Source organism: Streptomyces sp. NPDC051105, from assembly GCF_040682795.1.
In the GTDB taxonomy this organism is placed as follows: domain Bacteria; phylum Actinomycetota; class Actinomycetes; order Streptomycetales; family Streptomycetaceae; genus Streptomyces.
This window is the reverse complement of the sequence record NZ_JBFBBR010000022.1, coordinates 1-56,086: the sequence shown is the minus strand read 5'-3', so window position 1 is coordinate 56,086 and position 56,086 is coordinate 1. Positions and strand designations below refer to the sequence as shown.

51 protein-coding genes and 2 pseudogenes (1 of these 53 cut by a window edge) are annotated in these 56,086 nt (G+C 71.3%); 26 read left to right on the top strand and 27 right to left on the bottom strand.

Annotated features, from left to right (window positions below; all coding sequences use genetic code 11):
• A protein-coding gene (locus AB0N16_RS37380; protein ID WP_365804745.1) for a TetR/AcrR family transcriptional regulator crosses the window boundary here: on the top strand, positions 1–349 show its 3' portion. The gene continues 281 nt to the left of window position 1, outside the view; only the last 349 of its 630 coding nucleotides appear in the window; its start codon lies off the left edge, out of view; its stop codon occupies positions 347–349.
• Between the two features lie 221 nt (positions 350–570).
• Here AB0N16_RS37380 and AB0N16_RS37375 read toward each other — a convergent pair whose 3' ends face one another.
• Together AB0N16_RS37375 and AB0N16_RS37370 are read right to left on the bottom strand one after the other, a co-directional pair.
• Positions 571–1,566 carry an amidohydrolase family protein gene (locus AB0N16_RS37375; RefSeq protein ID WP_365804743.1) on the bottom strand — a complete coding sequence of 332 codons (996 nt, stop codon included), beginning with the start codon at positions 1,564–1,566 and terminating at the stop codon, positions 571–573.
• 166 nt (positions 1,567–1,732) lie between these two features.
• Complete coding sequence (locus tag AB0N16_RS37370; RefSeq protein WP_365804741.1) at positions 1,733–1,996, bottom strand: DUF2630 family protein; 264 nt, start codon at positions 1,994–1,996, stop codon at positions 1,733–1,735.
• 206 nt (positions 1,997–2,202) lie between these two features.
• On the opposite strand from AB0N16_RS37370, the gene AB0N16_RS37365 reads away from it, so the two are divergent.
• Positions 2,203–3,975 carry an ABC transporter ATP-binding protein gene (locus AB0N16_RS37365; RefSeq protein WP_365804739.1) on the top strand — a complete coding sequence of 591 codons (1,773 nt, stop codon included), beginning with the start codon at positions 2,203–2,205 and terminating at the stop codon, positions 3,973–3,975.
• 172 nt (positions 3,976–4,147) lie between these two features.
• Positions 4,148–5,005 (top strand): DMT family transporter, encoded by an 858-nt coding sequence (locus tag AB0N16_RS37360; RefSeq protein WP_365804737.1) that lies wholly within the window; start codon positions 4,148–4,150, stop codon positions 5,003–5,005.
• Between the two features lie 24 nt (positions 5,006–5,029).
• Here AB0N16_RS37360 and AB0N16_RS37355 read toward each other — a convergent pair whose 3' ends face one another.
• A complete protein-coding gene (locus AB0N16_RS37355) occupies positions 5,030–5,611 on the bottom strand; it encodes a TetR family transcriptional regulator (protein WP_365804735.1) in 582 nt (193 codons plus the stop codon).
• 106 nt (positions 5,612–5,717) lie between these two features.
• Between AB0N16_RS37355 and AB0N16_RS37350 the strand changes: the two genes are divergently transcribed.
• Entirely contained in the window at positions 5,718–6,914 is a 1,197-nt protein-coding gene (locus tag AB0N16_RS37350) for an MFS transporter (protein ID WP_365804733.1), read from the top strand.
• Between the two features lie 175 nt (positions 6,915–7,089).
• Here the strand turns inward: AB0N16_RS37350 and AB0N16_RS37345 are convergent, their stop codons facing one another.
• Entirely contained in the window at positions 7,090–7,836 is a 747-nt protein-coding gene (locus AB0N16_RS37345) for a helix-turn-helix transcriptional regulator (protein WP_365804731.1), read from the bottom strand.
• A gap of 54 nt (positions 7,837–7,890) precedes the next feature.
• Between AB0N16_RS37345 and AB0N16_RS37340 the strand changes: the two genes are divergently transcribed.
• Positions 7,891–9,120 (top strand): MFS transporter, encoded by a 1,230-nt coding sequence (locus AB0N16_RS37340; RefSeq protein ID WP_365804729.1) that lies wholly within the window; start codon positions 7,891–7,893, stop codon positions 9,118–9,120.
• Between the two features lie 212 nt (positions 9,121–9,332).
• On the opposite strand, the gene AB0N16_RS37335 is transcribed toward AB0N16_RS37340, so the two are convergent.
• Complete coding sequence (locus tag AB0N16_RS37335) at positions 9,333–10,421, bottom strand: membrane dipeptidase (RefSeq protein WP_365804727.1); 1,089 nt, start codon at positions 10,419–10,421, stop codon at positions 9,333–9,335.
• Positions 10,418–11,731, bottom strand: a complete 1,314-nt coding sequence (locus tag AB0N16_RS37330; protein ID WP_365804725.1) for an amidohydrolase family protein — start codon at positions 11,729–11,731, stop codon at positions 10,418–10,420. Before AB0N16_RS37330 ends, AB0N16_RS37335 begins: the two co-directional genes overlap by 4 nt.
• 219 nt (positions 11,732–11,950) lie before the next feature.
• Here AB0N16_RS37330 and AB0N16_RS37325 point away from each other — a divergent pair, with 219 nt between their 5' ends.
• Together AB0N16_RS37325 and AB0N16_RS37320 are read left to right on the top strand one after the other, a co-directional pair.
• Positions 11,951–12,712 carry a helix-turn-helix domain-containing protein gene (locus AB0N16_RS37325; RefSeq protein WP_365804723.1) on the top strand — a complete coding sequence of 254 codons (762 nt, stop codon included), beginning with the start codon at positions 11,951–11,953 and terminating at the stop codon, positions 12,710–12,712.
• Entirely contained in the window at positions 12,709–13,665 is a 957-nt protein-coding gene (locus AB0N16_RS37320) for an ornithine cyclodeaminase family protein (protein WP_365804721.1), read from the top strand. Before AB0N16_RS37325 ends, AB0N16_RS37320 begins: the two co-directional genes overlap by 4 nt.
• A gap of 97 nt (positions 13,666–13,762) precedes the next feature.
• Here the strand turns inward: AB0N16_RS37320 and AB0N16_RS37315 are convergent, their stop codons facing one another.
• The gene (locus AB0N16_RS37315; RefSeq protein ID WP_365804719.1) at positions 13,763–15,037 is read right to left on the bottom strand and encodes an MFS transporter; all 1,275 of its coding nucleotides are present in this window, start codon (positions 15,035–15,037) and stop codon (positions 13,763–13,765) included.
• Positions 15,038–15,488: 451 nt separating this feature from the next.
• The gene (locus tag AB0N16_RS37310; protein WP_365804717.1) at positions 15,489–16,148 is read right to left on the bottom strand and encodes an MSMEG_1061 family FMN-dependent PPOX-type flavoprotein; all 660 of its coding nucleotides are present in this window, start codon (positions 16,146–16,148) and stop codon (positions 15,489–15,491) included.
• 293 nt (positions 16,149–16,441) lie between these two features.
• Here AB0N16_RS37310 and AB0N16_RS37305 point away from each other — a divergent pair, with 293 nt between their 5' ends.
• Entirely contained in the window at positions 16,442–17,797 is a 1,356-nt protein-coding gene (locus AB0N16_RS37305) for an RICIN domain-containing protein (protein WP_365804890.1), read from the top strand.
• A 238-nt stretch (positions 17,798–18,035) separates the two neighbouring features.
• Positions 18,036–19,463: an alkaline phosphatase family protein gene (locus AB0N16_RS37300; RefSeq protein ID WP_365804715.1), complete on the top strand. Its 1,428-nt coding sequence runs from the start codon at positions 18,036–18,038 to the stop codon at positions 19,461–19,463.
• A gap of 92 nt (positions 19,464–19,555) precedes the next feature.
• Here the strand turns inward: AB0N16_RS37300 and AB0N16_RS37295 are convergent, their stop codons facing one another.
• Both AB0N16_RS37295 and AB0N16_RS37290 read right to left on the bottom strand, forming a co-directional pair.
• A complete protein-coding gene (locus AB0N16_RS37295; protein WP_365804713.1) occupies positions 19,556–21,463 on the bottom strand; it encodes an FHA domain-containing protein in 1,908 nt (635 codons plus the stop codon).
• Between the two features lie 289 nt (positions 21,464–21,752).
• Positions 21,753–23,366: a metallophosphoesterase family protein gene (locus AB0N16_RS37290; protein WP_365804711.1), complete on the bottom strand. Its 1,614-nt coding sequence runs from the start codon at positions 23,364–23,366 to the stop codon at positions 21,753–21,755.
• A gap of 279 nt (positions 23,367–23,645) precedes the next feature.
• Here AB0N16_RS37290 and AB0N16_RS37285 point away from each other — a divergent pair, with 279 nt between their 5' ends.
• A complete protein-coding gene (locus tag AB0N16_RS37285; protein WP_365804709.1) occupies positions 23,646–24,119 on the top strand; it encodes a carboxymuconolactone decarboxylase family protein in 474 nt (157 codons plus the stop codon).
• 75 nt (positions 24,120–24,194) lie between these two features.
• Here AB0N16_RS37285 and AB0N16_RS37280 read toward each other — a convergent pair whose 3' ends face one another.
• A complete protein-coding gene (locus tag AB0N16_RS37280) occupies positions 24,195–24,641 on the bottom strand; it encodes a cupin domain-containing protein (protein WP_365804707.1) in 447 nt (148 codons plus the stop codon).
• 163 nt (positions 24,642–24,804) lie between these two features.
• Here AB0N16_RS37280 and AB0N16_RS37275 point away from each other — a divergent pair, with 163 nt between their 5' ends.
• Both AB0N16_RS37275 and AB0N16_RS37270 read left to right on the top strand, forming a co-directional pair.
• Entirely contained in the window at positions 24,805–25,707 is a 903-nt protein-coding gene (locus tag AB0N16_RS37275) for an RNA polymerase sigma-70 factor (RefSeq protein ID WP_365804888.1), read from the top strand.
• A gap of 137 nt (positions 25,708–25,844) precedes the next feature.
• Positions 25,845–26,591 (top strand): SDR family oxidoreductase, encoded by a 747-nt coding sequence (locus AB0N16_RS37270; RefSeq protein ID WP_365804704.1) that lies wholly within the window; start codon positions 25,845–25,847, stop codon positions 26,589–26,591.
• Positions 26,592–26,821: 230 nt separating this feature from the next.
• Here the strand turns inward: AB0N16_RS37270 and AB0N16_RS37265 are convergent, their stop codons facing one another.
• The 10 genes and pseudogenes from AB0N16_RS37265 to AB0N16_RS37220 all read right to left on the bottom strand — a co-directional run bounded on the left by AB0N16_RS37265 (position 26,822) and on the right by AB0N16_RS37220 (position 34,063).
• Positions 26,822–27,163 carry a hypothetical protein gene (locus AB0N16_RS37265; protein ID WP_365804702.1) on the bottom strand — a complete coding sequence of 114 codons (342 nt, stop codon included), beginning with the start codon at positions 27,161–27,163 and terminating at the stop codon, positions 26,822–26,824.
• 579 nt (positions 27,164–27,742) lie between these two features.
• Complete coding sequence (gene paaE / locus AB0N16_RS37260; RefSeq protein ID WP_365804886.1) at positions 27,743–28,843, bottom strand: 1,2-phenylacetyl-CoA epoxidase subunit PaaE; 1,101 nt, start codon at positions 28,841–28,843, stop codon at positions 27,743–27,745.
• 11 nt (positions 28,844–28,854) lie between these two features.
• Positions 28,855–29,367, bottom strand: a complete 513-nt coding sequence (paaD, locus tag AB0N16_RS37255) for a 1,2-phenylacetyl-CoA epoxidase subunit PaaD (RefSeq protein ID WP_365804700.1) — start codon at positions 29,365–29,367, stop codon at positions 28,855–28,857.
• Positions 29,361–30,191 (bottom strand): 1,2-phenylacetyl-CoA epoxidase subunit PaaC, encoded by an 831-nt coding sequence (paaC, locus tag AB0N16_RS37250; protein ID WP_365804698.1) that lies wholly within the window; start codon positions 30,189–30,191, stop codon positions 29,361–29,363. Before paaC ends, paaD begins: the two co-directional genes overlap by 7 nt.
• Before the next feature lie 9 nt (positions 30,192–30,200).
• Positions 30,201–30,491, bottom strand: a complete 291-nt coding sequence (gene paaB / locus AB0N16_RS37245) for a 1,2-phenylacetyl-CoA epoxidase subunit PaaB (RefSeq protein WP_351734775.1) — start codon at positions 30,489–30,491, stop codon at positions 30,201–30,203.
• On the bottom strand, positions 30,488–31,459 hold the full coding sequence (gene paaA, locus AB0N16_RS37240; protein WP_365804696.1) for a 1,2-phenylacetyl-CoA epoxidase subunit PaaA: 972 nt from the start codon (positions 31,457–31,459) through the stop codon (positions 30,488–30,490). The genes paaB and paaA overlap by 4 nt, the downstream gene beginning before the upstream one ends.
• Positions 31,460–31,614: 155 nt before the next feature.
• A pseudogene (locus AB0N16_RS37235) lies at positions 31,615–32,465 on the bottom strand (3-hydroxyacyl-CoA dehydrogenase family protein).
• Positions 32,466–32,493: 28 nt separating this feature from the next.
• Positions 32,494–32,661, bottom strand: a complete 168-nt coding sequence (locus AB0N16_RS37230; protein WP_365804694.1) for a hypothetical protein — start codon at positions 32,659–32,661, stop codon at positions 32,494–32,496.
• Positions 32,658–33,878, bottom strand: coding sequence for a thiolase family protein (locus AB0N16_RS37225; protein WP_365804692.1), 1,221 nt, complete (start codon positions 33,876–33,878; stop codon positions 32,658–32,660). Before AB0N16_RS37225 ends, AB0N16_RS37230 begins: the two co-directional genes overlap by 4 nt.
• The gene (locus AB0N16_RS37220) at positions 33,878–34,063 is read right to left on the bottom strand and encodes a hypothetical protein (protein WP_365804690.1); all 186 of its coding nucleotides are present in this window, start codon (positions 34,061–34,063) and stop codon (positions 33,878–33,880) included. The genes AB0N16_RS37225 and AB0N16_RS37220 overlap by 1 nt, the downstream gene beginning before the upstream one ends.
• A 93-nt stretch (positions 34,064–34,156) precedes the next feature.
• Here AB0N16_RS37220 and paaI point away from each other — a divergent pair, with 93 nt between their 5' ends.
• The 4 genes from paaI (at position 34,157) to AB0N16_RS37200 (ending at position 37,195) form a co-directional block, all read left to right on the top strand.
• Entirely contained in the window at positions 34,157–34,585 is a 429-nt protein-coding gene (gene paaI / locus AB0N16_RS37215) for a hydroxyphenylacetyl-CoA thioesterase PaaI (RefSeq protein ID WP_365804688.1), read from the top strand.
• Positions 34,585–35,931 carry a phenylacetate--CoA ligase PaaK gene (gene paaK, locus AB0N16_RS37210; RefSeq protein ID WP_365804686.1) on the top strand — a complete coding sequence of 449 codons (1,347 nt, stop codon included), beginning with the start codon at positions 34,585–34,587 and terminating at the stop codon, positions 35,929–35,931. Before paaI ends, paaK begins: the two co-directional genes overlap by 1 nt.
• A 42-nt stretch (positions 35,932–35,973) precedes the next feature.
• On the top strand, positions 35,974–36,453 hold the full coding sequence (locus AB0N16_RS37205; RefSeq protein WP_365804684.1) for a GNAT family N-acetyltransferase: 480 nt from the start codon (positions 35,974–35,976) through the stop codon (positions 36,451–36,453).
• 73 nt (positions 36,454–36,526) lie between these two features.
• Positions 36,527–37,195, top strand: coding sequence for a DUF5701 family protein (locus AB0N16_RS37200; RefSeq protein WP_365804682.1), 669 nt, complete (start codon positions 36,527–36,529; stop codon positions 37,193–37,195).
• A gap of 54 nt (positions 37,196–37,249) precedes the next feature.
• Here the strand turns inward: AB0N16_RS37200 and AB0N16_RS37195 are convergent, their stop codons facing one another.
• On the bottom strand, positions 37,250–38,308 hold the full coding sequence (locus AB0N16_RS37195) for a cellulase family glycosylhydrolase (RefSeq protein ID WP_365804680.1): 1,059 nt from the start codon (positions 38,306–38,308) through the stop codon (positions 37,250–37,252).
• A 359-nt stretch (positions 38,309–38,667) separates the two neighbouring features.
• On the opposite strand from AB0N16_RS37195, the gene AB0N16_RS37190 reads away from it, so the two are divergent.
• From AB0N16_RS37190 to gap, 5 genes are all read left to right on the top strand, one after another.
• On the top strand, positions 38,668–39,672 hold the full coding sequence (locus AB0N16_RS37190) for a LacI family DNA-binding transcriptional regulator (protein WP_365804884.1): 1,005 nt from the start codon (positions 38,668–38,670) through the stop codon (positions 39,670–39,672).
• Between the two features lie 269 nt (positions 39,673–39,941).
• Positions 39,942–40,307, top strand: coding sequence for a low affinity iron permease family protein (locus AB0N16_RS37185; RefSeq protein WP_365804678.1), 366 nt, complete (start codon positions 39,942–39,944; stop codon positions 40,305–40,307).
• A gap of 63 nt (positions 40,308–40,370) precedes the next feature.
• Complete coding sequence (locus tag AB0N16_RS37180; protein WP_365804676.1) at positions 40,371–41,327, top strand: helix-turn-helix domain-containing protein; 957 nt, start codon at positions 40,371–40,373, stop codon at positions 41,325–41,327.
• 95 nt (positions 41,328–41,422) lie between these two features.
• Complete coding sequence (locus AB0N16_RS37175; RefSeq protein WP_365804882.1) at positions 41,423–41,881, top strand: ATP-binding protein; 459 nt, start codon at positions 41,423–41,425, stop codon at positions 41,879–41,881.
• Between the two features lie 141 nt (positions 41,882–42,022).
• Complete coding sequence (gap, locus tag AB0N16_RS37170) at positions 42,023–43,018, top strand: type I glyceraldehyde-3-phosphate dehydrogenase (RefSeq protein ID WP_365804674.1); 996 nt, start codon at positions 42,023–42,025, stop codon at positions 43,016–43,018.
• Positions 43,019–43,074: 56 nt separating this feature from the next.
• Here gap and AB0N16_RS37165 read toward each other — a convergent pair whose 3' ends face one another.
• A complete protein-coding gene (locus AB0N16_RS37165; RefSeq protein WP_365804672.1) occupies positions 43,075–44,685 on the bottom strand; it encodes an MFS transporter in 1,611 nt (536 codons plus the stop codon).
• A gap of 577 nt (positions 44,686–45,262) precedes the next feature.
• Between AB0N16_RS37165 and AB0N16_RS37160 the strand changes: the two genes are divergently transcribed.
• The 4 genes from AB0N16_RS37160 (at position 45,263) to AB0N16_RS37145 (ending at position 47,859) form a co-directional block, all read left to right on the top strand.
• Complete coding sequence (locus tag AB0N16_RS37160) at positions 45,263–46,039, top strand: dienelactone hydrolase family protein (protein ID WP_365804670.1); 777 nt, start codon at positions 45,263–45,265, stop codon at positions 46,037–46,039.
• A gap of 315 nt (positions 46,040–46,354) precedes the next feature.
• Positions 46,355–47,122: an SDR family oxidoreductase gene (locus AB0N16_RS37155; protein WP_365804668.1), complete on the top strand. Its 768-nt coding sequence runs from the start codon at positions 46,355–46,357 to the stop codon at positions 47,120–47,122.
• Positions 47,123–47,148: 26 nt separating this feature from the next.
• Positions 47,149–47,520 carry a MerR family transcriptional regulator gene (locus tag AB0N16_RS37150; protein WP_365804666.1) on the top strand — a complete coding sequence of 124 codons (372 nt, stop codon included), beginning with the start codon at positions 47,149–47,151 and terminating at the stop codon, positions 47,518–47,520.
• Positions 47,521–47,652: 132 nt separating this feature from the next.
• Positions 47,653–47,859, top strand: coding sequence for a hypothetical protein (locus tag AB0N16_RS37145; RefSeq protein WP_365804664.1), 207 nt, complete (start codon positions 47,653–47,655; stop codon positions 47,857–47,859).
• 9 nt (positions 47,860–47,868) lie between these two features.
• Here the strand turns inward: AB0N16_RS37145 and AB0N16_RS37140 are convergent, their stop codons facing one another.
• Both AB0N16_RS37140 and AB0N16_RS37135 read right to left on the bottom strand, forming a co-directional pair.
• Positions 47,869–49,386: a hypothetical protein gene (locus AB0N16_RS37140; RefSeq protein WP_365804662.1), complete on the bottom strand. Its 1,518-nt coding sequence runs from the start codon at positions 49,384–49,386 to the stop codon at positions 47,869–47,871.
• Between the two features lie 446 nt (positions 49,387–49,832).
• On the bottom strand, positions 49,833–52,304 hold the full coding sequence (locus tag AB0N16_RS37135; RefSeq protein WP_365804880.1) for a SpoIIE family protein phosphatase: 2,472 nt from the start codon (positions 52,302–52,304) through the stop codon (positions 49,833–49,835).
• Between the two features lie 261 nt (positions 52,305–52,565).
• On the opposite strand from AB0N16_RS37135, the gene AB0N16_RS37130 reads away from it, so the two are divergent.
• Positions 52,566–54,650, top strand: coding sequence for a SpoIIE family protein phosphatase (locus AB0N16_RS37130; protein ID WP_365804660.1), 2,085 nt, complete (start codon positions 52,566–52,568; stop codon positions 54,648–54,650).
• A gap of 185 nt (positions 54,651–54,835) precedes the next feature.
• Here the strand turns inward: AB0N16_RS37130 and AB0N16_RS37125 are convergent, their stop codons facing one another.
• Together AB0N16_RS37125 and AB0N16_RS37120 are read right to left on the bottom strand one after the other, a co-directional pair.
• A complete protein-coding gene (locus AB0N16_RS37125; RefSeq protein ID WP_365804658.1) occupies positions 54,836–55,435 on the bottom strand; it encodes a beta/gamma crystallin domain-containing protein in 600 nt (199 codons plus the stop codon).
• Positions 55,436–55,811: 376 nt separating this feature from the next.
• Positions 55,812–56,086, bottom strand: a pseudogene (locus tag AB0N16_RS37120) (hypothetical protein); the annotation flags it as partial.

Sequence of the window (56,086 nt, the reverse complement as noted above, 5' to 3'; positions counted from 1 at the left end):
CGAGTACTTCGCCAGCATGATCCGTCTCGTCGCGCACAACCAGGCCAACCCGCTGATCGTGAGCCTGTTCGCCGTGCTGTCGAGCGAGGCGACCGCGGCGGACCACCCGGCGCGCCCGTACTTCGTCGCCCGCTACGAACGCACCCGCCGGCAGATGCAGTTGGCCGTCGACGACCTGGTACGTCGTGATCTGCTGCGCCCCCACGTGGACGCGTCGGGGCTGGCGGCCGACCTGATCGCCTTCATCGACGGCCTGCAGATCCAGTGGCTGCTCAGCCCGCACGACATCGACATGCCGGACCACCTGCGCAAGCTGCTGCGCGGCCTCATCAGCGTCGAACTGCCTTAGGCCCGCCGCCGGGACGCCCCCGGAGCGGAGCTTGAATGCCGGCCGTGGACGGCTCCGCCCGCATGTCGATCAGCGCGATTCCCCCGCTCGACCCCGACTTCGGGAAGGGATCCTGGACCGGGGGCACCAGGGCGAGGCCGACGTCGGCCCGTCGCTCTGATCGACCACGTCGGCGGCCCGGTCGCCCTGACGGAGCTGATCGGGCTGTGCGTCCGGACCGGTCACAGCCGGAACAACCGGGCCGCGTTGTCGTGGCACACCGCCCGCAGCCACTCGCGCCCGAGATCCAGCCGCTCCAGGGCGTGGAGCTGGTGCGCGTACGGATAAGGGATGTTGGGGAAGTCGGATCCGAGCAGGACCCGGTCGCCCAGGGCGGCGACGCGGGGCAGGGCGCCGCGGGGGAACGGCATGAACTCCTCGGTGAAGTCGGTGAACGCCATCGTCGTGTCCAGCCGCACCTCCTCGAACCGCTCGGCGAGGCCGAGGAAGTCCTCGTACTCGGGCATACCCATGTGCGCGACGATCAGCCGCAGCCTCGGATGCCGTGCCAGCACCCGCGCGATCGGCCCGGGGCCGGTGTGCTCGCCGGGAGCGGGACCGGAACCGCAGTGGATCACTACGGGAATCCCGGCGTCGGTCAGCACTCCCCACGCCTGCTGGAGGAGTTCGTCGGCCGGGTCGTACGCCCCCACCTGGACATGCGCCTTGAAGACCCGGGCGCCCGCTTCGACGGCCTCGCGGACGTACTTCTCCACGCCCGGTTCGGGGTACAGGGTCGCGGTGTGCAGACAGTCGGGGGTGCGCTGGGCGAAGTCGGCGGCCCACGCGTTCAGCCACGCCGCCATGCCGGGCTTGTGCGGGTAGAGCATCGCGGTGAAGGCCCGGACGCCGAACTCCCGGAGCAGGGCGGTACGTTCGGCCTCCTCCTTCCGATAGGTGATCGGCCACTCCAGTCCGCTGAGCAGCGGCCCGGTCGTGTCGAAGTAGTTCCAGACCTTGCGCAGCACACGCTCCGGCATGAAGTGCGTGTGGACGTCGACCAGTCCGGGCAGCCCGACCCGCTCCCGGAACCGACGGACCTCGGCGGCCTCCGCACCCGCGGCCGCCTCACTCAGGCCCTCCGCCAGGCCCGCGGCTTCGCCCGGCACCGGTGCTCCCGCGCGGGCGGAGGGGGTGTGGACGGGGGTACCGGCGGAGGCGGTGCGGTGATCGTTCATACCGCCACGATCGGTGCTCGTGAGCGGTGAGTCCAGTCCCTCGCCGACCACGGTCGGGCCCGGCGTGGCCGGGAGGGCGACACTCCGTGATGCGGGGGCCGCCCTCCGGCCCATCAGGCGGTGGCGCCTGTGGTCCCGTCCTCTCGGGCCGTGACCAGTGCGGTCCTCAGGACAGGTAGCCCTCCACCTCGGATGCCGAGCGGACATTCGCCCCGGTGGGGTCCTGGCCCGCCGCGATCCTGGCCCGGCGCTGCCGCAGCAGGTCCCAGCACTGGTCCAGCTCGGTCTCCAGGTGTGCCAGGAGGGCGTGCTCGGTCGTCCCGTCGATCTCCTCCTGCGCCAGGCGCTCACGCAGGTCCTTCTCCTGGCTGATCATTTCCGTGATGCGGCCGAGTATCTGCTTCTCGGCCTCGGCCTCTGGTCCTGTCATGGCTGCCTCTTTCCGGACGACGGAGTGGATCACAACTACGAGGGGGCGCTCGCCGTTCGGTCCGCCCCTCTCCCCCACCTTCTCCCACTCGGCCCACGGCCGCATCGGTCGGCCGGCCGCGCCCGCGTGGTCGTCGGACACCGGGTGTACGGTGACCGGCGGAAAGCGGTTACTGAAAGCCGGGCGCTCAGGGAGGATCACCGCCGATGGCGTCGACGTCGGAACGACCGCTCGACCACCGCTACCGGGGCGAACATCCCGTCCGCACCCTTCTGTACCTGCTGCGCGCCGACCGCCGCAGCCTGGCGGCCGCGGTCCTCGTCTTCACCGTCAAGCACAGCCCCGTGTGGCTCCTGCCGCTGATCACCGCCTCGGTCGTCGACACGGTCGTGCAGCACCGGGAGGTCTCCCGGCTGTGGACGGCCGTGGGGATCATCATGGCGATCCTGCTGGTCAACTACCCGCTGCACGTGCTGTATGTACGGCTGCTCTACGGCAGTGTCCGTCGGATGGGCACCACGCTGCGCTCCGCGCTGTGCACCCGCATGCAGCAACTGTCCATCGGCTACCACTCACGGGTCAGCGCCGGCGTCCTCCAGGCCAAGGTCGTACGCGACGTCGAGACCGTCGAGCAGATGGTCCAGCAGACCGCCGAACAGGGCCTGGGCGCGCTGACCGTGCTGACCGGCGGGCTGGTGATCATCGCCGTCCGCACACCGGAGTTCCTGCCCGTCTTCCTGGTCGTGGTGCCGGGCGCGACCCTGATCGTGGCCCGGCTCCGGTCGCGGCTGCGGACCCACAACGAGCACTTCCGGCACGAGGTGGAGACCCTGTCCTCCCGGGTGACCGAGATGACCCGGCTCATCCCGGTCACCCGCGCCCACGGTCTGGAGGGCAAGGCGCTGCGCCGCATGGACGGCACCCTGCGCCGGCTGCTCACCTCCGGGATGCGCCTGGACCTGGTCAACGGCCGCTTCGGCTCGCTGGCCTGGGTGGTCCTCAACGTGATCGGCGTCGCCGTCCTCGCCGCCGCCGCGCTGGTGTCGTACTACGGCGTGTGGGGCGTCTCCGCCGGTGACGTCGTCATGCTCAGCGCCTTCCTGACCACCCTCACCAACTCCACGACGACGCTGACGAATCTGGCCCCGGTCATCACCAAGGGGCTGGAGTCGGTGCGTTCGGTCGGTGAGGTGCTGCAGGCGCCCGAACTGGAGGACAACGAGGGCAGGGCGGAGGTCACCGCCGTCCGCGGTGCCGTCGTGTTCGACCGGGTCGGCTTCGCCTACGACGACACCGGCCGCGCGGCCGTTGCGGACTTCACGCTCGATGTGGTGCCGGGCGAGACCGTCGCCCTGGTGGGCGCCTCGGGTGCCGGCAAGTCCACCGTGCTCAATCTCGTCATCGGGTTCATCCGGCCCACCGCCGGCCGGCTCCTCCTGGACGGCACCGACATGAGCGGCCTCGATCTGCGCACCTACCGGCGGTTCGTCTCGGTCGTCCCGCAGGAGTCGATCCTCTTCGACGGCACGATCCGGGAGAACGTCGCCTACGGCATGGAGGACGAGGCCGACGAGGCGGCCGTCCGCGCGGCGCTGCGCGACGCCAACGCCCTGGAGTTCGTGGACCAGCTGCCCCAGGGCCTGGACACCCTGGTCGGTGAACGCGGCGCCCGGCTCTCCGGCGGTCAGCGCCAACGCCTCGCCATCGCCCGGGCGTTGATCCGTGATCCGCGGGTCCTGGTGCTGGACGAGGCCACCTCGGCGCTGGACACCCGCTCGGAGGCGCTGGTGCAGCAGGCGCTGGCCCGTCTGCTGCGCGGGCGTACCACCTTCGTGGTGGCCCACCGCCTGTCCACCGTGCGTGGCGCCGACCGCATCGTCGTGATGGACGACGGCCGCATCCGCGAGATCGGCACCCACGAGGAACTGCTGCACCGAGGCGGTGCCTACACCGCGCTGCACGGTGGGCAGGTGGCCTGACCTGCGGGTCTCCCCCGGACGTGCGGCTATCAGGCGTCCCGCTCCTCGGAATTCGGTAACCGGGATGTGAGAGGACAGGGCGTACCGGGATGTGAGAGGACAAGGCGGCCCGGGACGGCCCTCGCCGCGTCCTCGGAGAGAGGGTGCGGCCCGCTCACGGCATGCTGGAAGCATGATGGTGCTCGCCGTGCTCTTCGCCGTCCTGGGTGCCGTCAGCAATGCGACGGGCACGGCCTTCCAGCGGAAGGCCGCTTCCACCCTGCCCGGCGGAGGCGGGGTGCGGCTGCTGCTCGCGCTGGCACGGCGGCCCGCCTGGGCCATCGGGATCGCCGGCGTCACGGGGGCCGCGGTGTTCCAGGCGCTGGCCCTGGTGAACGGCCCGATGGCGCTGGTCCAGCCACTGTTCATGCTGGAGCTGCCGTTCGCCCTGCTGATCGCCGTACCGCTGCTGCACCGGCGGCCGAACCCGCAGGGATGGTGGGCGATCGCCGTGGTGGTCGCCGGCCTGGCCCTCCTGCTCGGCTCGGCGGCCCCGTCCGGGGGCCGGGAGCAGGCGTCCATGCAGCGCTGGATCCCGGCCCTGGCCCTCACCGTGGGGGCCATCGTCGGCACCGTACTGCTCGAGCGGTCCTCGTCGTCACCACTGTTCCGCGCGGCGACCCTGGCGTCGGGTGCCGCGATCGGCAACGCGCTGACCGCCGCGCTGATGAAGTCGGCCACCGGCCGGCTCGCCCACGCGGGCCTGCCCGCCTTCCTCACCACCTGGCAGACCTACGGCTTCGCACTCGCCGGGGTCGCGGCGCTGCTGCTCCTGGAGAACTCGTTGCAGGCCGGTCCGCTCGTGGCGTCCCAGCCCGCGCTGACCATCGGCGACGCCTCGGTGAGCCTGCTGCTGGGCATCGCGCTGTTCGGCGAGTCGGTGCGCACCGGCTGGTGGCTGCTGCCCGAGGCGCTCGGCGCCGGACTGATCGTGTGGGGCGTGGTCCGGCTGACCCGCGTCGTACCGAACCTCGCGGACGTCGTGCACTGAGCCGTCGCGCGGTGGGCGGCCGGTTCAGGGGCCGTCGGTGGTGAGTGTCGGGGCGGCGGTGACGATCGCGTGCACGGTCTCGGTGACGAGGCGCCGGTCCAGGGGGGCCTCGTCGAAGGCGCGGTGCATCGGCCAGCCCTCGATCAGCGCGTCGAGCGCGCGGGACACCCCGGGGGTGAAGTGCAGGGCGAGACTGTCCCTGCTGCGCTCCAGCCAGGTGCGGGTGGTCGCGGACACCGCCTCGTTGTGATTGGCGTAGGCGTACATCTCGAAGATGAGCGTCATGTCGCGCTCCGTGGCGTACGCCGGTCCGCAGATCAGCTCGACCACGGCCGCCTCGGCCTCGGCCGTGGAAGTGGCGGACTGCAGAGTCCGCCGGTAGAGCTGGGACATGGTGTCCGAAAGGCGCGCGAAGGCCTGGGCGAGCAGGTCCGCCATGCCGTCGAAGTAGTACGTCAGCGAGCCGAGCGGCACCTGGGCCCGCGCCGCGATCTTCCGATGGGTGGTGGTGTGCACCCCGCCCTCGGCGATCACGTCGAGGGCCGCATCCAGAATGCGCTCCTTGCGTCCGGGGTCGTTCGGGATCTCGCGTCGTGTACCGGTCACGCCCTCAATCTGCCATGGGTTGACCGACGAAGAGTGTGTACGGATGTACAGCTCAGTGTGTACATTCGTACAGACTCTTGCACGGACCCCTCTGGAGCCACCAGCCATGACCGCCGACCTCACCCGGCGCCGTACCGCCGTCTTCGTCCTGTTCTTCGCGCCCGGCCTGACCATCTCCTCCTGGGTCACCCGCACCCCGGACGTGCGGGACATGCTCGGCGCCTCCACCGCGCAGATGGGTCTGATCCTGTTCGGGCTCTCGGTCGGCTCGATGGCCGGGATCCTGTGCTCGGGCGCGCTGGTGGCCCGGTGGGGCGCCCGGCTCGTCGTCCTCGCCGGAACGTCGGCGATCGCCGCCGGTGCCGCGCTGATCGGCATCGGGGCTGCCGCCGACGCGGACCTCGGCGTGGCCCTGGGCCTCGGGTTGTTCGGTCTCGGCATGGGCGGCGGCGAGGTGGCCCTCAACGTCGAGGGCGCGGAGGTGGAGCGGTTGCTCGGCCGCTCCACGATGCCCGCCATGCACGGCTTCTTCAGTCTCGGCACCGTGGTCGGCGCGGTCGCCGGTATGTGCCTGACGGCGATCGGCTTCCCCGTGCTCGTCCATCTCGTCACGGTCGCCGGGATGGTGCTGGCCGCACTCGCCCTGGTGATCCGGAGCGTCCCTTCGGAGGTGGGCCGGCGAACCACCGCCGGGCGCCCCTCGCCGGACACGGCACGGACCGCGGTGTGGAAGGACCCCACGCTGCTGCTCATCGGCTGTGTCATCCTCGCCCTCGCCATGGCCGAGGGCACCGCGAACGACTGGCTGCCGCTGGTCATGGTGGACGGTCACGGCTTCGACGCTGCGCTGGGCTCGGCCGTGTACGCCGTGTTCGCCGCCGCGATGACCGTCGGACGCTTCCTCGGCGGGCGGTTCGTCGACCGGTTCGGGCGGGCGGCGGCGCTGTGCGGGAGTGCGCTCGTCGGGGCCGCGGGACTGGCCCTGGTGATCTTCGTCGACAACCAGGCCGTAGCGGCGGCCGCCGCCGTCCTCTGGGGTCTCGGGGCGTCGCTCGGGTTCCCTGTGGCGCTCTCCGCGGCGGGCGATTCCGGCGCCGACTCTGCTGCCCGCGTCGCGCTGGCCGCGACCGTCGGCTATGTCGCCTTCCTGGTGGGCCCGCCCTCCCTCGGTTACCTCGGTGAGCACTTCGGCCTGCGGCACGCGCTGATCCCGGTGCTCGTCCTGGTGGTGGCCGCCGTCTTCGCCACTCCGGCCGCCCGTTCACCGCAGGGGGTAGGGGACGTGGAACCGGCGCGTGGGTGAGGGGTGATACGGGCGAAGGCCGCCGATCCGCGATCGGTCGGCGATCGGTCGGCGATCGGTCGGCGATCGGACGGCGGACGGCGGACGGCGGACGGCGGACGGTCCACGATCCTCGGCGGTCGGTCCACGATCCGTCGGCGGTCGGTCCACGACCGGTCCGCGACCGGTCCGCCCGTCACTCCGCCGTCGGATGGGAACCCGGGGTGTGGCCGAACGCGCGCCGGAAGGCGTCGATGAACGCGCTGGCCGACGACCAGCCGCAGGTGTGGGCCACCGCCGTCACCGGGGTCCGGTCGGCGAGCAGGATCAGCGCGTGGTGGAGGCGCAGTTGGGTGCGCCACTGGGGGAAGGTCATCCCGAGGTCGCTGCGGAACAGCCGGGACAGAGTACGGTCGCCGGCTCCGACCGCGCGGCCGAGTTCCTTGAGCGTGCGGCCGTCGGCCGGATCGGCCTGCAGGATCGCGCACACATCGCGCAGCAGGGGTGCGGTGGGGGTGGGCAGGTGTAGCGGCTGTTGCGGTGAAGCCCGCAACTGGTCGAGCAGGACCGCGCGCAGCCGGAACCGTTCGGGGCTGTCGTCGCCCTCGCCGCGGGTGTAGGCGATGATCAGCTCGCGCAGCAGGGGGCCCACGGCGAGCACGGTCGGGGCGTCGAGCGCGAGGGGGTTCTCGGTGGCGGGCAGTCCGATGAAGTGCAGTTCGAGGTCGCCGTAGGCCCGGTGCGCGTGGACGGTGCCGGCCGGCACCCAGATGGCGCGGGTACCCGGGGCGACCCAGGAGCCCGCGCTGGTCGTCACGGCCACCACGCCCCGGCCGGCGTAGGCGATCTGGTGGTCGTCGTGGCGGTGCGCGTCGATGGCGTGGCCGGCGGCCAGCCATCGGGTGTGGGTCGGGGCGGTGGCCTCGTGGCGGATTTCCGTCATTGCTTGGCAGATTACCGGAAGTGCGACAGGCCGCCCGGCTCGGAGCATGGCGGGGTGCGAAGGAATACATCGATCACTCTGCTGTCCGCCGGCCATGCCTGTGTCGACATCTACCAAGGTGCCGTGGCGGCACTGCTGCCGTTCTTCGTCGTCGAGCGCGGCTACTCCTACGCGGTCGCCTCCGGTGTCGTACTGGCGGCGTCCGTGCTCTCCTCGGTGGCGCAGCCGCTGTTCGGCGTACTGACCGATCGCTGGCCGATGCCCTGGCTGCTGCCGGTCAGCACCCTGCTGGGCGGTGCCGGTGTGGCGCTGAGCGGAGTGGGCGACTCCTACCCGCTCACCCTGGTGTTCATGGCCCTGTCCGGGATGGGGGTGGCCGCCTACCACCCCGAGTCCGCCCGGGTCGCCCGTATCGCCAGCCGGGGCAGCCACAGCGCGATGGGGGTGTTCGCGACCGGCGGCAACATCGGCTTCGGACTGGCCCCGCTGATGGTGGGTGCCGTCGTCGGCGCGGGCGGGCTGCGCTGGACACCGCTGCTGGTGATACCGGCGCTGGCCGGTACCGCGCTGTGCCTGCCGGTGCTGCGCACGCTCCGCGCCGACAGCACCCCCGGCACCGCCGCGGCGGTGCCGGCCGGGAGCGACGACGTCGCGTCCTTCGTACGGCTGTCCCTGGCCGTGGTGTTCCGGTCGATCGCGTTCGTGGGTCTGAGCACCTTCGTCTCGCTCTACGCCGAACAGCGCACCGGCGGCGGCACCGCCGCCGGCACCGTGGCCCTGACGGTGCTCTACCTCGGGGGCGCGGCCGGTTCCGTGCTGGGCGGGTCCCTGGCGGGCCGCTGGGACCGGGTGACCGTCTCCCGCTGGTCCTACGTACTGGCCGTGATGGCCGTCGCGGGTGTGGTCTGGGTGCCGGGGCCGGCCCTCTACCTGTTCGTGGCGCTGACGTCGGTCGGCCTGTATGTGCCGTTCTCGCTCCAGGTGACGCTCGGGCAGGACTATCTGCCCTCGCGGATCGGCACGGCCAGCGGGGTCACCCTCGGCCTGACCGTGAGCATCGGCGGCCTGGCCGGACCCGCCCTCGGCAGCCTCGCCGACGCCACCTCCCTGCAGACCGCGCTGGCGCCGCTGGTCCTGATGCCGGTGCTGAGCCGACTGCTGTTCGGCACCCTGCGCGAGCCCGGCGGTCCCCGGCGGCGCGACATGACGCCGGGGACGGGTACCGGAGGCGACGACACCACCACCGTTCCCACCGCACCGGGACACCACTCACCGAAGCCGTGAGCCGTCGGGCAGTCGAGCAGTCGAGCAGTCTCTTCACCTCGGGCGGAAACTCCGTACCGGAGCAGGCGGCAACGAACACGGCTTCGTCGGGTGTGTCCCCCGACCGCGATGGCCACTCCGGGAGAGATGCCATCCACCCGTAGGCGGTCTCCGTCGTTCTCGACTCCGCAACGTGGTAGCCGCGAACTCCACGTTGGGTCCTGAGAACGAGCTCAGGACGTCCAGACGCGGTCGGCGTAGTCGAGGAAGTTGCGGCCGAGGATTTTCTCGATGCGTTCGGAGCGGTAGCCGCGTTTCTCCAGGAGGTGGATCAGGTCGCGGAACTGGTCCACGCCGCGCAGGTCCACGACGAAGGGGTAGGTGTCGGCCCGTTCGCCGGCCGCGCTGACGCCTGCCGCGCGGCGGGCGGCTACGTGTTCGGCGAGGGCCGCGCGATAGGCGTCGAGGTCGTCCACGGCGGTGACGGTGCCGTCGGTGCCGATGCCGACGTGGTCCTCACCGCAGACGTCGACCGCGTGCACGATGTGGTCGACGACGTCGGCGGCGGTGGCGTGCCCGGTCGGGTTGAGGAAGGGCATGAAGTAGATGCCGACGAACCCGTCTCGGTCCGCTACCAGACGGAGTTCCTCGTCCGTCTTGTTGCGCGGCAGGTCGGCCAGGGCGCGGCAGCCGGTGTGGTTGACGGAGACGGGCTGCCGTGAGTGCCGGGCCGCGTCCAGGCAGGTGTTCTCCCCGCTGTGGGAGAGGTCGACCATCAGGTGGTGGTCGTTGAGTGCCTCGACGACCCGGTGGCCGAAGGAGGTCAGGCCGCGGTTGGCGGTGGCCATGGAGCCGTCGCCGAGGTGGTTGGCCTGGTTGTAGGTGAGCTGGACGACCCGTACGCCGGCCTCGGCGAAGCCGGCGACGCGGGTGTCGACGAGGGCGGGGTCCTCGCCGACGGCCACGGCGTTCTGGAAACCGTAGATGACGCCGATCCGGCGGTCGCGGTGGGCGTGCCGGATGTCGTCGGTCGTCCGGACCTTGATCAGGTCGGCCGGGTGGGCGTCGATGATCCCGTCCCAGACCGCTATCTCGTCGAGCGTGTGCTCGTACGGCGGCAGGTCGCCCATGGTGTAGCCGAGGGTGATGTTGACGGCGGTCAGGCCGGAGGCGCGGGCGTCGGTGATCGCCCGTGCGTCGACGGCGAGTTGACCGCTGGAGGGGTTGAGCTGGGTGGCGGCGATCCGGGCCGCCGGGGCGTTGGGGTTGTCGAGCTGCCCCAGCGCGTTGACGATCATCGGGTGGGCGGCGACGGCGGTCACTGGGTGTCCTTCTCGAACTCGGTGCGGTCGAAACGGCGGCCGCGTTTCACGGTGAGGGTGATGGTGCGCAGATTGCCGATGTCCTGGAGGGGGTCCTCGTCCAGGACGGCGAAGTTCGCGAGCTTCCCGGGTTCGACGCTGCCCATGTCCGCTTCGGTACCGGCGGCCCGGGCGCCGACCAGGGTCGCCGAGCGCAGGACGTCGGCGGCGGGGATGCCGCAACGGTCGACGAGGAAGGCGAGTTCACCGTAGAGGGCGGGGAAGGGGTCGTCGGGGTCCGTCTCGTGATCGGTGCCGGTACAGACGTCGACTCCGGCGCGGTGTGCCTGGGCGGTGACGGCGGCGGCCAACTCGGCGTTGCGGCGGGCCCGTTCGACGGACTCCGCGGTGTCTCCCCGGAGTTCGTCGCTGGTCCACATGGACGCGGTGGCGTCGAGGACGGTGCCGCGGCGGCGCATCTCGGCGAAGAGGGCGGCCAGTTTCGGGTCGTCGCCCTTCGTGAAACGGTCGTGGTCGACGCGGGGTTTGGTCTGGTAGTTGCTCAACGGCTCGGTGGGGTCCTCGAAGGCGAGCAGGGTGACATGGGAGACGCTGTCCACGCCCGCGGCGACGACCTCGCCGGGTGCCGCCGGGAAGACGGTGGCGTGCGCCCAGACGGCGATGCCCTGACGGTGCGCCTCGGCGGTGACGGCGGCGACGGTCGCGGCGTCCAGGTCGGCGTAGACCTTGATCGCGGCGGCGTGGGTGCCACGGGCCAGGGCGACGGCGATCCTCAGGTCGGTGTCCGGGGTGACGGCCTGCATCCAGGGCACGGCACCGGGCACGGCGCCCCGGGAGACCTCGTGGGTGCGCGGGTCGTCGAAGAAGGACGGCCCGGCCATGAGCGCCGCGTAGCGGATGTCGGGACCAGGGATCTCGCCGACCAGGGCGGCGCGGGCCAGGTCGCCGATCTGCCGCAGGTCGTCGGCCATGTCACGGACGGCGGTGACCCCGCTGTGCACCAGGCGCCGGAGCACCGCCTCGGCGACGGGCCGGTCGGGCGGGGTGGCCAGGTGCTGGTGGGTGTCGATCAGGCCGGGGACGACGAACCGCCCGTCGAGGTCGACGCGGGGTGCGTCGGCGGCGAGCGGGGGCACCGGGTCGCCGTCACCGGTGACGGCGTGGATCCGGGCGCCGTCCGTGACGATCGTGGTGTTCGGTCGGGGCCGGTCGCCGGTGCCGTCGAAGAGGGTGGCCCCGCGGTAGACCGTGAGGGTTCCGGCGGGCGGAGCGGCCCAGGGGGTCGGGGCGCCCGGGGGCAGGTCGGTCATGGTCACCTTCGGTCCGGGAAACGGCTGTTGTTGCGCTGTACGTAACAGATGTATCGTGTGGTGAAAACGCAGGTACTGTACTCCGTGGCCGGCGGATCGCCGCAAGGACCCGAACCGGACAGGACGCCAGACAGGCACAGGACCAGCCATCGGACTGGACGCCGGACCGGACACCCCGGTCCGTGGCCGTCCCGTGGACGAGAGGGAAGAGCCGCTGCCATGCCCGTGACACCCCCTGCCGCGGCGTCGCCCCGGTCGGCCGTGGACAAGGCGCTCGACCTGGTCGAGGCCGTCTCGCGTGCACCCCACCCGGTGCGGCTGACCGATCTGGCCGCCGAGGTGGGCCTGCACCGCGCCACCGCCTACCGGATCCTGCTGGACCTGGTGCGGCGGGGCTGGGTGCTGCGGGCCGGGGACCGCTATCTGCCCGGCGCCGCGGTGCTGCGGATGTCCGCCTCGGCCGCTGGCAACTCGCTGACCACGCTGGCCCGTCCGGTGCTGGCACGACTCTCCGCCGCGACCTCGATGATGGTCAATCTCCAGGTGCTGGAGGAGGGCGGCGCCCGGGTGATCGACGTGGTCAGGCCCGAACGGCTCACCATGATCAGCCACTTGCGGGGCGAGTTGCTGCCGGTACGGCCGTTCGCCGGGCCGCTGGCCCTGGTCGCCGCACTCGAACCGGAGGCGAGGAAACGGTGGTTGGACGGGTTGCCGGAGGACGCCGACGAGGTGGCACGGGAGTTGGCCGAGGTGGAGCGGACCGGTGTCGCCGTGGAGCGCGGCCGCAACGACAAGCTGGTCGCGTCCGTGAGCCGGGCGGTGGTGCCCGCTCCGGGTGCTCCGGTGTGCGCGCTGACGGTCGTGGGACCGGACCCCGAGTTCGACGAGCCGACACTGGCTTCCGTGGAGCGGGAATTGCGCGCGGCCGCGGACCGGCTGGTGACGGCCCTGACCGCCGACACGGCGGAGACCGGCCGGTGAGCGGCGTGCTGGTACTGGACCGTCGGCAGACGGCCGCCGCACTGCGCGCCGACGCCGTGCTCGACGCGGTGGCCCGGGCACTCGTCGCCGTCGCCCGCGACGAGGTCTCCGCCCCACCCCGGATCGCCGCTCTGACACCGACCGGCCTGCTCGGCGCGATGCCCGGTTACGTCCCGGGGCTCGGGCTGGCCGCGAAGCTGGTCACCGTGACCGCGGATCCCGGCCACCCCGGGCGAGGTTTCCACCGGGGGCTGGTGGCGCTGTTCGACGAGCACGACGGACGAGTGCTGGCGCTCGTGGACGGAGAGTCGCTGACCGAGGTCCGCACGGCGGCGTCCGCCACACAGAGTGCGCTGGCCCTGGCCGCGCGCCCCGGTCTCGGCCGGGTGGCGGTGGTGGGGACGGGTGCCCAGGCGCGCGCCCAGCTGGCGCTGCTTGCGACGGTGCGGCCGAAGGCCGAGGTGACGGTGGCCGGCCGTGATCCACAGCGGGCCGGTGCGGCGGCGGCGCTGCATCCCGGCGCCCGGGTCGCCGCCGGTATCGAGGACGCCGTACGCGGAGCCGAGGTGGTGTTCTGCTGCACCGGCGCCACCGCTCCCGTCATCCGCCGCGAGTGGCTCGCTCCTGGCGTCCATGTCTCGTCGGTCGGCGGCTCGCAGGGGCCGGAACTGGATCCCGGCACCGTACGGGACGCGGTCCTGTTCGCCGAGTGGACCGGTGCGGCCCTCGCACCGCCACCGGCCGGCGCCCATGAACTCCAGAACCTCTCCCCCGGCCGGACGGTGACCCTCCTCGGGTGCGTCCTGGCCGGCGACCACCCGGGCCGGGGCGGTGACACCGACACCCTCACCGTCTTCAAGTCCACCGGTCACGCGGCTCTCGACGTCGCCGCGGTCCGGGTGGCCTACGACGTGGCGCTCGAACAGGGATGGGGCGTACGCGTGGATCTGTGACGGGCGGGGCCGAAACCTCCGCCTCCGGTCCGGTCGGCACCGCCCGTGGATGCCTGGTCACACCGCCCCCGGTTGCCTGGTTGCACAAACCGGTGGCTCAGGTGGCGGGGCGGTGGTCCTCGGCAGCGCGCTCCCGGCCCGCCTCACCCGCGGCCGTGGCGGCGTCCGCGGGCACGAAGGCGTGGCCCGCCTCGCCGCCGCCCTGCGAGGTGATCACCTTCGAGGGGCGGTTGCCGCGGTCCAGGATGCCGCCGGTGACGGCCAGCGCCAGGCCGGCCATCGCGAGGGCGGCGCCGACCAGGTTGGGGGCGGCCCAGCCCCAGCCCGCCGAGATGACCAGGCCGCCGAGCCAGGCACCGGCCGCGTTGGCCAGGTTGAAGGCGGAGTGGTTGGAGGCGGCCGCCATCGTGGGGGCGTCCTTCGCGTTCATCATCAGCAGCATCTGGACGGGCGTGGTGATGAGCGCGCCCATCGCACCGATGAAGGTGACCGTCACCAGCGCCGGCACCGTGCTGTGGACGGTGAAGTAGAACGTCACGAGCGCGGCCGCCAGCAGGATGATCCCGGCGTACAGCGTCGGGCGCAGGGCCCGGTCGGTGAGGGGACCCGCGGCCAGGGTGCCGAGGGTCATGCCGACGCCGTAGAGGGCGAGGACCGCGGTGGTCGAGGAGTCGGAGATGCCGGTCAGGTGCGTCAGCATGGGAACGAGGTAGCTGTAGACGGCGAAGAAGCCGCCGAACCCGACGACGGCGGTGCCCAGGCCGATGAAGACCTGCCGGTTGCCCATCGCCCGCAGTTCCCGCCGGACACCCGCCTGCGGGCCGCGCGGCTGGTGGGGCACGAGGAGGGCGAGCGCGGCGAGCGCGACGAGGCCGATGACGGCGACCGCGCAGTAGGCGTACCGCCAGCCCAGATGCTGGCCGAGGGCGGTACCGGCGGGCACGCCGACGATGTTCGCGACGGTCAGGCCGAGGAACACGCTGGAGACGGCGCGTGCGGCGCGCTCCGGAGCCACCAGCCGGGAGGCGACGACCGCGCCCACGCCGAACAGCGCGCCGTGCGGCAGGCCGGCCAGGAAGCGGGCGGCGAAGAGCAGGCCGAAGTCCGGGGCGAGCGCGGACGCCGTGTTGCCCACCACGAACAGCCCGGTCAGCAGGAGCAGCAACCGCTTGTGGGACACCCGCGCGCCGATGCCCGTCAGCACGGGGGCGCCGACGACCACGCCGAGGGCGTAGGCCGATACGAGGTTGCCGGCGTGCGGCACCGACACACCGAGCCCGTCCGCGATCTGGGGCAGCAGGCCCATGGTGGCGAACTCGGTGGTGCCGATTCCGAACGTGACGACGGCAAGGGCCAGTAGAGCCAGAGGCATGGTGGGTGAGCGAACCTTTCGGGGACGGTGGTCCGGGGACGGGGAGCGGGACGGGACCGGGAGGTGTCTTCGGCCTCCGGGGTCCGTGGTACCGAGCGCCCTTGCCCAGCACACCCCCAAGAACGTTGCAGCGATACGGGCCGGGTGGCCATTCCGCGACAGGCCGAAACAGCAGGGTGACCTGCATCACTGCTCTTACGGGCGGTAGCCCGGGGGCGGGACGGCCGGGACCGGCGAGACCCCGGCCGCCTTCCGCACGGGCTATCGCAACACGGGGGCGGTGACGTGTGCGCCGGGCCACCGACGGCGACTCCCCCGTGTCGACGGCTGGACCGGCAACGGGGGTCGGCGCGCGCCGCCCGGCGCCTTACGGGCTGTCCCCCGATCGGTCTCGGGGCGGGCCGATCCGAGGGTTCGGCCGCTGGTGGTTCGGCCATCGCGGGCCGGCCCGTTACTCGTAGCGGTATTTCAGCGAGTCCGCCTCCGCCTGCTCGATGTCGGCGATCGTCAGCTCCGGCATCCGCAGTTGGGCCAGCGTCACCTCGGCCGAGGCCGGCTGGGCGTCCGCCGGGAGCCACTGCTCCGGCTTCCAGGCCCCGCTGCGCAGCAGCGACTTGGGACAGTGCGGGTAGACCTCCTCGATCCCCAGCACGAGCGCGCTGGCCGGCGGCTTGCCCACGGCGGTCAGCTGCGACAGCAGTTCTGGGCGGGTGGAGACGCAGGCCCGGCCGTTCACCCTGAGCGTCGTGGTGCGCCCTGGGATGACGAACAGCAGCCCGGCCCGTCCGGTGGCGATGACGTTCTGCAGGGTGTCCAGACGCTTGTTGCCGGTCGCGTCCGGTATCGCCACCGTCCGTGCGTCCAGGACCGTGACGAACCCGGCGGGGCCGCCACGCGGGGAGACGTCACAGTTGCCCTCGGCGTCCGCGCTGGCGACCAGCACCAGCGATGAGCAGCCGATCAACCGCCGGGTCTGCTCGGTGAGCTCGGTCATCTGCTTGCGCACGGCCGCTTCGCCGGGAAGTTCGTAGACCCGGCGCAACGCCTCCTGGTCGGGTACGGCATCGAGTCGGAGCGAGTCGAAGGCACTGCCGGCAAGGGATGTCGTCATGTCTCCGACCCTAATGGACCGATCCGCGACTGATCTTGCTCGGTGAGCGCGGGGACAGAGCGGATGTGCCCGGCCCGGCTCACCGGCACTTCGGCCTGCCCTGATCGCGCCGCCCCGCTACGACACGTCGCCACCGGTACCGGCCGGCCACCGCGTGGCTGACATATCGTCATATCCCGTGCTGGAAAGAGGAATTCAATCAAGACCACTGGCGCAGCACACGTCCCACCAGATATCCCATGCCTCTGACAGCGTTGGCATCTCGTGTCAGAGTGAAGGGAAATCCCGTGCGACTGCGCCCCCTGCGCGTACTGTGCTGTTCCGCCGTCCTCGCCCTGTCGGCGCCCGCCCTGCTGCCGGACATTGCCTCGGCGGCCGTCCCCGCCGCCTCGGTCTACCTGCAGAACTTCGTCACCGGCCGCAACGCGGCCGACAGCGGTGGCACCGTCGCGGCCCACAACCCCAAGGGCAACGAAGACCATCAGCAGTGGACGGCCGTCGCGGTCAGCGGCGGCTACCAGCTCCAGAACGCCGACGAGTCCGGCACCTGCCTCGGACGCGGCGGCACCGCCGCGGTGACCGCCACCTGCGGCGCGGACGGCACCACCTGGAGCATCACGGCCGGAGCCGACAGCACCTACACCGTCGCCGTCCCCGGCACCTCGCAGTACCTCACCGGCTCCGCCTCGGACTCCGGCGCCGTACAGCTCGGCTCCGCGGGCGACCTCGCCCGCTGGTACCTCACCCCGGTCTCCTACGCCACCACGGCGATGCCCTCCGCCGACACCCGCACCCTGGACCAGGTCACCTTCCTGACCGCACACAACGCCTTCGCCAACGGCTCCGACGGCAACTTCGCCCCGTTCCCCGTGAACCTGTTCCCCAACCAGAACCACGGCATCAGCCGGCAGCTGTCCGACGGCGTTCGCGGCTTCATGCTCGACGACTACACGGTCTCCGGCCAGGCCGTGCTCTGCCACAACAGCTGCGACGGCGTCAGCAGCCCCGTCCCGCTCGCCACCGACCTCCAGCGCATGGTCGACTTCCTCAAGGCCGACCCCGGCCAGTTCGCCACGGTCTTCCTGGAGGACTACGCCTCCTCCGACGTGCTGAAGTCGTCACTGGCCTCGGTCAACGGCCTCTCCGACGTGCTGTACCGGCCGGACCTGGAGGGCGTGGCCGCCAAGGGCTGGCCCACGATGGCCGATCTCGCCGCCCGCGGCAAACAGCTGCTGATCTTCAGCGACCGGACCCGGGCGAGCGACACCGCCAACGGCTGGGCCACCCGTGACACCTTCGGCGTGATGTACCAGCGCGAATGGACCGTGGAGAACTACTGGTCCATGGGCGGCGGCATAGGCGACTCCGACTGGTCCTGCTACAGCCGCTGGGGCACCGACAGACCCCTCACCACCGACTCGTCGGCGTTCCACCCGCTCTTCGTCATGAACCACTTCCGGGACTACCCGATCAGCTCCACCGCCGCCACCGACAACGGCAAACTCCTCAACCGCGCCCAGAGCTTCTGCACCCCCGCCGCCCGCAAGAAGCCCAACTATCTCGCCGTGGACCGTTACGACACCGGTTCACCGACCCCGCTCACGACCGTGGGCTCCCTCAACAGCTACATCCTCGCGCCGGGCCAGTGACCCCACTCGTGTAGCAACCAACATGCTTCACCACTCGGCAACACCTGTGCGACGAGCGGGTGTTGCCGGTAAATGCTTGGCCAACTGCTTCGGTGCGTTGGCCCGGAGTTCATCAGCCGCCCCTGATGCACCCCACCTCCCGGGGCCCACAGTGAACGGCGGCCCGTCCTCACGGCCGGGCCTGCCGTCACTCCCGCAAAGGTTCTCGCCTCCGCGAGAACTTGAGAAAGGAGCATCCATGGCCGAGTTGACCCGTCGCAGACTCCTGGGCTCCGCCGCCGGCGCGCTCGGCGGCGCCGCCGCCCTCTCCCTGCTGCCGCCCAGCGTGCAGCAGGCCGTCGCCGCCGGGCCGCCGAAGAACAGCTCCCTGCACGACATCGAACACGTCGTCATGCTGATGCAGGAGAACCGCTCCTTCGACCACTACTTCGGCACTCTCTCCGGTGTCCGCGGGTTCGCCGACCCGCACGCGCTGAGACTGGCCAACGGGCGGTCCGTCTTCTACCAGCCCGACGCCGTCAACCCCAAGGGCTACCTGCTGCCCTTCCACCTCGACACCCACACGTCGAGTGCCCAGGCCATCCCGTCCACCAGCCACGCCTGGTCCGTGCAGCACCAGGCCTGGAACAAGGGCAGGATGGACCAGTGGCTGCCGGCCCACCGCAAGGCCGACGGCGTCAACGGCCCGTACGTGATGGGCTACTACACCCGCGAGGACATCCCCTTCCAGTTCGCCCTCGCGGAGACCTTCACCATCTGCGACAACTACTTCTGCTCCGTCTTCGGGCCCACCTGGCCCAACCGGCTGATGTGGATGACCGGGAGCATCGACCCGGGCGGCACCCAGGGCGGCCCGATCATCAGCAACGTCGCGCCCACTCCGTACCGCTGGACCACCTACGCCGAGCGCCTCCAGGCGGCCGGTGTCAGCTGGAAGGTGTACCAGGAGGAGGACGACTACGGCACGAACATGCTGGAGCAGTTCGCGACGTTCAAGAACGCGCGGCCCGGCTCCGACCTGTACGAGCGGGGCGTGCGCCCGCAGCCGCACGGCACCTTCGAGGACGACGCCCGCAACGACCGGCTTCCGACGGTGTCGTGGATCTGCCCCACCAGCCACCAGTCGGAGCACCCGGACTACCTCCCGGCCGCCGGCGCCGACTACGTGGCGTCCAAGATCGAGGCGATCGCCTCGAACCCCAAGGTGTGGCGCAAGACCGCGTTCATCCTGAACTACGACGAGAACGACGGACTGTTCGACCACGTGGTCCCACCGACGCCGCCCGCGGGCACCAAGGACGAGTTCATCCAGGGCCTGCCGATCGGCGGCGGCTTCCGGGTCCCCGCCATCGTCGTCTCCCCCTGGACGGTGGGCGGCTGGGTCGCCACCGAGGCCTTCGACCACACTTCCGCCCTGCAGTTCCTCGAGCGGTTCACCGGTGTCGAGGAGCCGAACGTCAGCGACTGGCGCCGCGAGACCTTCGGCGACCTCACCTCCGCCTTCCGGTTCCGCGCGGCCCGTCCGCGCCCGCCCCGCCTCCCCCACAACACGGCCGAGCAGCTGGAGAAGGCGAAGGAGGACGTCGCCACCCTCCCCAAGCCCACGCTCCCGCAGGCCCACCAGAGCTACCCCCACCAGGAGGAGGGCCACCGCCCCCATACCTGACAGCCGTCACCCACCCCGCCCGCGGTCAGCGGCGGCGGGGTGTCGGGCGAACGGGCCGTCCGTTCGGCGGCGCGCGCCGACCGGATTCCGTCCTACGGCTTGGCGGCAGGCTCCAGTGCGCCCACCGCCGCGGCGGCCGCGGACGAGTCCTCGCCGTAGAAGATGTCGATGTCGACCTCTTCGCCGCCCATCGTCAGCGTGTCCCAGGCGCCGCTGAGGACGAGCATGCGCAACGTGGCGGGCTGCAGTGTGCTCAGGCGCTCCAGGATCGCCTCGTCGTCCGGCATTCCCTCCAGCCGGAGGGACAGACGCGCACGGATGGCCTGCATACGCTCCAGCAGGGTCTTGGTGTCGGCCGCACGGTCGGGCTCGTCGGGGATCCCGTCGATGCCGTGGCCGATGATGTCCTTGATGGCCCAGGTGACACCCTGGTCGTCGGTGGTGACCATCGCCTTCCAGGCCCGGCTCTTGTGCCGGTACTGGAGCATCGACATGGCCGCCTCGTGCCGCAGGAAGTCCGCGTCCCGGAACGGCCGCCCGTTCCACGCCCCGTTGAGGGACCGGGCCAGCGAGATCGCGGAGGCCAGGCCGCTGTTCAGGCCACGGCCCGGCCAGAAGTGGATGGCGTTGGCGGCGTCACCGAGGAGGAAGCCGTAGGTGCCCGGGGAGTTGGCAGTGGGCGGCAGCAGCTCGGCCGAGAAACGCGGGCGTTGCACCATGTCGAGGCGGAAGCTGGTGACCGCCATCAGGTCGTCGGACTCGACCCCGAACAGCAGCAGCCCCTCACGCACCCGGCGCCACAGCGGTGAGCCCTTGACCAGGGCGGGCAGGAACAGCGTGCCGTGGGTCGCGCACTGGAAGTCGCCGTACTCGTCGCGGTCCATCAGGCACGGCCGGGAGGCGATGCACTCCTCGAAGACGCGGCGGACCGGGTCGAGGCCGATGACCTCCGCGGCCTCGGCGTCGGTCAGCCGCATGTTGAGGAAGCCCTCGCCGCGCAGCGAGTTGAGCAGGAAGCGGTTCTGGGCGACGGTCAGCAGCACCGCCATGGGGTCGGTCAGGCCGGACTTCACCCGCAGGCCGAGGACGACGTCCTGCAGGTGGCGCCCGTCGAGTGAGTAGATCGACTCGTCGGCCTTGCCGAAGCGGGCGGCGAAGCGGTCCCGGGTACGCGAGCGGCCGCCGTCGCAGATCGCGAGCACGTGCTGGGTGGCGAGCGCCTCCTGCTGTTCCTCCGCGTCGAACCGGGCGGGTATGAGCCGGATCCGGTCCCGCTTCTCGTTCGCCAGCTCCAGCAGCCGGTCCTCGATATAGGCGATGCGCATGTTGCGCGGGTGGTTGTCGCCGACCGAGTCCGGGCCGGAGGGCCACATCTCGGTGAAGTGCTCCGGGTCGAAGAGGCGTTCCCGGACCTCCTCCGGCCAGGCGAGGTACTGGCGGCTCTGCACGGTCACCACCTGCAGACGCCGTACGTTGCCCTCGTCCGGGCCCTTCCAGACGACGGTACGGCCCTGCTTGCGCCACCTGCCGTCGTAGACGGTGATCTGCGCCTGGGGGCCGAGGAAGTGCTCGAGGAGCAGGGCGAACGACAGGCCGACCGGGCCGCCGCCGGCCACGGTGACCCGCAGGACGGGCCCGCGTTCGCTCTCCTCGGCGCCGTGCGTCACGGATCGCGGCAGGGAGAGCGCCATCAGCGTCTCCATGGCGTCCGCCACCTCGAAGCGGAACTCCTGGTCGCCCAGGGAGATCTCGTCACCGGGCTGCAGCAGCCGGGACTCCACTTCCTCCCCGTTGACCAGAGTGCCGTTACTGCTCTCCAGGTCACGCAGTACGTAACCCTTGTCCTCGTCGAAGACGATCTCCGCATGGAAGCGGGAGACGCTGAGGCTGGAGATGACGACGGTGTTCTCCGAGTTGCGTCCGAAGGTGACGCGGGTGTCCAGGACCGGGATGCGCTCCCCCGCCAGCAGACCTTCGAGTCCGACCAGCACCGGTGCCACGGCACTTCCTTCCACCAGCTTGTCAGGTTGTTGAACCGGGACACCGATCATGCGCTACGGCGCGGCAGTTCCCAAAGCGGCGTGCGGCTCTGTCCGCCGATCGCCCCACGGGGGAGCATATAGTTGCTTAGCCAAGTATTTCCAGTGCGCGCTTCGGTACAATCCCTGCCGATCTGGCGGGAGTTCGTCGGTTTTCGGCCACTGTGGAAGCAGTCGCGGGGAAGTGGTGAGCGGGCCGGGGCGGATGCCGCCCGGCCCGCGTCTCCCTGCCGGCCCGCCGGACTCGGGATCAGTGTCCGTGGCCGTCGGAGCGCTTGCGGTGCAGGGTGAAGTTCTCGAAGACGGTCAGTTCGCCGTGCGGCTTGTTCACGTTGTAGTACGTGACGTGCATCCGGGTGGTGTCACCGGGATGCCGGCCGGGGTCGACGGTGAAGGCGGCGAAGCCATAGGGGTGTTCGACGTCCCGGACGCCCGTCCACACCGCCTGCTCCTTCACATAGGTGGAGGTGCGCTTGCCGTTGGCGCCCGGCGTCGCCGACACGGCGGTGATCACCTTGGCCGTGCCGTCCTTGAAGAAGCTCTGGTTGGTGGTGCCCGAGACGCCTCCGCCGCCGAGGATCATGTGCACGGTGCCGAGGCCGGCGTCGATGTCGTCGATGGCCTGGGAGACGGGGTTGGGGGTGAGGGTCTCACTGCCGGTGACGACACCGCGCACGGACAGCGAACGCTCGTAGTTGTGCTCGTGGCCGCAGAGCACCAGGTCGACGCCGTACCGGTCGAACAGCGGGCCGTACTTCTCGCGCAGACCCAGGTCCGCTCCGTTCGCGTCCGAGGAGCTGATCATGACCTGGTGCATGGCCACGACCACCCAGTCGATGTCCCGCGAGGACCGAGCCGCCTTCAGTTCCTTCTCCAGGAAGGCGAGCTGGCGGCCGCCGGAGTAGCCGCTGATGTAGACGTCACCGCCGTCCTGCAGGCAGTTGTCGTCGTTCTGCAGCACGATCACCCGCACCGAGCCGGCCGTGAACGCGTACCACAGGCCCGCGAGTTCGGCGTCCGTCTCGGTGGAGGGAAGGGAGAAGTAGGTCTGGTAGGCGCCGAGACCGAGCGGGCCGTTGGCCTTCTCGATCTCGTGGTTGCCGGCCGCCGGCATCCAGGGGCGGAAGCGCGCCGAACGGGTGTTGTTGGTGAAGAAGTTGTTCCACGTCCGTACCCGGTCGACGTCCAGGTTGGCGTAGCAGAGGTCGCCGTTGAGGAGGTGGAACAACGGGGCGACCTGCTCGATGCCGGTGACGATGTCCTTCGTCGCGGGCGTGGAGTTGGCGTCCAGGGCGACGGTGCCGTCGGCCGCCCAGGTCACCTGCGGGGCGGACTGGTCGCCGAAGCTGGTGAAGGTGACCGGCCGGCGTCCCTGCGGAGCCGTGCGGAACGTACCGCTGTCGGGGGTCGCCCCCTCGTGCGTGGCGAGGTAGAGGTAGTCCGTGTCCGGGGTGAGCCCCTTCAGCGGGGCGTGGTGCACGTAGACGGTGCGGTTCGAGGTGCCGTCGACGTAGGTGACGGTTTCGGCCTTCTTGCTGGAGCCGAAGCCGTGCTCCAGGGTGCCGTAGCGCACGACGGGCTTGGTCACCGGCCGGTCCGTGATCCAGGACACCGTCATCTGGGTGCGCGGGTCGGCCCCGAAGGTCAGGTGCAGGCCCTGGACGGGGGGCGCGCCGGAGGAGTCCGCGGTGAGGTGGAAGGCCGGAGCGGCGTACGGTGCGGCCTGTGCCGCACCCGCGCCGAGCAGCCCGGTGGCGGCCGCGCCCGCCCCCGCGGTCCCCAGCAGGCCCAGCGCGTGACGACGGCTGAACCCCTCCGAACCTCCCGCCGATCTGCCCTCTGTCGAATCTGCCTGTGTGGTCATGACGCCCTCCCGACGTGCAGCTGAGCTGACAACGACCGCACCCTGACCCAGCCCAACTGCCACCACATGAACACCACATGGCCACCTGGCCATCACACGTCAGGCATCAGGCCGCCAAGACCGACACATGCCCACGCCTTTACCGGCAGCCGCCCTGGCCTTGACCAACCCGTCGACCCCGAGGCCATCGGGTGAGACCCACGTCACACGACTTCCTGTCACATCTCGCCGCCCGCGTCGGTCATGGGTGTGTATCCGCTACACGGCAAGGAGATCATCGTGGAATCGCGTCTCGACTACTTCGGCCACCCGCTCGCGGGGAAGGTGCTGAGGCACATCAACTCGGCCGGCAAGGCCGTCTCGGACTCGACGCTGCCGTCCGCCGTCCAGGAGCTGGTGAAGATCCGTGCCAGCCAGATCAACGGCTGCGGTTTCTGCACCGACATGCACACCAAGGACGCCGCCCTGGCCGGGGAGACCGCACTGCGCCTCAACCTGGTCGCGGCCTGGCGGGAGGCGAAGGTGTTCACCGAGGCGGAGCGCGCGGCGCTGGAGCTGACGGAACAGGGCACCCGGATCGCCGACGCCGCCGGGGGCGTCTCCGACGAGGTGTGGGCCAACGCCACCAAGCACTTCGACGAGGAACAGCTCGTCGCCCTGATCTCCCTGATCGCCGTCATCAACGCCTACAACCGCATCAACGTCATCAACCAGCAGCCCGCCGGGGACTACCAGCCCGGGCAGTTCGGGTGACCGACGCCCGCCACCGGGACCGGCTGTGCCTTCCCCTCCCCGCGGAGGGGAAGGCACAGCCGGTCTGCCGTCCCGTCAGTCCGTGGTGGGACGTGGGGCGCGCAGGTGGGCCCGCTCGGCCAGTTCGCTCTCGTCGACCAGCTCCAGCATGGGCTTGCCCGGTGCGCACATCATGGTCACGACGAACCGGGTCCGCGCGTCCGTGAGGGCGTTGCCGTCCTGGTAGTGGATCACATCACCGCCCGGCTCCCAGAACGTCCCGCCGGCCTCGACCACCCGCTCGGGCTCGCCCTCCAGCTCGAAGCGGACGGCGCCGTCGACGACGTACCCGAACGCGGGTCCCGAGTGGCGGTGCGGCGGGGTTCCCGGGTCTCCGGGCTCCCACTCGACCTGGATGGTCATCGCCGAGGCCCCCTCGGGGACGGTGATCGGCGCGGCGTCCTGCAACACCGTCACCGCCGTCTTCCACCCCTCCGGCCGGGGCTGCCCGCCGGGCCCGCGCGCTGCGTTCTCGTCCGACATGGTGGGGCACCTCCATGGATTCGTCGTCCCCCGGTATCGGTCTTCGCCACTGATGACCGAGGACACGGTGGATGTGTGACACGGTGGGACCGGTTCGTACCACTCCGTGCCGTTCTGCGCGGTGCCAGCTTGTAACATGATGATCCAACTCTGGAGGACGTCGATGCGCGGCGGTGAGAAGGGGGACTCGGGCTCCCTCGACCAGGCGACAAAGGATTTCCTCGGGGCGCGTCCCCAGCTCTTCGGTATCGCCTATCGGGTGGTCGGCAGCGCCGTGGAAGCGGAGGACATCGTCCAGGAGGCCTGGGTGCGGTGGCAGAACACCGAGCGTGCCGGCATCCGCGAGCCGGCCGCGTTCCTGGCCACGGTCACCACGCGGCTCGCGATCAACTTCACCCAGTCCGCCCGGGTGCGCCGGGAGTCGTACGTAGGTCCCTGGCTTCCCGAGCCCGTCGACACAAGCCTGGACCCGCAGCTGGGCGCGGAACGCGCGGAGGCCCTCGACCTGGCGGTACTCCTCCTCCTGGAGAAGCTGAACCCCGTGGAGCGGGCCGCATACGTGCTGCGGGAAGCGTTCGACTACACCTACGGGCGGATCGCGGACATCGTGGAGACGAGCGAGGCCAACGCACGCCAGCTGGTGAGCCGTGCCCGCAGGCGTCTGGCGGCTGAGCGCCGGGAACCAGTGGACTCCGCCGAGCACCGGCGTTTCCTGGAGGTGTTTCTCGCCGCGGCGCAGAACGGCCGTCTGTCGGTACTCGAAGAGGTCCTCACCGAGGACGTGGTCAGCTATGCCGACGGCGGCGGTATCCGCGGGGCGTCCAAGATCCCGGTTTTCGGGCTTCCGCACGTCTCCCGGTACCTGGTCGCCTTCGCGCCGCGTTTCTGGCCCCAGGCGGACGTTCGCTGGGTCGAGGCCAACGGCAGGCCGGCCGTCCTGATCTCGGCCGACGGACACGCGGTGGCGCTGCTGTCCGTCGATGTGTCGGCACGCGGCATCGAACGCATCATGTGGGTGATGAACCCAGCCAAGCTGGCCCCTTACGTGGCATCGCTGGACGGCTGATCCCCTCGCCCAACAGGCCGCACACCACGCGGCAACGGATGATTTTCCGCGTTCTCCCGGACGGGCTGTCACAAGCGGAGGAGCTGTCCGGTCTTTTCTGGTGCAGACACCAGAAAAGCTCCGAGAGGAATTCCGTCATGAAGGTCGTCGTGATCGGTGGCACCGGGCTCATCGGCTCGAAGCTGGTCGGCAGGCTCGCCGAGCAAGGGCACGAGGCGGTCGCCGCCGCGCCCAGCACCGGCGTCAACACCCTCACCGGCGAGGGGCTGGCCGAGGTCCTGCAGGGCGCCTCGGTCGTGGTCGACGTCTCCAATTCGCCCTCGTTCGAGGACCGGGCCGTCCTGGACTTCTTCCGCACCTCCACGGCCAACCTCCTCCAGGCGGAGGCCGACGCCGGTGTGCGGCATCATGTGGCGCTGTCGGTGGTGGGGACCGACCGGCTCCAGGAGAGCGGGTACTTCCGGGCGAAGAAGGCCCAGGAGGATCTGATCAAGGCGTCCGGCATCCCGTACTCCATCGTCCACGCGACCCAGTTCTTCGAGTTCGCGAAGGGGCTGGCCGACGGGGTCACCGAGGGCGACACCGTGCGCCTGCCGGACGCCAGGATCCAGCCCGTCGTCTCCGACGACGTGGCCGCGGCCGTGGCCCGCGCCGCGGCCGGCGCGCCGGTCAACGGCGTGGTGGAGGTCGGCGGCCCCGAGGCGTTCCAGCTCGAGGAGTTCATCCGGACGGCGCTGGACGCGGCGGACGACCCCCGCAAGGTCGTCACGGACCCGCAGGCGCGGTACTGGGGTGCCGAGCTGCGGGAGGACACGCTCCTGCCCGGTCCGGACGCGAGCGTCGGCGAGGTCAGGTTCACGGACTGGCTCGCGCGGCAGCAGTAGCCGTCGAAGGGTGGTGGCCCCCCGCCGGAAAGCGGGGGGCCACTCGCCGGCTGCCCCACGCCTCCGACACCGTCCGGCCCTTCAGCGGCGCGCAACTGCCGTCGTAGTCGGTCGCCTCGACGAGCGCTCACCAGACCGAGCACTCACATGACCAACAGGAGGGGCGAAGGTGTGACATCGCCATGCCACCGTGGGAGCCGGCTGGGCCGGCTGGGCCGGCTGGCGCGAGCTTACGACGCGCCGACCAGTACCACGGTGACGCACAGCGCCATCGCCGCGGTGATCAGGATCATCGCGGTCAGCGTCCCGCGCAGCCAGTGACCGAAGCGGGCGCGATGCCGCTGTTCCACCACGTCGATGCTCGCGGCGATGTGCTCCGTCACCATGCGGGCCACAAAGGTCTGTTCCGCGAGGTACCAGCGTTCGATGTCCGCCCGCTGTTCCTGGGTCAGTCCCGGCTCCTGCGCGGTGAAGTCCGCGACCCGCTGACGTGCGGCTCGCAGATGGGCCTGCCGGTAGAGGAAGTCCTGGATGTCGCTCAGGCCGCGCGCGGCCTCCTCGTTCGTGTCCATGGTGTGCTCCGCAGGTGAGGCGGCGGCTGTCCGGCCGGTCACTGAGGTTCGGGCGCGATGTACGCGCGTCAGCGCCGGGGAGGAGAGCAGCGCGCACGAACGGTCGGGCCGGGACTGGTCGGGCCGGCGATCTCGCGAACGCCGCGCAGAGAGCTGGAGCGGACAACGTGAGCGACCAGCTTGGCAACATCCGCGTGAAGCCGCAAGGGCACCGGCACGGCCGTGTCCTGAGCACCGCTCCGCGGCCGGGGGACGGCCGGCGCGGTCCTCTCCACGAACTACGTCCTTTGACGGAATCGGTCCCGGCGGTAGGCCTCTGGCTTTCTTCGCGCGGCCGCGCCGGTCGGACACGCCGAGGGAGAAGCCATGAGCGCGGAATCACGGAACGGCGTCTCGTCCTCCCCGCCCACCGTCTCCACCGACCTGCACCGGCCCTTCCTCGAACCGGGGGTGACCCTCGCCGCGCCGCCCTGCGCGACGCGCCGGCGGACGACGCCGCCTGACCGGTGGGGACCCGGCAGAGGACTTGAGGCACGCGCTCGGGTACCGGCCCCCAGCGGCACTCCTCGTCCCGGCCGGTCAGCCGTCGTAGTCGACCGTCAGTTTCTCGGAGACCGGGTAGGACTGGCAGGTCAGCACGTAGCCGGCGGCCACCTCGGCCGGTTCGAGGGCGTAGTTGCGGCGCATGTCCGCTTCGCCGTCCGTGATCCGGGCACGGCAGGTGCCGCAGACGCCGCCCTTGCAGGCGAAGGGGAGGTCCGGGCGGATGCGGGCGGCGGAGTCGAGGAGTGCGGTACCGCGCGGAAGCAGGGCGGTGGTGGAGCGGCCGTCCAGGGTGACGGTGACCTCGCTGGCCGGGCCGGTCGCCGCCGCCTCCTCGTGGCGGACGGGTTCGATCGGCTCGTCGGCGAAGAAGAGCTCCTGGTGGATCCGCCCGCCGGGGACGCCCAGCCCGGCCAGGACCTGTTGGGCGTCGAGCACCATGCCGTGCGGGCCGCACAGCCACCAGTGGTCGGCGGAGGGAACGTCGATCAGTCCCGAGACGAGCGCGGCCAGCCGGTCCCCGTCCAGGCGGCCGGAGAGGATTTCGGCTTCGCGAGGTTCCCGGGACAGGACGTGGGCGAGGTGGAAGCGGGTGCGGTACTCGTCCTTCAGGTCGGCCAGTTCGTCGGCGAACATCACGGTGTCGGTGCGCCGGTTGCCGTAGAACAGCGTGACCTTGGAGCGGTCGTCGGCCGCCAGGACCGACTCGGCGATGGACATCATGGGGGTGATGCCCGAGCCGGCCGCGATCAGCACATGGTGGCCGGGCACCGTGAGGTCGGGGGTGAAGGCTCCGGTCGGGGCCATCACCTGCACGGTGTCGCCGGGCCGTACCTCGTGGACCAGCCAGGAGGAGAAGAGTCCGCCGGGTACCTCCCGGACGCCGATGCGGGGCGGCGAGCCGACGGGCGAGCAGATCGAGTAGGAGCGCCGCTCGTCGCGGCCGTCGATCTCGCGGCGCAGGGTGAGTGACTGGCCGGGGCCGAAGGCGAACTCCGCCGCCAGCGCCGCGGGGATGTCGAAGGTGACCGCCACGGCGTCCTCGCACAGGCGCTGGACGGCGGCGACGCGCAGGGGATGGAAGGCAGGGCGGCGCCGGCGGGCTGTCGTCGCGGGGGCACCGGCGGTCGGTGCCATCAGCTCTGCCATCAGATCTCCTTGACGTACTCGAACGGCTCGCGGCAGGCCAGGCACCGCCACAGCGCCTTGCAGGAGGTGGCCGCGAAGCGCGAGGTCTCCTCGGTGTCGGCCGATCCACAGCGCGGGCAGGCGACCGTGCGCCGGGTCGGTGACAGGTTCAGCGGGACCGGACCGGCGGGGCGCCGCGACGTCGTGGGCGGCGCGATCCCGTGTGCGGCGAGCTTGCGGCGCCCTGCGGGGGTGATCCAGTCACTCGTCCACGGCGGGTCGAGGACCGTACGGATCTTCACGCGGTCGAAACCGGCGTCCCGCAGGCGCGCGGCGACCCCGGCCCGCATCTCGGCCATGGCCGGGCAGCCCGAATAGGTGGGGGTGAGGCCGGCGACGACGGTGCCGTCGCCCTCGATCGTCACGGTCCGCAGCACACCGAGATCGGCCAGGGTGAGCATGGGAAGTTCGGGGTCGGGGACCTGTTCGGCGATCTGCCGGGCCCGCCGGACGTCGGCCAGGACGGTCACCATGTCGCCTCCGGGTGCGCGCGGGCCACGCTCTGCAGCTCGGCCAGGAGCGGGGCGAGGTGTTCGGTGTGTCCGCCGTGCCGGCCGTGGCCGGGCAGGGCCGCGGTGTGCGGCATGGGGAGTCCGGCCGCGTCCAGGACCTGCTGGAGATCGGCGAGGACCGCGTCTCGCACGTCCTGCGCGGCGAACAGTTCCTCCCAGTAGGGGGCCTGCGATTCCAGGGCGGTCAGCATGCGCGCGTGGGACTCTTCCGTGCCGTCGCCCAGGCGTACGACCCATTCGGCGGCGTACTGCCGGTGGTAGGTCAGCTCCTTCACGCCCTTGGCTGCGATCGCGGCGAGCACCGGGTCGGGCGCGGTGGCCAGTTCGGTGAAGTGGGCGAGGCGCCAGCTGGCGAACACCAGCAGCCGCAGGACGGAGAAGGCGAAGTCGCCGTTGGGCAGTTCGGTGAGGCGTACGTTGCGGAAGTCGCCGGCGTCGCGGAAGTAGGCGTAGGCGTCCTCCGTACGGCCGGTGCCGTCCGTCTGGCCGCAGCGCGCGTACAGCAGCCGTGCCTGGCCGAGCAGATCGAGCCCGACGTTGGCCAGCGCCACCTCCTCCTCCAGCTCGGGCGCCCGGGTGACCCACTCGGCGAGCCGCTGGGCCAGGACCAGGGCGTCGTCGCCGAGCGCCAGGCATTGGGCGGCCAGTGCGGCGGCGTCGACGCCCTCGGGTACGGCGGTGTCGACGCCGTACAGCGGGTCTTCGAAGCCGGTGCCGAAGGCCCAGCGGGCGTCGCCGTCGTCGTGGCCCTCGGCCAGCGAAAGGTAGATGTGGTCCTCGCTCATCACCGGCTCCTAGATGTGCGGGACATCGTCGGGGATGTCGTAGAAGGTCGGGTGCCGGTAGACCTTGTCGGCGCTGGGGGCGAAGAAGGGGTCCTTCTCGTCCCGGCTGGAGGCGGCGATGTGGTCCGAGCGGACGGCCCAGATGCTGACGCCTTCGTTGCGCCGGGTGTACAGGTCGCGGGCGTGGGTGAGGGCCATCTCGTCGTCCGCGGCGTGCAGCGATCCGACGTGGACGTGGTTGAGGCCGCGCTTGCCGCGGATGAACACCTCGTACAGGGGCCAGTTCTCCGAGTCGCTCATGCGACTGCCTCCTTACGTGCCCGGGCGGCCTGCTTGGCGGCATGCGCGCCGGCGGCCGCACGCACCCAGGCGCCCTCCTCGTGAGCGTCCCGCCTGCGCTGCATCCGCTGTGCGTTGCAGGGGCCGTTGCCGCTGATGACTTCCTTGAGTTCGGAGAAGTCGGGGGTGCCGAAGTCGTGACGGCCGCGCTCCTCGTTCCAGCGCAGCTCGGGGTCGGGCAGGGTCACTCCGAGCTTGGCCGCCTGGGGCACGGTCATGTCGACGAAGCGCTGGCGCAGTTCGTCGTTGCTGTGCCGCTTGATCTTCCAGGCCATTGACTGCGCGGAGTTGGGCGAGTCGTCGTCGGGCGGACCGAACATCATCAGGGACGGCCACCACCAGCGGTCCACCGCGTCCTGCACCATCGCCCGCTGGGCGTCGGTGCCGCGCATCATGGTCATCAGCAGTTCGTAGCCCTGCCGTTGGTGGAAGGACTCCTCCTTGCAGATCCGCACCATCGCGCGGGCGTAGGGCCCGTACGAGCTGCGGCACAGGGGGACCTGGTTGCAGATGGCGGCGCCGTCGACGAACCAGCCGATGACCCCGACGTCCGCGAAGCTGGGCGTGGGGTAGTTGAAGATCGACGAGTACTTCTGACGGCCTTCGAGGAGGCGCTGGGTGAGCTCCGCCCGGTCGATGCCCAGGGTCTCGGCGGCGGAGTACAGGTACAGGCCGTGGCCGGCCTCGTCCTGGACCTTGGCGAACAGGATCGCCTTGCGGCGCAGCGAGGGCGCGCGGGTGATCCACTCGCCTTCCGGCTGCATGCCGATGATCTCCGAGTGCGCGTGCTGGGCGATCTGCCGGACCAGAGTCCTGCGGTAGCCCTCGGGCATCCAGTCGCGCGGTTCGACCCGCTGGTCGCGCGAGATCGTCGTCTCGAAATGGGACTCCAGGTCGTGCTCGGCGTCCCTTCCGGCCGCTTCAGTCATCTCCATCCACTCCCTACCGACCATTCGTTTGGTTCATCATAAGGTGCGCCCTCCCTGATCTGGCAAGAGCCGCACCGGATCGGCGCCCGGCGGAGGACGGCCGGCGTCCCGCCGGGGACGGCGCGCACGGTGACATGGCGGCCTGCCCGCGCCGGTCACCAGGTGTAGAAACCCTGGCCCGTCTTCTGTCCGAGTTCGCCGCGGGCCACCTTGTCACGCAGCAGCCGCGGCGGGGCGAAGCGGTCGCCGAGGGTGGCGTGGAGGTGTTCGGCGATGGCGAGCCGGACGTCGAGTCCGACCAGGTCGGTGAGGCGCAGTGGCCCCATGGGGTGCTTGTAACCGAGCCGCATCGCGTCGTCGATGGCCTCGGGGCGGCGACACCCTCCTCGACCATGCGGATCGCCTCCAGCCCCAGGGCCAGGCCGAGCCGGCTGCTGGCGAAGCCGGGCGAGTCCTTGACGACGACGTCCTGCTTGCCCAGCGCCCTGGTCCACTCCAGCGCGGCCCGGACGGTGTGTTCGGCGGTGCCGGGGGCGACGACGATCTCGACCAGCGCGGAGGCGGGCACCGGGTTGAAGAAGTGCATCCCGAGGAATCGGTCCGGCCGCCTGAGGACGGCGGCGAGGTCGGTGACCGACAGCGAACTGGTGTTGGTGGCCAGGACGGTCGTGTCGCCCACGGCTTCCTCGGCGGCCTTCAGGAGGCGGGCCTTGAGCGCCGCGTCCTCCGGTACCGCTTCCACGACCAGTTCGGTCCCCGGCGGCAGGGCGTCCAGCGTGGGGACGACGGTCACCCGGCCGGCCACCCGCTCCGCGGGCTCGCTCAGACGGCCGCGCTCCCCCGCCCGCCGCAGGCTGCCGCCGATCCGCTCCAGCGCCGCCGCGGCGGCCTCTTCGCCACTCTCCACCACGGTCACGGCGGAACCGGCGGTGGCGAAGGACTGGGCGATCCCCGCGCCCATCCGGCCGCCGCCGATGACCGCGACGGTGTCGGGTGCCGACGTCATGCGCGACTCCTCAGCTCAAGAGAACGTGTCATGCGGCCCTCATCTCAGGAGAACCCGTCCTGCGGTCCTCGCCGATCACCCGGTCCCTGATGGCGGCGCGGAACTCCGGGCGGTGGCGGGCGACGACCCGGTCGGTTCGTTCCTCCGCCCACGGCAGGTCGTACGCGGCCGACAGAGAGGCGGCCGAGGTGGTCACACCCGCTCCACCAGGAGCGCGACGCCCTGGCCCACACCCACGCAGAGCGTGGCCAGGCCGCGGTGGCCGTTCTCCCGTTCGAGGCGGCCGAGGAGGGTCAGCAGGATGCGGGCGCCGGAGCAGCCGAGCGGATGTCCGAGAGCGATGGCGCCGCCGTCGGCGTTGACCTTGTCCTCGTCGAGCTTGAGGCGGCGGATGACGGCCAGGGCCTGTACGGCGAACGCCTCGTTGAGTTCCACGGCGTCCAGGTCGTCCGTCTGCCAGCCGGCCCGGGCCAGCGCCTTCCGGGTGGCGGGGACCGGGCCCAGCCCCATCAGGTTGGGCTGCACACCGGCGGAGGCCGAGGCGACGATCCGGGCCCGCGGGGTGAGGCCGTAGCGCTCCACCGCCTCGGCTCCGGCGACCACCAGGGCCGCCGCGCCGTCGGACAGCGGGGAGGACGAGCCGGCGGTGACGACGCCGTCCTCGCGGAAGACGGTCCGCAGGGAGCCCAGCTTCTCCAGGGTGGTGGCGGGACGGGGGCCCTCGTCGCGGGTCACCTCGCCGTCCCGCACGGGGACGGGGACGATCTCGCGGTCGAAGCGGCCCGCCTCCTGGGCGGCCACGGCCCGCTGGTGGCTGCGCAGGGCGAAGGCGTCGGACTCGGCGCGGGTGATGCCGTCCAGGGCCGCGACCTCCTCCGCGGTCTCGCCCATGGACAGCGTGACCTTCGCCGTCTCCGGTCCGGCGTCCCCGGGAACGGCCCGGTCCGCGGCGGTGAACCGCGGATTCGTGAACCGCCAGCCCAGGGCGGTGTCGTGCACCTGCCCTGGCTTGGCCCACGGAGTGCCGGGCTTCTCCATCACCCAGGGTGCCCGGGTCATCGACTCCACTCCCCCGGCAACCATGAGGTCCGCCTCTCTGGCGCGGATCGTCTGGGCCGCCGAGGCCACCGCCGTCAGGCCGGACGCGCACAGGCGGTTGACCGTGTAACCGGGCACGGTGTGCGGCAGCCCGGCGAGCAGCGCCGCCATCCGGGCCACGTCCCGGTTGTCCTCGCCCGCCTGGTTGGCGGCTCCGAGGACGACCTCGTCCACGGCCTCGCCGGGCACTCCGGCGCGCCGGACGGCCTCGGCGACGACGAGGGCGGCGAGGTCGTCGGGGCGTACGCCGGCCAGGGCACCGCCGTAGCGGCCCTGCGGGGTGCGGGCCCCGTCGATCAGGTAGACGTCCGGCATCAGGCGGCCTCCTCGGCTGCGGTGGGGACGGGGCGGCGCGACCGCGGGACGGCGAAGGCGAGGGAGACGGGTCCAAACCACTCGCGGGAGCGGTGATCGCGGCTCGTGACGGCGTCCGCCGCACGCTCGATCAGCGGGCGGTGACACGTGAGGTGGCCGGGTCCCTCAGGGGTCTTGCGCGGCATGCGGTGCACCTCTTGACATGCGGAGGGCTTGCTGGATTACTTGACCACACCGCACGCTAACCGAATGTTCGGTCGGTCCACAAGGTGGTGGAAATGACGACCCGGGTACCGGATACGACGCCTGGCCCCGTCGAGACGATGTTCGCCGCGGACGAGGCGTCACGAAGGCTCGGCATCGAGCTCGTCGAGCACGGCGAAGGGACCGCCGTGCTCCGGATGACCGTGACGTCCTCCCAGGTCAACGGGTATCGGATCGCCCACGGCGGCTGTCTCTTCCTCCTCGCCGACACGGCGTTCGCCTGTGCCTGCAACAGCCACGGCCCCGCGACCGTCGCCGCCGGCGCCGACATCGACTTCATCGCGCCCGCGTACGAAGGCGATGTCCTGGTGGCCACGGCGCGGGAGCGCGTTCGGTTCGGCCGCAGCGGTGTCTACGACGTGAGCGTTGCGCGCGGAGACGAAGTGATCGCGGAGTTCCGCGGGCGCAGTCGCACCCTCCGCGCGCGGATTGAGGAGCCGTGATGAGCAGCGAAGTGATCGCGCCCGAGCCGAGGGCCGTCCGCCGGGGGGAGCCGCTTCCCGAGGCACTCCTGGACGACGCCGAGCGGATGTCCCGCGAGGAGCTGGCGGCGCTCCAGCTCACCCGGCTGCGCGCGACACTGCGGCACGCGTACGACAACGTGGAGCTGTACCGCGAGAAGTTCGACGCGGCCGGTGTGCGGCCCGAGGACTGCGGCACCCTCGCGGACCTCGCCCGCTTCCCCTTCACGACCAAGGCGGATCTGCGGGACACCTACCCCTTCGGCATGTTCGCCGTCCCGATGTCCGAGGTACGGCGCGTGCACGCCTCCAGCGGCACCACCGGCCGTCCGACCGTGGTCGGCTACACCGACAACGACCTGTCCATGTGGGCGGACGTCGTCGCCCGCTCCATCCGGGCCGCCGGCGGCCGGCCCGGGCACAAGGTGCACATCTCCTACGGCTACGGTCTGTTCACCGGCGGCCTGGGGGCCCACTACGGCGCGGAACGCGCCGGCTGCACCGTGATCCCCGCCTCCGGCGGCATGACCGCACGCCAGGTGCAGATCATCCAGGACTTCCGTCCCGAGATCATCATGGTCACGCCCTCCTACATGCTGACCCTGCTCGACGAGTTCGAGCGCCAGGGCATCGATCCCCGCTCCACCTCGCTGGAGGTCGGCATCTTCGGCGCCGAGCCCTGGACGGAGGAGATGCGCCGTGAGATCGAGGAGCGCCTGGACATCCACGCGGTCGACATCTACGGACTGTCCGAGGTGATCGGCCCGGGTGTCGCCCAGGAGTGCGTGGAGACCAAGGACGGACTGCACGTATGGGAGGACCACTTCCTCCCGGAGGTCGTGGACCCGCTGACCGACGAGGTGCTGGCCGAGGGCGAGAGCGGCGAACTGGTCTTCACCTCGCTCACGAAGGAAGCCCTGCCCATCATCCGTTACCGCACCCGGGACCTGACGCGGCTGCTGCCCGGCACCGCGCGGCCCGGGCTGCGCCGGATCGAGAAGATCACCGGCCGCTGCGACGACATGATCATCCTGCGTGGGGTCAACGTCTTCCCCAGCCAGGTGGAGGAGATCGTGCTGCGGACGCCCGGCGTGGCCCCCCACTTCCAGATCCAGATCACTCAGCGGGGCCGTATGGACCACATGACCGTCCGCGTGGAGGCACGGCCCGACGCCGGTCCCGCCGACCGCGAGGCCGCCGCGAAGACGATCGCCCAGGGCATCAAGGACGGCGTGGGGGTCACCGTGGAGGTCGCCGTCGTCGACCCGGAGACCCTGGAGCGCTCGGTCGGCAAACTCCGCCGGGTCAAGGACCTGCGCAAGGGCTAATACGCTGGCGAGCGCACGGCCGGGGTGCCTACTGTCCTCGCCATGCCCGAGCTGCACCTGCTCCGTCCGGACCACGCCCCGGCGCTCCTCGCCTTCGAGCAGGAGAACCGTGCCTATTTCGCGGCCTCCGTCCCCGACCGCGGCGACGACTACTTCGCCCGGTTCGAGGAGCGGCACCGCGCGCTGCTGGCCGAACAGGAGGCCGGGATCTGCTACTTCCACGTGGTGGTCGACGATGCGGGCGAAGTGCTGGGGCGGGTCAATCTGGTGGACGTGGCGGACGGCGGCGCCGACCTCGGCTACCGAATCGCGCAGCGGGCCGCGGGACGGGGAGTGGCCACCTCGGCCGTGCGGGAGATCTGCGGCCTCGCCGCCACCCGGTACGGCCTGACCGTACTGCGGGCCGCGGCCACCGTCGACAACGCCGCGTCCCGAGCCGTACTCGCCCGGGTCGGCTTCACCGTCACCGGCGAGACACGGCTCTCCGGCCGCCCCGGTCTGACGTATCTGCGCCGTCTGTAGGGATTTTCGGGAACATCACGGTGGGCTGCCTCGTTGCCTCAGGGCCGATCCCGTCCCCGACCCTGGGAGCATCGTGCCCGAATCCGCCTCCGTCACCTCCACCGTTCTCCCCCTGCCCGCACTCCCGTCCCTCGGCACGCAGGCCGAGCGTCTCATCGAGTCGGGGGTGCATGAGATCGCCGGGCTGTCCGCGGCCGAGGTCCGTGCCGTCGCCGCGGCCCCCGCCGAGGACGGTGCCCTGCTCGCCGTCCACCCGGAGCACGCCCCCGCCTCCGCACTCGCGCCGTTGCTGCGGCACGACGGCAGGCCCGGGTTCGTCGTCACCGACATGACCGACGTCGACCTCTTCGCCCCGCTCGACACGCTCACGCTGCCCGACGCCCCGCTCTACGTCCTCACCGGCCTCGACCGGGGCGACCACATGGCCGATTGGAGCCCGGACGAGGCGCTGCCCGCGCTCACCGCGGAAGACCGCACCCCACTGCTGCTCAGCGAGGGTATCCACTGGGTACTGCAACAGCCCGCTGTCCTGGAGCGCAACCACTGCTTCATGACGATCGGTTCGCGGCTGCGCAAGGCCAACGGGGCCCTGGACTCCCGTACTCCGGCGCTCTGGATCAGCAACGGCACCGGGCGGGACGGTCGTGAGCGCCGCAACGCGCCCAAGGTGGGCTGGTGTTGGGCGGGCAACCGGCATACCTGGCTGGGCTTCGCCTCGGCAGCGGGCCGCCGCGGCCGGTAGCTCGCGCCGCAGGGCCGCGGTGCTCGTGACGCACCGCGGCCCTCCCGGAGCCGGTCAGCCACTCACCGGCCTGCCGCGGCCCCATGCCCAGGCGAGGCGGTCGGCGCCGGACTGGTTCGTGGTGGCCAGCCAGGGGCGGGAGGCGTCGCCGATCAGCTTCTGGATCGAGTAGGTGTCGTCGGTGCGCAGGCCGGGCCAGTACACCGAGCCCATGCCGAGCTTGCGGAACAGGTCCGTGTCGGCCTGGATGAAGTTGACGGAGTTGTCGTCGGGCGTCGGCACGTTGTAGTCGAGGCCCGTGGTCATCGGGGCGCCGAACTCGTCGGCGACGGTCCGGCCCGCGCAGTCGCCGAGACGTTCCTTCAGGTCGGCCGCCCACTGGTCGTAGGTGGCGTAGCTCTTCCAGAAGCCGTAGTGGTGCAGGGAGAGGTAGGTGCCCTTCAGGCGCGGGTCGGCGCAGACCGTGGTGACGTGGTCGTTGTAGCCGGCGCCGCTGACGAAGACCCGGTCGTGCGGGACGGACGGGTAGGTCGCCAGCCACTTCGCCGCCAGGTCGGCCCACTCGGCGTCGGTGTAGCCGTGCGGCTCGTTCATCGGCTCGAAGTAGACGTGCGGGTCGTGCCGGTAGGCCTTCACGACGGTGTCCCACATGGGCCAGTAGGTGGCCTCGTCGTCGATGAAGCCGTCCTTGTTGGCGCCGGTGCCCTCCCAGTAGGAGACGATCACCTTGAAGCCCTGCGCCGAGGCCGCGTCGATGACCCCGCGGTACGAATTCCAGTAAGAGCCGTTCACCGTGTACGGGTTGATGGGCAGCCGTACGGTGTTGGCCCCGAGGTTGGCCCGGAACGCCGCGATCACCCGGGTCGCCTTGGCGTAGGTCCGGGCGTAGCTGTCGGACAGCGACAGACCGGACAGGACCACCGGGTCGTCGGCGTAGTTGTCGCGCGGGTCGGCCCAGTTGACGCCCTTGAACTGGCTGGTGCCGTGGCCCGGCACGGCGGCGGAGGCGGGGCTGCCGGTGAGGGTCGTGGCACCGACCGCGGCGATCGCGACCGCCGCCAGAGCGGCGCGGGTACGAGGGGTGCTACGGGTTCCGGCGGGGGTCTTGCGCATCAACGTGCCCTTTCAGGAGACGGCGGCTCGACGCGGTGGCTCGTTGTCCCGGTCGCGTGTTTACGTAAACATCGACCTGGCGTGTTTGCGTGAACATCCCCTGCGCGAGGAGGCGACGGGATCTCCGTCCAGGCTGGTCTCACGGCGATGTTTACGTAAACTCGAAAGCGTCGGAATCGTGGCATCCGCTCCTGCGGCCGTCAAGGTTTCCCGCTCCGTGACATCCGGTACGCGAAGGAGGCTTGAGGGGTGAGGCGATGGAGCTGAACGAGACGGGGCCACCGGTCCCGCCGGCCCCGGGCGGTGCGCGGCGGGGTGGTTCCGGGCTGCCGGGCGGCCGCCGTAAGCAACGGGTCTCGATGGCGGACGTCGCCGAGCGCGCCGGGGTCTCGTCACAGACGGTCTCCCGGGTCTCCAACGGCCATCCCGGGGTGATCAGTTCCACCCGGGAGCAGGTGCTGGCCGCGATGCGGGAGCTCGGCTACCGGCCCAACAGCGCGGCCCGCGCCCTGCGTTACGGCCGGTTCCACACCATCGGCGTGATCCTGTTCAGCCTCTCCTCGACGGGCAGCAGCCGGACCGTCGAGGCGATCGCCACGCACGCGGCGGCCGAGGGGTACGCGATCACCCTCATCCCCATCGACGTGGCCACGCAGGACAACGTGCTGGGGGCCTTCACGCGGATGGGCGAGCTGGCGGTGGACGCCGTCATCGTCATCATGGAGATTCATCTGCTCGACACCAGCACGGTCCAACTGCCGCCCGGCGTCCACGTCGTGGTCGTGGACTCGGACGCCGGGGATCGCTACAGCGTGGTCGACACCGACCAGGCCGACGGCGCGCGGAAGGCCGTACGGCATCTGCTGGAGCTGGGCCACCGGACCGTATGGCACGTGACCGGTCCCGGGACGTCGTACGCGGGCCAGCGCCGCACCCAGGCCTGGCGGGCCGAACTGGAGGAGGCGGGACGCCCGGTTCCGGCGCCGCTGCACGGCGACTGGTCGGCCGAGTCCGGTTACGCGGCCGGGCTCGCCCTCGCCCAGGAGCCGGCGTGCACCGCGGTGTTCGCGTCCAACGACCAGATGGCCCTGGGCCTGCTGCGCGCCTTCCACGAGCAAGGCCGGTCGGTGCCCGCCGACGTGAGTGTCGTCGGGTTCGACGACACGCCCGACGCGGCCTTCTTCATCCCGCCCCTCACCACCGTCCACCAGGACTTCGCCGAGGTCGGCCGCCGCTGCGTCGAGGGCGTCCTGCGCCAGATCCGCACCCGGGACGACTCCCGTCCCGGCACCGATCTCGTCCCGGCACGTCTGGTGGTCAGGAACAGTACCGCTCCCCCGCGCAGTTCACCGGGCCGCGGATAGCCCGCCGTCGCATCGCCCCCCCCGGCCGGAGTGTCCGCGTGGGCGATGGGATCGGCGTGCCTCGCCGAGGGTTTCCGCATCACCTGGTCGCGGCGGGATTCGCGCGGGACGAGGTTCGTGGTGCGTCCGACCGGCCGGGGCGGCAGTCCGTGTTCATGGCGCGGCGGCCGGGGGGCGGGTGAGGTACGCGGTGCGGGGTACCCGGGTGCCGGACGCGGTGAACGGCACCGCACTGGCGTGGAAGGTCAGGCGTTGAAGCTCCCATGTCCATGACGCATCCTGCCGAGCGCACCAGCAACGGCCGGGGCTGGTTCGAGCGGCTGGCGGAGGCGGCCTCGAACGTCACCAGTTCCCTGCTGTTCATGTGTTTCTGCCTGGCCATGGTCGCTGCCTTCGTCGCCGTCCACGTCCTGGGCCTCGGCCTGAGCTGGCAGCTCCTCGTCGGTGATGTCATGACCTCCCTGAACCTGCTGCTGCTCGCCCTGCTGAAGAACTCCGAGCGTCGCGCGGAACACGCCATCCAGCGCAAGCTCGACGGCATCGCCGCCGCGCTGCTCGATCAGCGCGCGGGCGATACCCCGGAGGATGCGGCGGCGGAGCTGCGCAAGGTGATCCGGATGGAAGAGGAACACTGACTCCGTCGAGCCCGGTGCGCGGGCCGTGCCGGGCCCCGGTCTCGTCCTCGTACCCTGTTCGACGTGCCTCCCATCCGCCTGCATCGTGTCGCCGTCCTCGTGCTGGAGGGGGCGAAGCCCCTCGACGTCGGTATCCCGGCGCAGGTGTTCACGACCCGGGCGAGCATGCCGTACGAGGTGCGGGTGTGCGGTGCGGCGCCCGGTCTGGTCACCGGCGGCGACGGGCTGTCGTACCACGTCGCCCATGGCCTCGACGCGCTGGAGTGGGCGGAGATCGTGTTCGTGCCCGGCTACCGGTTCCCCGACCGGGAGGATCCGCCGCGGGCGGTTGTCGACGCGCTGCTCGCCGCGCATGCCCGGGGGGCGCGGCTGGCGGCCATCTCGACGGGGGCCTTCGCGCTCGCCGCGACCGGCCTGCTCGACGGCCGGCGCGCCACCACGCACTGGCACTACACGCGCGCTCTCACCGAGAAGCACCCGCTGGTCAAGGTCGACGAGAACGTGCTGTTCGTCGACGAGGGCGGCGTGCTGACGTCGGCCGGCGCCGCCTCGGGCATCGACCTGTGCCTGCACATCCTGCGCGGTGACCTCGGGGTGGCCGCGTCGAACCACGCGGCCAGGCGACTGGTCGCGGCCCCCTACCGCAGCGGCGGCCAGGCGCAGTACGTGCCGCGCAGTGTGCCCGAGCCGCTCGGTGAGCGGTTCGCGGTGACCCGCGAGTGGGCGCTGCACCGGCTCGGCGAGCCGCTCACCCTCGATGCGCTCGCCCGGCATGCGGGGGTGTCGGCGCGTACGTTCTCGCGGCGGTTCGTCGAGGACACCGGCTACACGCCGATGCAGTGGGTGATGCGTGCCCGGATCGACCTGGCCCGGGAGCTGCTGGAGCGGTCGGAGCGGGGCGTCGAACAGATCGCCGACGACGTCGGTCTCGGCACCGGGGCGAATCTGCGGCTGCACTTCCAGCGGATTCTCGGTACGACGCCGAGCGACTACCGGCGCACCTTCACGAAGGGCGAGTAGCGGCCACAGGACGGCGCCGGTCGCGCACGTGCTCACGCTCGACGGCCCCGAGGGTTCCCGACTTCGCCCACGCGGCTCCACCCCTCGCCTGGCCCCTGGCCCACCGCCCGGAAGCCGCCGGCGAGGCCCGTCAGATCGCCAAGGACGTACTCGCCCGATGGCAGGTCGCCGACGCCCCGGCCGACTCGGTGCTGCTGACCGTCTCCGAACTCGTCACCAACGCCGTGGAGCACGCCGAGCCGCCGCTGAACCTGAGGCTCAGCCGTGACCCGTCCAGCCACCGGGTGCACATCGAGGTCTCCGACGAGGGCCCGGCGGCCACGGACGGTGACTGGGCGGCCAGTAGCACCCCTGAAGAGCACGGCCGCGGCCTGGAGATCATCGACTTCCTCGCCACCGCACACGGCGACCGTCTGGAACACTGGGCGGCCAGTTGCACCCCTGAAGAGCACGGCCGCGGCCTGGAGATCATCGACTTCCTCGCCACCGCACACGGCGACCGTCTGGAACGGGGCCACGCGATCCACTGGGCCGACGTGTACGCCGCCGCCTGACCGGCCCGACCAGCGGCAATCCCGGTGCCGCTGCCCGCCCGCAGGCGGATTGGCGGGATCCTTTTGAACCATGGCGATCTCGCCGCTGTCGTGGCCGGGCACGGCTCGCGAACCTGGTGGCGTAGCGAAGGGACACTACTTATGACTCGTATCGCCATCAACGGATTCGGCCGCATCGGACGCAATGTGCTGCGTGCGCTGCTGGAGCGGAACAGCGACCTGGAGGTCGTCGCCGTCAACGACCTCACGGAGCCCACCGCTCTCGCACGGCTGCTGGCCTTCGACTCGACGGCAGGGCGCCTCGGTCGCCCGGTGACCGTGGACGGGGACGTCCTCGTCGTCGACGGCCGTCGTATCAAGGTGCTCGCCGAGCGCGAACCGGCGCAGCTGCCGTGGGCCGAACTCGGTGTGGACATCGTGCTGGAGTCGACCGGCCGCTTCACGTCGGCCAAGGCTGCCCGCGCCCACCTCGACGCCGGCGCCAGGAAGGTCCTGGTCAGCGCGCCGTCGGACGGTGCCGACGTCACGCTCGCGTACGGCGTGAACACCGGCGCCTACGACCCGGACACGCACACCGTCGTCTCCAACGCCTCGTGCACGACCAACGCGCTCGCGCCGCTGGCCGCCGTGCTCGACGAACTCGCCGGTATCGAGCACGGATTCATGACCACCGTGCACGCCTACACGCAGGAGCAGAACCTGCAGGACGGCCCGCACCGCGACGCCCGTCGCGCCCGTGCCGCCGGTGTCAACATCGTGCCGACCACGACCGGCGCCGCCAAGGCGATCGGCCTGGTGCTGCCGAACCTCGACGGCAGGCTGTCCGGCGACTCGATCCGGGTGCCGGTGCCGGTGGGCTCGATCGTCGAGCTCAACACGACGGTCTCCCGTGACGTGACGCGCGACGACGTGCTGGCGGCGTACCGTGCCGCCGCGGCGGGACCGCTCGCGGGCGTCCTCGAATACTCGGAGGACCCGCTGGTCTCCTCGGACATCACGGGCAACCCGGCCTCGGCGATCTTCGACTCGGCCCTCACCCGCGTCGACGGCCGCCACATCAAGGTGGTCGCCTGGTACGACAACGAGTGGGGCTTCTCGAACCGGGTGATCGACACCCTCGAACTGCTCGCGCGCTAGCGGGCCGAGCGGAGCGCCGGGCCGGCTTCGGTCGGCCCGCCGCTCCGCGGTGCGCCTCAGCTCGCGGCCCCGGCGGGATGTGCCGTCGCCTCCACCGTCGCCTGCGGGGCCCGTGCCGGGCGGATCCCGATCAGGGCCATGGCGATGACCGCGGCCACCAGCATGCCGATCCCGCCGACGAGGGCGCAGGTGTGCAGGGCGTCGGTGAAGCTCGCACCGTAGGCGGCCTGGGCCTGGCCGGTGCTCTCGGGGGTGTCCAGGTGCAGGAATGCTCCGGCCTGGATACCGACACTGGAGACCAGTCCGCCCACCTGCCCCTGGTCGGCGGGGCTCAGCCCGGACGAGGCGAGATGTCCGGGCAGGGTCGCCAGGGTGCGGTGGGTGAGAATGACGCCGAAGACGGCCGGGCCGAGGGCGCTGCCGATCTGGCGGAGCGCGCTGTTGGCCGCGGCGGCGGTGCCCCCGAGCCGGTGCGGCAGGGCGTCCATGGCGATGGTGGTGATCGGCGCCATGGCGAGCGCGATGCCGATGCCGAGCACGCCGATGACCAAGGCGGCCTCGCCGGTGCCGGTGTCGGCCTGGAAGACGTTCATGATGAGGGCGCCGATCCCGCCGATCACCAGACCGGTGACCAGCAGCAGCCCGGGGGTGGCCCGGTTCATCAGCCGCCCGACCAACGGGCCGAGCACCACCGTGAAGCCGTTGATGGCCATGAGGCGGATGCCGATGTCCAGGGTCGAGGCGTGGTGGACGAGCCCGAAGTACTCGCTCAGCGCGAAGACCAGGCCGACCTGGGCGAACAGGGTGACGGCCATGACGAGCGCCGCCCCGGAGAATGCCGCGGACCTGAAGAGGCGCATGTCCAGCATCGGGCAGGAGGAACGGAGTTCCACCAGCACGAAGCCGACCGCACCGCCGGCGGCGGCCACGAAGGCGATCACGGCCTGGGCCGACGACCAGCCGTCGCTGCCGCCCTCGATGACGCCGTAGACCAGCCCGGTGATGGCGACGATGGCCAGGAGCTGCCCGGGGATGTCCAGGTGGCGTTCGCGCTCGGCGCGGGAGTCGGTCAGCACGACGGCGCCGATCACGGCCGTGACCACGGCGAGGACGAGCGAGGGCAGGAAGATCCACCGCCAGCTCACGTGCTCCACGATCACGCCGTTGACCACCGGGCCGAGGGTGAGTCCGAGGCCGAGGGCGGCCGTCCAGAGGGCTATCGCCCGGGCACGCTGACGGGGGTCCGGGATCACATGGCCGATCAGGGCCAGCGTGGACGGCAGCAGCGCGGCCGTGCCGACGCCGGTGAGCGCCTGGCCCACACAGACCTGGACGACGCTGCCGGCGGTCAGGCACACCACACACCCGAGGCAGAACAGCATCAGCCCGGCCAGATACGTCTTCTTACGACCGTACAGGTCACCCACCATGCCGCAGGTCAGCAGCAGTGCCGCGGTCGGCAGGATGAAGGCGTCGGTGATCCACTGGAGCCCGACGGTGGAGGCGTCGAGCGCCTGTTGCATGACGGGAAGCGCGACGGAGACACCGACGACGGGCAGGTAGGAGACGAATACGCCCAGGCAGGCCAGCACGACGGTGACCGTGATGTGCCGGGTGCCCGTGTCGGGCGGCGCGGACGGGGACGAGGCAGAAGAAGGCAGGGCCACAGGGCACCTCGAAGCAGTGGAGTGACAGGGCGACGTACTGGGGCGGTGATCGGCGGCCCGTCGACTCCCGATCGACTGGCGCACCGCGGCTCTACCGCCGGTCCGACAGCGCGGAGCCGGTCATGTCGATCCCGTCGGCCGGCCGCGCGGCGCCTGCGCGGTGGGTTCGGCCGGAATCTCCATTGACGTGGGCCAGTTCTGTCGGGGCGAGCGTTACGGACCGTATACCGAGGCGTGGCCTGCGGAGATGCCCTTGGGCCTGCAACCTAAGGTGAACGCCGCTGACGCCTTCCCCACCGCGTGCCGTCTCTCAGGCCGGCACCGTGTCCCACACGTTCGACCACCGGGACGCCGGCTGTGTCTCGTACGGAGTGCTGGTCACCGGGCAACGCTGGTTCGCGACGACCGCTTCGGCTTGCCGTGGCCCGGGCAGGCGATCCGGTGGCGCTGCCGTGGGGGGCGGGGTTTGTGACGGTTCTTGTGGGCCCTCGCCGTATTTCAGAGGGATACCCGCGCTGTTCTGCCGGCGGCAGAACAGCGGCCGGACCGGGCTCGACGATCACTACAGTCCAGTCTCATGACGACCATTACGACGCGTACGGTCGAGTATCCCGCCGACGGTTTGACGATGATCGGGCACCTCGCGCTCCCGGCCGGTGTCGACCGCCGGCCCGCGGTGCTGCTCGGACCAGAGGGCACGGGGCTCAGCGACGTCGAGCGCCGCCGGGCCGATGCTCTCGCCGAGCTGGGATATATAGCGCTGGCCTTCGACCTTCACGGCGGGCGCTATTTGAGCGACCCCGAGGAGATGCTGGCCCGTTGCCTGCCGCTGCTCGCTGATCCCGAGCGGATGCGAGGCATCGGCCGTGCGGCGCTCGACGTGTTGCGCACCGAACCACGGACCGACCCCGACCGGATCGCCGCTGTCGGCTACGGCACGGGGGGTGCCGTCGGGCTGGAACTCGGGCGCGACGGCGTCAACCTGCGCGCGATCGGCACAGTCAACGCACTGACCACGGGCCGGCCGGGCGAGGCAGCGCGCATTCGCTGCCCGGTGTGGGCCGGGGTCGGGTCGGAAGACCCGATCATGCCGCCCGCGCAACGGAACGCGTTCACCGCTGAGATGCAGGCCGCGGGCGTCGACTGGCGCCTCACGGTCTACGGCGGCGCCTTGCACGCCTTCCACCACCCGCCGGTCGGCCACCCCACGGTCCCCGGCGTCGGCTACCACCCACGGCACGCGCAGCGAGCCTGGCGCGACGTCGTCGACCTGCTCGCCGAGTGCCTGCCCGTGACGGAGGATCTGGGGCATGACCCAGGTAAGCATGCCGGCCCCGGGCTGGACAGCCCATGACCCCGGAAACTCTGGAACTCCGACTCCGTCACCTGGCCTTCCCGACCCAACGGGGACGCACCGCGGCGATCCGCCACCTTGTCCTCCAGGCCCCGGCTCCGGTGGTGGCCCGGATGCTCGGCTACCACGACGACACCACCGCCCAGCCCGCCGCCGAGGCCGGAGAAACCTGGCGTCACTGCGCCCCTGGCGATCACTCACGATCACCATGAGCACTCGAGAGCAGAGGCATACGTGACTCCCCATTACGCGAGGTCGCCAGTTCGATCCCCCTCAGGTGCTGCTTGACCTTGCCACTGGGGGCAGGGTTGCACGATGACCGGCATGAAGAGCACCGCACCGCAGAGCAGCAGGATCGTCGCCGTCACCGGAGCCGGCACCGGGATCGGCCGGGCCACCGCCCGCGCCTTCGCCGCTGAGGGCGACCACGTGGTCGCGATCGGGCGGCGGGCCGAGCCCCTCAGGGAGACCGGGGCCAGGCACGACCGGATCACGCCGCTGGTCGCCGACATCACCGCCGAGGGCGAGCCGGATCGGATCATCCGGGCCGTGCTGGAGACACACGGCCGGCTGGACGTGCTGGTCAACAACGCAGGCATCGTGCGCAGTGGCGCCCTCGGCACGCTGACGCCGGAGATGATCACAGCTCAGCTTGCCACCAACCTCGTCGCCCCCATCCTGCTGGCCCAGGTCGCGTTACCAGTCCTGGAGAAGTCGGGCGGGGTGATCGTCAACGTCAGTACGTCGGTGGGGCAGCGGGCCTGGCCCGGCAGCTCGGTCTATGCGGCTACCAAGACCGCTCTGGAGCTGCTGACCCGCAGCTGGGCGGTCGAGCTGGCACCCCGCGGGATCCGGGTGGTGGCGGTCGCCCCTGGCGCGATCGACACCCCCATCGGCGAGCACCAGGGCCTGACGCCGGAGCGAATGGCAGCGGTGCGGGAGTGGCAGCTGGCGCACACCCCACTGGCCCGGATCGGCCGTCCCGAGGAGGTGGCCTGGGCAGTCACCCAACTTGCCGCACCGGCCGCTTCGTTCGTCACCGGAGTGGTACTCCCGGTCGACGGCGGAGCGGTCGTGGCGTGATAGGAGTGGCCCGGGAGGTGGGATGGGTGCGGATCGGTGTGCTGGCCAGGGCGACCGGGACAACCGCCCGTGCGCTGCGGCACTACGAGCAGGCCGGACTGATCTCCTCGCAGCGGGCCCCCAACGGCTACCGCATCTACGACGAGCGGGCGGTGGTGCGGGTCCGCAATATCCGCTACCTGCTGGCCGCCGGGCTCACCCTGGACGACGTGCGGGTGTTCCTGCCGTGCCTAGACGGCGATGTGGCCGCCGCACCGCCCTCGGAGAAGGGCCTGCGGATCGCGTTGGAACGGCTGGCGGTCCTCAACGAACGGATCGCCGCCCAGACCGAGGCCCGCGACCGGCTGGAAGCCGCGTTGCGACAGGCCACCGGTGGCCGGATCCGCCCAGTAGCCTGAACGCCCGCCTCGTCGCAGAAGCCGGAGGAACCTGTCGCTACGCCCCCCACGGCCACTCACGGTGCCCACGAACCCTCACTGGCCAAGGAATACGCGACTCTCGATTACGCGAGGTTGCCGGTTTCACACCCCATGTTCTCCCAGTGCGGCAAGGCGGTGATCCGCTCGAAGCTGTGGGACGGCGACCCGCGCCACCTCGCCGACGCCGTCCTGCCCGGCGGCGACTTCTTCACGATGCATGTCGCCGAGAACGCCGCCAAGACGGCGGGCAACCTCGGCGACCAGCTCGGGCAGCTCACCGCGATCACCGAGCAGCAGTACCGGCACAACCTCTACTGAACAGCCTGCTCAGTAGGACGACCCCAGGCTCTGCGTCGTGTACGCGCACTCCGTGTAGATGTAGCCGTAGCTCAGCTTGGCGGTGTCGGAGCCCGGGGAGGCCGTGCTGTCGTTCTTCGGTTTGTGCACGAAGTACGTGGTGCCGGGCGGGAGACTGATCGTGCGCTGCGGATAGTTCTTGCCGCTGTCACTGCAGGGCTCCCATCCGGGCAGGAGCGAGCTGGCGAACGAGTACGCCTCGCAGCTGCCGCACGCGCCGAGGGTGAAGCTGCCGGTGACCGGGCCGGTGTACAGGACGGTGATCTCGTCGGGACTGTCGTTCCTGACGGTCACCGAGATGCCGCCCCCCGATGCCATGGTGGGCAGCTTCTTACCGGCGGCCGGGAGCGTCTGGGCGACCTCCGCGCCAATGGCGATCTTGCGGGCGCGGTCACGGTTCTTGTCGTGCGGGCTGTCGGAGATGAACCGCTGCATGGTCTCCTGCGCCTGCGCGTAGTCGCCGTCCTCATACTGCTTGACGCCGCACGTGTACTCCCCCGCGTCACCGCTGCGGCCGGCCCGGCCGGCGACCTTGTCCAGGCTGCCCGACGCGGCGCCGGTCCCGTTCGACAGCTGGGTGATCTGGGTGTTCAGCGCCTCCAACTGCTTGACGGCGCCGCAGGGATCCTTCCCGGAGACGGCCTTCGCCGCCTTCTTCTCGGCCGCGTCGACGGCGGGGACGACCTTGGCGGCCTGGCCGGAGTCGGGGAAGGTGTCCAGGAGTTCGCCGAACTGGGGGACCCAGTCGCCCTCGCCGTCGGCCAGGCCGCCCGCTCCGCACTGGTACAGCGAGGTGGCCAGCCGGTCGTCGGGCCAGTGCGTGAGCGTGCCGAGTTGGTCCCTGGGCATGGAGTTGGGCACCGTCCGCAGGTATTTCAGCGGTGCGACCGCCGTGCAGTAGTCCTTGTGACCGTAGGCCGCCGCGACCGTCGTGTAGTACGTCTTCATACGGTCGGGGACCTGCCCGGCGGCCCGGGAGCCGGAGTGGTGGACCGCGAGGTCGCGGTAGACGGCCAAGGCGTCCTGGTACTCGGACTTGGCGGTGGCGAAGTCCTTCTGCCCGGCCGCGTCGACCCGCTTGTCGGCGGCGGCGAGGCGGTCGAGGAGCGCGCGTTCGACGGCTTCCTTCTGGGCGCTGTCGTACCAGAGCGCGCCGCCCACCGGGACGGCGAGGAGGACGACGCCCAGCACGAGTGCGACGGGCCGCCGCCCCGGCCACACCAGCCGGGTGCGCAGGCCGACGGACGCTCCGTGCAGGGCCGCCAGCAGCAGGAACACGGCGTAGACGACGAGCGCCGATCCGGGCACGCCGTCGGCGTCCGCGGGCAGGGCGACGAGCAGCAGGACAGCGGTCGCCGCCAGGCACGCGGCCAGCAGGATCCATCGTCGGACGAGCAGATAGCCGAGACCGAGGCCGGTCAGGTTGAGCAGGCCCACGGCGGTGGCGCGCAGGGCGTCCGGCGGGGCTGGCGGCGGACCCGACGGCATGGGTGGCACGAAGGTACCCGGGAGCCGGAAGCCGGGCTGCGAGCCCCCGGGGCTCGCGGAACCCAGCCCTGGAGAACCCTGGCCCGGAGAACCCTGACCGGGCAAACCCTGGTCCGGGATCCCGAAGCCGGGAGAGCCTTGAGCCGGCGCTCCCTGAGGCACCGGACCCTCATGCGAAGGCCCCTGATTCGGCGCTCCCTGATGCGGCGGTCCCTGATGCGGACCGTAAACATCCCCGGACATGGCCGCCCCCCCATTGCTGCCGAATCCTTCCGAATTGACAGCGTACGGCCAAGCATGCGAATTCGACAGGGCCCCGGACGTCCGTCCCGCCTCCCCTCCGGCCGACATCGTTGTGCGCATTGGTCTGGACGGCAACCCCCGTGGCTACTGGGGTACTTGGGCAACACCGACCGCACGCCCCAGACCCTGCTCGCCGGCGCTGATCAGCCCGCCGCTGTCCTGCGATCTGATCCGGACGACAGGCCCTCTTCCCGCGGGATCTCCTGCTCGGCCCAGATGATCTTGCCCTCCCCGGTGTAGCGGGCGCCCCAGCGGTGGGCGAGCTGGGCCACCAGGAAGAGGCCGCGGCCGCCCTCGTCCATGCTGCGGGCGTGCCGCAGCCGGGGTGCGGTGCTGCTGGCGTCGGCGACCTCGCAGGTCAGCCGGGAGTCCCGCAACAGCTTCAGCCGGATGGGCGGTTCGGCGTAGCGGATGGCGTTGGTGACCAGTTCACTGACGATGAGTTCGGTGGTGATCGCCAGCTCCTCGTAGCCCCATGCCTCCACCTGGTGGGCCGCCCGGGCCCGGACCTCGGCGACGGCGGCCGGGTCCGCGGGCACCTCCCAGGAGACCACGTGGTCGGCGCCCAGGGCGTGGGTGCGGGCCAGGAGCAGGGCGACGTCGTCGGGCTGGGGCACGGGGACCAGTTGCTGCACGGTGGCCGTGCACAGCGTGGCGAGGTCGGCACAGGGGCTGGCCAGTGCGGCGCGGAGGCGGCCCATGCCCCGTTCGACGTCCTGGTCGGCGCCTTCGATGAGACCGTCGGTGTAGAGGCCGAACAGGCTGTTCTCGGCGAGTTCGATCTCGGTGGCCTCGAAGGCCATGCCGCCCAGCCCGAGCGGCGGTCCGGCGGGCATCTCGGCGAACCAGGCCCGACCGTCGGGTGCCACGACGACCGGCGGCGGGTGCCCGGCCCGGGCCATGGTGCACCGCCGGGTCACCGGATCGTAGACCGCGTACAGGCAGGTCGCCCCGACGAACGTGGCCGTGCTGTCCTGGGAGGCCGTGCTCCCGCTCTCCTCCTCCCCCAGCCGCAGCACCAGGTCGTCGAGGTGGGCGAGGAGTTCGTCGGGGGGCAACTCCATGTCGGCGAGGGTCTGGACGGCGGTGCGCAGCCGGCCCATGCTCGCCGCCGCGGTGAGGCCGTGGCCGACCACGTCGCCGACGACCAGGCCGACCCGGGCGCCGGACAGCGGGATCACGTCGAACCAGTCACCGCCGACGCCGTCGCTCGCGTCCGCCGGCAGATAGGAGGACGCCACCTCCAGGGCCGTGCCGCCTGTCAGGGCCTGGGGCAGCAGACTGCGCTGCAGGGTGACGGCCGCCGTGTGCTCCCGGGTGTAGCGGCGGGCGTTGTCGACGCAGACGGCGGCGCGCGCGACCAGTTCCTGGGCGAGCAGGACGTCGTCGGGCTGGAAGGAGACCGGGTTGAGCGAGCGGGCGAACGCGACGAGGCCCAGGACGGTGTTGCGGGCCCGCATCGGGACCAGGATGAGGGAGTACAGTCCGAACTCCCGTATGCGCGCGGTCCGCTCGGGCTGCTCGGCGAGCCACAGGGGGTCCTCCGGGTCGAGCTCGGGGATGAGGATGGGGTCGCCGTTGATGAGCAGGTCGATGCCGTGCGCCGGGGGCAGGAAGTCCACCGGGTCGCCGATGTGCGCCACGACCTCGGGGTTGCCGTCGCGGATGGTCTTCAGTGCGGCACGCCGCATCACCGGCCCGGTGGGCGCCGGTGCGGCGTCGCTCAGCCAGGTGCCGTGGTTCTCGGTGCTGAGGACGGGCTCCAGGAGGTCGACGACGGCGAAGTCGGCGAAGCGGGGGACGGCGAAGTCGGCGAGTTCCTGGGCGGTGCGCAGCACGTCGAGGGTGGTGCCGATCCTGGTGCCGGCCTCGTTGACCATCGACAGGCGCTGGCGCGCGTTCCACCGCTCGGTGACGTCGGAGACCATGTAGCAGACGCCGGTCACGGAGTCGTCGGCGTCGACGAGCGGGAAGAACGAGGTGGAGTAGGCGCGTTGGCGGTGCGGATCGGCCCAGCTCCAGCCGAGGTACTCGTAGTCGGTGACCGGCTCCCGGGTGGTGAGCACCTTGCGCATCAGGCCCTCGATGGTGGACGCCTGCAGCCCGGGCAGCAGCTCGCTCAGCCGACGGCCCAGGCGCTGTTCCCGGGGCACTCCGCCGAAGCTCTCCAAGGTGTCGTTCAGCCACACATAGCGCAGCTCCGGGTCCATCATGGCCATGCCGATCGGCGCGCGGGTCAGGAATCCGTCGAGGACGGACTGGCCCACCGCCCACTGCGGCCGACGCTCACGGGCGGAGAGGAGGAAGCACTCGTCGCCGTCGATGCGGAAGGCGGCGGAGACCCGCAGGTCCACGACGAGGGTGCGGCCGTCGCGGTGCCGTACCGGGATGAGCCCGCTCCATCCCATGCCGGAGCGGCAGCGCTCGGCGACGCCGGCGGCGCGCGCCGGGTCGGCGCGCATGGCGAGGAGCTGTGCCGCGGGACGGCCGACCACCTCGGCGGCCGCGCGGCCGAGCAGGGCCTCGGCGCCCCGGGTCCAGCCGATCACGACGCCCTCGGCCGACACCACCGCCGCCGCGTCGCTGGAGGCGTCGAGGAAGTCGCGCGGACCCATGGAGGGCGGCACCTCGAAATCTTCTCGCGGAAAATCCATTGGCTACATCCTCTACGTACCCCAATGTTCCTGCTTGTCCAGTTGATACGCACAGCTCCCAGGGGAACGCGGGCAGGGGCTTCGAGGTCACGCGGGTACGGCACGGGAGCCCCGCGCTGATCGGGGTACTCGGCCCGGGTCGGCGCGGGCGGGCGGCCGGGGGCAGCATGGAAGTGCCGCGGCAGCGGTGGCGGCCCGCCGGCCGGTGGAGGTGGTTGAGTCATGGCTGTGGGATTCCTGCGGTCCGGTGGCCCGGACGGCTCCGGCGGTGAGAAGTACGGCCTCGGCGGAGCGCGTCCGACCGGTCTGCTGGACGTGCTGAGCGTGGCCGCCGTGGCCCTGGACTCGCAGGGCCGGATCGTGTTCTGGACCCCGCAGGCCGGGGAACTCTTCGGCTACACGGCCGAGGAGGCCCTGGGCAAGAGCGCCGCGCGACTGCTCGTTCACCCGGAGCATCTGAAGGCCGCGGTGAACGTCTTCATGGAGGTGCTGGAGACCGGCCACAGCTGGGCCGGTGCCTTCCCGGTCCGGTGCAAGGACGGCGGCAGCCGGCTGATGGAGTTCCGCACCATGCGGCTGCTGGACGATCTCGGCGACGTGTACGCGCTGGGCATCGTGGCCGACCACGCCATGCTCCAGCGAGTGGAGACCGACCTGGCGCTGTGCGAGCGGCTGATCAACCAGTCCCCGATCGGCCTGGCCCTCCTCGACCCGGAGCTGCGCTATCTCCTGGTCAACCCGGCGCTGGAGCGGATCGACGGCGTCCCCGCCGAGGAGCACATCGGCCGCCATCTGCGGGATACCCTGCCGTTGCCCGACATCGACAGCGTCGAGTCGGCGCTGCGCCAGGTGCTCACCACCGGCACTCCGCTCCTCGACCAGTACCACGTGGGCCGTCCGCCGACCGATCCCGAGCACGAGCACGCCTGGTCGCTGTCGTTCTACCGGCTGGAGGATCCCGGCGGCCGCGTCCTGGGCGCGGCGACCTCGGTCGTCGACGTCACCGAGCGGCACCGGGCGGCCGCCGAGGCCGACCGGGCCCGGCGCCGGCTCGCCCTCATCGCGGACGCCTCGGCCCGGGTGGGCACCTCGCTCGAGGTGGAGCGCACGGCGCACGAGCTGGCCGAGATCGCCACCCCCGTCCTAGCGGACGTGGTCGCGGTGGACGTACTGGACTCGGCGCTGGCCCTGCGCCGTTCCCGCAGACCGGAGAACGGCCCGGAGCTGTTCCGTGCCCTCGCCATCGAGGCGGCCCATCCGACGGTCGCGCTGCGGGCCGCCGATCCGCCCGGTGACCTGGCGGCCTACGACGGCGACCGGCTGGTCACGCTGTGCGTGCACACCGCGCGGCCGGTCCTGGTCCCCCAGGTCGGCGCACACGATCTGCCACGCATCGCCCGCAACGCGAAGGCGGGCGAGCTACTGGCGGAGGCCGGTGTGCACTCGTATCTCGCGGTGCCGTTGATCGCCCACGGGGAGGTGCTCGGCGCCCTGGACCTGAAGCGGACCCGTAATCCGCTGCCCTTCGACGAGGACGACGTCGTCCTCGCGATGGAGCTGGCCGGCCGTGCCGCCGTGGCCATCGACAACGCCCGCTGGTTCCAGAGCGTCCGCAACACCGCCCTCACCCTCCAGCGCAGTCTGCTCCCCGACCACCCGCCGCACCACACGGGCCTCGAACTGGCCTCCCGCTACCAGCCCGCCCAGGCGACCAGTGAGGTCGGCGGCGACTGGTACGACGTGATCCCGCTGTCGGAGGACCGGACCGCGCTGGTCGTCGGTGACGTGATGGGCAACGGCATCGACGCGGCCGCCACCATGGGCCGGCTGCGCACCGCCACCTGCGCCTACGCGGACCTGGAGCTGCCCCCGGCCGCGGTGCTCCAGCACCTGGACAAGATCACCTGCGATCTGGAGCACTACATCGTCACGTGTCTCTACGCCGTGTACGACCCGCGCACCCGGAGTTGCGAGATCGCCAACGCCGGCCACATGCCGCCCGCACTGGTGCACTGCGGTGAGGCGCCGGCCCTGCTGGAGCTGCCGCCCGCCGCCCCGCTCGGCGTCGGCGGCATCCCGTTCGAGACCAGCACCGTCGACCTCGCCGAGGGCGACCTCCTGGTCCTGTACACCGACGGCCTCGTCGAGACCCGCCGCCATCCGATCGAGGACCGTCTCAGTGTTCTGCTCGGCTTCCTGGACGACCCGAGTCGGCCGCTGGAGGATACCTGCGACCTGCTGCTGCACGGCCTGCGTCACCCGGACGACCACGACGACGTGGCACTGCTGGTCGCGCGGACGCTCTAACTGATCGTTTCAGGATGAGCCGCTGGCTGACCGCCAAGAGGAGGGCCTGTGCCCGTGTCGACCGCTACCGGCGGCTGGCCGTTTTACTCAGAGATGGTTGGCCGCCGCGGACTTGGCTGCAACACGAAGGGGCCGCAGCACGAGATGCTCCGGCCCCTTGGTCGCCTGTGCGAGACCGTCGGCGACTAGACCTCGGTGAGCTTGAAGGTGAACTTGTTACGGCCGTCTCGCGAGTAGTCCACATTCTCGGGGACGTTCGAGGCGTCTGCGACGTCGATCGACTTGGTGTCGGAGTTCCAGACGAAGTAGATGGCGCCCACGGCGACGTAGACGCCGGAGTGCTCGTCGCGGACGTAGATGGCGGTGGTGACCGGCGGGCCGTCCTCGGGCATGACGCCGACGAGTCCGTACTCCGGGTCGCCGGAGCGGACGACGGTGTCCCCGACGTCGTAGGAAGCGACCTTCAGGCTGTACCGCCCGGCTGGGGCGCTGGTGAGGTCCTGGAGCCGGACCGCGATGGGCAGGGTGGTGCTCTCGACGACCTTGAACCGGGTCAGCCCGCCGATGTCGGAGATATCCGGCTGGTCGAGGTCCCATTCCCGGTACTTGCCCGTCTGGTTGCTGTGCTGCCAGGCCAGGACCTTGGCCTTTCGGCCGACCTTGACGGACTTGAACTTGTCGTTGAGCTCGCCCGGGTACAGGTTCTCGTCGGTTCCGACTGCGTAGGTGTGGGCGTCGCCCGTGTAGTCGGGTCGGCTGTAGAAGGTGACTTCTTGTTCGCTCATGTGCCCCTCTGGTGAGGATCGCGCGATTACGCCTATGGCAGAGAGTTACCCTTTGATTACCGTCGGACCCCAAAGCGGCTGGTTGCGAAGGTGCAGCGCACCGGGCGCATAACGCGCTGGCACGCGCCCTCGCTCCGGTCACACTGCCGAAGGGCGGCAGGACGCGCGTCGTCGACATGCCTCCCTCGGCTGCCTCGGCGCTTGCCGAGTACTTCCTTGAGCGCCCTGCCGTCGAGGTGGAGGCGCCCTGGGGCGGTCTGGAGGGTGACCGGGAGAGGAAGAAGTCATGGTGCCTGTGCGTCGCTTCGCCTGCTCTGGCGGCTCAGCCGCGTGAGCCTAGCTGGTGGGCCACCAGCCGGCCTCGGACAAACCAGGGTCATCCCCCTGCGGGAGCCAGGAGGGGCACGATCTCGGCCGCCGGGCGGCCCGTGTGCAGGCTGAGCAGATCGGCGATCAGGTCGTCCAGGGGCGGCCAGGGAAGGTCCCCGTGGTCGTTGTAGAGGCTGACCAGGCCGTGCAGCCCGGTCCAGAGGAGGAGGCCCGCCTGCCCTTGCTGCTCCGTCGAGGACGGCCTGCCCCCCCTCGGCGGCCGCCGAGGGGGGGCTGGCCGTCCTCGAGTGGTTCGGCTCCGGCGCCGTGCGCTGACCCCGG

Coding starts and splice junctions, on each gene's coding strand:
- AB0N16_RS37290 (WP_365804711.1), bottom strand. CDS start 23,366: ATGACCACACAGGCAGATTCGACAGAGGGCAGATCGGCGGGAGGTTCG.
- AB0N16_RS37300 (WP_365804715.1), top strand. CDS start 18,036: ATGGCCGAGTTGACCCGTCGCAGACTCCTGGGCTCCGCCGCCGGCGCG.
- AB0N16_RS37310 (WP_365804717.1), bottom strand. CDS start 16,148: ATGACGACATCCCTTGCCGGCAGTGCCTTCGACTCGCTCCGACTCGAT.
- AB0N16_RS37140 (WP_365804662.1), bottom strand. CDS start 49,386: ATGCCGTCGGGTCCGCCGCCAGCCCCGCCGGACGCCCTGCGCGCCACC.
- paaI (WP_365804688.1), top strand. CDS start 34,157: ATGACGACCCGGGTACCGGATACGACGCCTGGCCCCGTCGAGACGATG.
- AB0N16_RS37130 (WP_365804660.1), top strand. CDS start 52,566: ATGGCTGTGGGATTCCTGCGGTCCGGTGGCCCGGACGGCTCCGGCGGT.
- paaB (WP_351734775.1), bottom strand. CDS start 30,491: ATGAGCGACTCGGAGAACTGGCCCCTGTACGAGGTGTTCATCCGCGGC.
- AB0N16_RS37350 (WP_365804733.1), top strand. CDS start 5,718: ATGACCGCCGACCTCACCCGGCGCCGTACCGCCGTCTTCGTCCTGTTC.
- AB0N16_RS37360 (WP_365804737.1), top strand. CDS start 4,148: ATGATGGTGCTCGCCGTGCTCTTCGCCGTCCTGGGTGCCGTCAGCAAT.
- AB0N16_RS37145 (WP_365804664.1), top strand. CDS start 47,653: ATGTTCTCCCAGTGCGGCAAGGCGGTGATCCGCTCGAAGCTGTGGGAC.
- AB0N16_RS37345 (WP_365804731.1), bottom strand. CDS start 7,836: ATGACGGAAATCCGCCACGAGGCCACCGCCCCGACCCACACCCGATGG.
- AB0N16_RS37270 (WP_365804704.1), top strand. CDS start 25,845: ATGAAGGTCGTCGTGATCGGTGGCACCGGGCTCATCGGCTCGAAGCTG.
- AB0N16_RS37135 (WP_365804880.1), bottom strand. CDS start 52,304: ATGGGTCCGCGCGACTTCCTCGACGCCTCCAGCGACGCGGCGGCGGTG.
- AB0N16_RS37195 (WP_365804680.1), bottom strand. CDS start 38,308: ATGCGCAAGACCCCCGCCGGAACCCGTAGCACCCCTCGTACCCGCGCC.
- gap (WP_365804674.1), top strand. CDS start 42,023: ATGACTCGTATCGCCATCAACGGATTCGGCCGCATCGGACGCAATGTG.
- AB0N16_RS37205 (WP_365804684.1), top strand. CDS start 35,974: ATGCCCGAGCTGCACCTGCTCCGTCCGGACCACGCCCCGGCGCTCCTC.
- AB0N16_RS37365 (WP_365804739.1), top strand. CDS start 2,203: ATGGCGTCGACGTCGGAACGACCGCTCGACCACCGCTACCGGGGCGAA.
- paaK (WP_365804686.1), top strand. CDS start 34,585: ATGAGCAGCGAAGTGATCGCGCCCGAGCCGAGGGCCGTCCGCCGGGGG.
- AB0N16_RS37325 (WP_365804723.1), top strand. CDS start 11,951: ATGCCCGTGACACCCCCTGCCGCGGCGTCGCCCCGGTCGGCCGTGGAC.
- AB0N16_RS37125 (WP_365804658.1), bottom strand. CDS start 55,435: ATGAGCGAACAAGAAGTCACCTTCTACAGCCGACCCGACTACACGGGC.
- paaA (WP_365804696.1), bottom strand. CDS start 31,459: ATGACTGAAGCGGCCGGAAGGGACGCCGAGCACGACCTGGAGTCCCAT.
- AB0N16_RS37225 (WP_365804692.1), bottom strand. CDS start 33,878: ATGCCGGACGTCTACCTGATCGACGGGGCCCGCACCCCGCAGGGCCGC.
- AB0N16_RS37375 (WP_365804743.1), bottom strand. CDS start 1,566: ATGAACGATCACCGCACCGCCTCCGCCGGTACCCCCGTCCACACCCCC.
- AB0N16_RS37160 (WP_365804670.1), top strand. CDS start 45,263: ATGACGACCATTACGACGCGTACGGTCGAGTATCCCGCCGACGGTTTG.
- AB0N16_RS37370 (WP_365804741.1), bottom strand. CDS start 1,996: ATGACAGGACCAGAGGCCGAGGCCGAGAAGCAGATACTCGGCCGCATC.
- paaE (WP_365804886.1), bottom strand. CDS start 28,843: ATGGCACCGACCGCCGGTGCCCCCGCGACGACAGCCCGCCGGCGCCGC.
- paaC (WP_365804698.1), bottom strand. CDS start 30,191: ATGAGCGAGGACCACATCTACCTTTCGCTGGCCGAGGGCCACGACGAC.
- AB0N16_RS37315 (WP_365804719.1), bottom strand. CDS start 15,037: ATGCCTCTGGCTCTACTGGCCCTTGCCGTCGTCACGTTCGGAATCGGC.
- AB0N16_RS37185 (WP_365804678.1), top strand. CDS start 39,942: ATGACGCATCCTGCCGAGCGCACCAGCAACGGCCGGGGCTGGTTCGAG.
- AB0N16_RS37330 (WP_365804725.1), bottom strand. CDS start 11,731: ATGACCGACCTGCCCCCGGGCGCCCCGACCCCCTGGGCCGCTCCGCCC.
- paaD (WP_365804700.1), bottom strand. CDS start 29,367: ATGGTGACCGTCCTGGCCGACGTCCGGCGGGCCCGGCAGATCGCCGAA.
- AB0N16_RS37190 (WP_365804884.1), top strand. CDS start 38,668: ATGGCGGACGTCGCCGAGCGCGCCGGGGTCTCGTCACAGACGGTCTCC.
- AB0N16_RS37275 (WP_365804888.1), top strand. CDS start 24,805: ATGCGCGGCGGTGAGAAGGGGGACTCGGGCTCCCTCGACCAGGCGACA.
- AB0N16_RS37265 (WP_365804702.1), bottom strand. CDS start 27,163: ATGGACACGAACGAGGAGGCCGCGCGCGGCCTGAGCGACATCCAGGAC.
- AB0N16_RS37155 (WP_365804668.1), top strand. CDS start 46,355: ATGACCGGCATGAAGAGCACCGCACCGCAGAGCAGCAGGATCGTCGCC.
- AB0N16_RS37280 (WP_365804707.1), bottom strand. CDS start 24,641: ATGTCGGACGAGAACGCAGCGCGCGGGCCCGGCGGGCAGCCCCGGCCG.
- AB0N16_RS37220 (WP_365804690.1), bottom strand. CDS start 34,063: ATGCCGCGCAAGACCCCTGAGGGACCCGGCCACCTCACGTGTCACCGC.